The 57671-nt window shown below is 64.2% G+C and carries 46 protein-coding genes (2 of these 46 only partly in view); 27 read left to right on the top strand and 19 right to left on the bottom strand.

The window, feature by feature from the left end:
- The 4 genes from EVC45_RS20725 to EVC45_RS20705 form a co-directional block, all read left to right on the top strand.
- A protein-coding gene (locus EVC45_RS20725) for an aldehyde dehydrogenase (RefSeq protein ID WP_129960109.1) crosses the window boundary here: on the top strand, positions 1-126 show its final stretch. Its footprint begins 1353 nt before the window's first position; the window shows 126 of its 1479 coding nt (coding positions 1354-1479); the start codon falls outside the window, past its left edge; its stop codon occupies positions 124-126.
- Positions 127-357: 231 nt separating this feature from the next.
- Positions 358-1650: an MFS family transporter gene (locus EVC45_RS20720; protein WP_129960108.1), complete on the top strand. Its 1293-nt coding sequence runs from the start codon at positions 358-360 to the stop codon at positions 1648-1650.
- A 219-nt stretch (positions 1651-1869) separates the two neighbouring features.
- The gene (locus EVC45_RS20715; RefSeq protein ID WP_129960107.1) at positions 1870-3321 is read left to right on the top strand and encodes an NAD-dependent succinate-semialdehyde dehydrogenase; all 1452 of its coding nucleotides are present in this window, start codon (positions 1870-1872) and stop codon (positions 3319-3321) included.
- 507 nt (positions 3322-3828) lie between these two features.
- Positions 3829-4305: a carboxypeptidase regulatory-like domain-containing protein gene (locus tag EVC45_RS20705; protein ID WP_129960106.1), complete on the top strand. Its 477-nt coding sequence runs from the start codon at positions 3829-3831 to the stop codon at positions 4303-4305.
- A 104-nt stretch (positions 4306-4409) separates the two neighbouring features.
- Here EVC45_RS20705 and EVC45_RS20700 read toward each other — a convergent pair whose 3' ends face one another.
- Genes EVC45_RS20700 through EVC45_RS20690 form a run of 3 tightly spaced genes read right to left on the bottom strand, consistent with a single transcriptional unit; the run spans position 4410 to position 8523 of the window.
- Positions 4410-6710, bottom strand: coding sequence for a molybdopterin cofactor-binding domain-containing protein (locus tag EVC45_RS20700; protein WP_129960105.1), 2301 nt, complete (start codon positions 6708-6710; stop codon positions 4410-4412).
- A complete protein-coding gene (locus tag EVC45_RS20695; protein ID WP_129960104.1) occupies positions 6707-7189 on the bottom strand; it encodes a (2Fe-2S)-binding protein in 483 nt (160 codons plus the stop codon). The genes EVC45_RS20700 and EVC45_RS20695 overlap by 4 nt, the downstream gene beginning before the upstream one ends.
- A complete protein-coding gene (locus tag EVC45_RS20690) occupies positions 7186-8523 on the bottom strand; it encodes a cytochrome c (protein ID WP_129960103.1) in 1338 nt (445 codons plus the stop codon). Before EVC45_RS20690 ends, EVC45_RS20695 begins: the two co-directional genes overlap by 4 nt.
- A 155-nt stretch (positions 8524-8678) precedes the next feature.
- Between EVC45_RS20690 and EVC45_RS20685 the strand changes: the two genes are divergently transcribed.
- Positions 8679-9356 (top strand): heavy metal response regulator transcription factor, encoded by a 678-nt coding sequence (locus EVC45_RS20685; RefSeq protein WP_129960102.1) that lies wholly within the window; start codon positions 8679-8681, stop codon positions 9354-9356.
- Positions 9356-10771, top strand: a complete 1416-nt coding sequence (locus EVC45_RS20680; RefSeq protein ID WP_129960101.1) for a heavy metal sensor histidine kinase — start codon at positions 9356-9358, stop codon at positions 10769-10771. Before EVC45_RS20685 ends, EVC45_RS20680 begins: the two co-directional genes overlap by 1 nt.
- Here the strand turns inward: EVC45_RS20680 and EVC45_RS20675 are convergent.
- Genes EVC45_RS20675 through EVC45_RS20665 form a run of 3 tightly spaced genes read right to left on the bottom strand, consistent with a single transcriptional unit; the run spans position 10746 to position 16676 of the window.
- Positions 10746-12224 carry an efflux transporter outer membrane subunit gene (locus tag EVC45_RS20675; protein WP_129960100.1) on the bottom strand — a complete coding sequence of 493 codons (1479 nt, stop codon included), beginning with the start codon at positions 12222-12224 and terminating at the stop codon, positions 10746-10748. The genes EVC45_RS20680 and EVC45_RS20675 overlap by 26 nt on opposite strands.
- Before the next feature lie 15 nt (positions 12225-12239).
- Positions 12240-13460 carry an efflux RND transporter periplasmic adaptor subunit gene (locus EVC45_RS20670; protein WP_129960099.1) on the bottom strand — a complete coding sequence of 407 codons (1221 nt, stop codon included), beginning with the start codon at positions 13458-13460 and terminating at the stop codon, positions 12240-12242.
- Positions 13461-13469: 9 nt separating this feature from the next.
- Positions 13470-16676 carry an efflux RND transporter permease subunit gene (locus EVC45_RS20665; protein ID WP_129960098.1) on the bottom strand — a complete coding sequence of 1069 codons (3207 nt, stop codon included), beginning with the start codon at positions 16674-16676 and terminating at the stop codon, positions 13470-13472.
- A gap of 268 nt (positions 16677-16944) precedes the next feature.
- Between EVC45_RS20665 and EVC45_RS20660 the strand changes: the two genes are divergently transcribed.
- Positions 16945-17274: a DUF4148 domain-containing protein gene (locus EVC45_RS20660; protein ID WP_129960097.1), complete on the top strand. Its 330-nt coding sequence runs from the start codon at positions 16945-16947 to the stop codon at positions 17272-17274.
- 91 nt (positions 17275-17365) lie between these two features.
- On the opposite strand, the gene EVC45_RS20655 is transcribed toward EVC45_RS20660, so the two are convergent.
- The 3 genes from EVC45_RS20655 to ptsP all read right to left on the bottom strand — a co-directional run bounded on the left by EVC45_RS20655 (position 17366) and on the right by ptsP (position 23485).
- On the bottom strand, positions 17366-18955 hold the full coding sequence (locus EVC45_RS20655; protein ID WP_129960096.1) for an aspartate:alanine exchanger family transporter: 1590 nt from the start codon (positions 18953-18955) through the stop codon (positions 17366-17368).
- 164 nt (positions 18956-19119) lie between these two features.
- Positions 19120-20916: a PTS glucose transporter subunit IIBC gene (gene ptsG, locus EVC45_RS20650; RefSeq protein ID WP_129960095.1), complete on the bottom strand. Its 1797-nt coding sequence runs from the start codon at positions 20914-20916 to the stop codon at positions 19120-19122.
- Positions 20917-20938: 22 nt separating this feature from the next.
- Entirely contained in the window at positions 20939-23485 is a 2547-nt protein-coding gene (gene ptsP / locus EVC45_RS20645; protein ID WP_129960094.1) for a phosphoenolpyruvate--protein phosphotransferase, read from the bottom strand.
- Positions 23486-23539: 54 nt separating this feature from the next.
- Between ptsP and EVC45_RS20640 the strand changes: the two genes are divergently transcribed.
- Together EVC45_RS20640 and EVC45_RS20635 are read left to right on the top strand one after the other, a co-directional pair.
- Entirely contained in the window at positions 23540-23923 is a 384-nt protein-coding gene (locus EVC45_RS20640; protein ID WP_129960093.1) for a hypothetical protein, read from the top strand.
- 285 nt (positions 23924-24208) lie between these two features.
- A complete protein-coding gene (locus EVC45_RS20635) occupies positions 24209-25447 on the top strand; it encodes an MFS transporter (RefSeq protein WP_129960092.1) in 1239 nt (412 codons plus the stop codon).
- A gap of 71 nt (positions 25448-25518) precedes the next feature.
- On the opposite strand, the gene EVC45_RS20630 is transcribed toward EVC45_RS20635, so the two are convergent.
- The 6 genes from EVC45_RS20630 to EVC45_RS20605 form a co-directional block, all read right to left on the bottom strand.
- Positions 25519-25857, bottom strand: coding sequence for a ribbon-helix-helix domain-containing protein (locus EVC45_RS20630; RefSeq protein WP_129960091.1), 339 nt, complete (start codon positions 25855-25857; stop codon positions 25519-25521).
- A gap of 70 nt (positions 25858-25927) precedes the next feature.
- Entirely contained in the window at positions 25928-27514 is a 1587-nt protein-coding gene (locus EVC45_RS20625; RefSeq protein WP_129960090.1) for a GMC family oxidoreductase, read from the bottom strand.
- A gap of 16 nt (positions 27515-27530) precedes the next feature.
- On the bottom strand, positions 27531-28142 hold the full coding sequence (locus EVC45_RS20620) for a tat (twin-arginine translocation) pathway signal sequence (RefSeq protein ID WP_129960089.1): 612 nt from the start codon (positions 28140-28142) through the stop codon (positions 27531-27533).
- A gap of 63 nt (positions 28143-28205) precedes the next feature.
- Positions 28206-28604 carry a VOC family protein gene (locus EVC45_RS20615; protein WP_129960088.1) on the bottom strand — a complete coding sequence of 133 codons (399 nt, stop codon included), beginning with the start codon at positions 28602-28604 and terminating at the stop codon, positions 28206-28208.
- 11 nt (positions 28605-28615) lie between these two features.
- Positions 28616-29194, bottom strand: a complete 579-nt coding sequence (locus EVC45_RS20610) for a DJ-1/PfpI family protein (RefSeq protein WP_129960087.1) — start codon at positions 29192-29194, stop codon at positions 28616-28618.
- Between the two features lie 284 nt (positions 29195-29478).
- Complete coding sequence (locus EVC45_RS20605) at positions 29479-29964, bottom strand: MarR family winged helix-turn-helix transcriptional regulator (protein ID WP_129960086.1); 486 nt, start codon at positions 29962-29964, stop codon at positions 29479-29481.
- Positions 29965-30186: 222 nt separating this feature from the next.
- Here EVC45_RS20605 and mhpT point away from each other — a divergent pair, with 222 nt between their 5' ends.
- Positions 30187-31416 carry a 3-(3-hydroxy-phenyl)propionate transporter MhpT gene (mhpT, locus tag EVC45_RS20600; protein ID WP_129960085.1) on the top strand — a complete coding sequence of 410 codons (1230 nt, stop codon included), beginning with the start codon at positions 30187-30189 and terminating at the stop codon, positions 31414-31416.
- Positions 31417-31487: 71 nt separating this feature from the next.
- Here mhpT and EVC45_RS20595 read toward each other — a convergent pair whose 3' ends face one another.
- Genes EVC45_RS20595 through EVC45_RS46800 form a run of 3 tightly spaced genes read right to left on the bottom strand, consistent with a single transcriptional unit; the run spans position 31488 to position 32903 of the window.
- On the bottom strand, positions 31488-32372 hold the full coding sequence (locus tag EVC45_RS20595) for an amidohydrolase family protein (RefSeq protein WP_129960084.1): 885 nt from the start codon (positions 32370-32372) through the stop codon (positions 31488-31490).
- Positions 32373-32405: 33 nt separating this feature from the next.
- The gene (locus tag EVC45_RS46805) at positions 32406-32594 is read right to left on the bottom strand and encodes a hypothetical protein (protein WP_248295204.1); all 189 of its coding nucleotides are present in this window, start codon (positions 32592-32594) and stop codon (positions 32406-32408) included.
- A gap of 9 nt (positions 32595-32603) precedes the next feature.
- The gene (locus tag EVC45_RS46800; RefSeq protein ID WP_248295203.1) at positions 32604-32903 is read right to left on the bottom strand and encodes a MarR family winged helix-turn-helix transcriptional regulator; all 300 of its coding nucleotides are present in this window, start codon (positions 32901-32903) and stop codon (positions 32604-32606) included.
- 120 nt (positions 32904-33023) lie between these two features.
- Between EVC45_RS46800 and EVC45_RS20585 the strand changes: the two genes are divergently transcribed.
- From EVC45_RS20585 to EVC45_RS20570, 4 genes are all read left to right on the top strand, one after another.
- Positions 33024-33851: a p-hydroxycinnamoyl CoA hydratase/lyase gene (locus EVC45_RS20585; protein ID WP_090810398.1), complete on the top strand. Its 828-nt coding sequence runs from the start codon at positions 33024-33026 to the stop codon at positions 33849-33851.
- 38 nt (positions 33852-33889) lie between these two features.
- Positions 33890-35341 carry an aldehyde dehydrogenase gene (locus tag EVC45_RS20580; RefSeq protein ID WP_129960083.1) on the top strand — a complete coding sequence of 484 codons (1452 nt, stop codon included), beginning with the start codon at positions 33890-33892 and terminating at the stop codon, positions 35339-35341.
- A gap of 113 nt (positions 35342-35454) precedes the next feature.
- Entirely contained in the window at positions 35455-37356 is a 1902-nt protein-coding gene (locus EVC45_RS20575; RefSeq protein WP_129960082.1) for a feruloyl-CoA synthase, read from the top strand.
- Positions 37353-39137 (top strand): acyl-CoA dehydrogenase family protein, encoded by a 1785-nt coding sequence (locus tag EVC45_RS20570; protein WP_129960081.1) that lies wholly within the window; start codon positions 37353-37355, stop codon positions 39135-39137. The genes EVC45_RS20575 and EVC45_RS20570 overlap by 4 nt, the downstream gene beginning before the upstream one ends.
- A 158-nt stretch (positions 39138-39295) precedes the next feature.
- Here the strand turns inward: EVC45_RS20570 and ppk2 are convergent, their stop codons facing one another.
- Positions 39296-40111, bottom strand: a complete 816-nt coding sequence (gene ppk2 / locus EVC45_RS20565) for a polyphosphate kinase 2 (protein WP_129960080.1) — start codon at positions 40109-40111, stop codon at positions 39296-39298.
- Positions 40112-40346: 235 nt separating this feature from the next.
- On the opposite strand from ppk2, the gene EVC45_RS20560 reads away from it, so the two are divergent.
- From EVC45_RS20560 to EVC45_RS20500, 13 genes are all read left to right on the top strand, one after another.
- Positions 40347-41027 (top strand): hypothetical protein, encoded by a 681-nt coding sequence (locus EVC45_RS20560; protein ID WP_129960079.1) that lies wholly within the window; start codon positions 40347-40349, stop codon positions 41025-41027.
- 322 nt (positions 41028-41349) lie between these two features.
- Positions 41350-41937: a YSC84-related protein gene (locus tag EVC45_RS20555; protein ID WP_373683045.1), complete on the top strand. Its 588-nt coding sequence runs from the start codon at positions 41350-41352 to the stop codon at positions 41935-41937.
- A gap of 1281 nt (positions 41938-43218) precedes the next feature.
- Positions 43219-44319 carry an ATP-binding protein gene (locus EVC45_RS20550; protein ID WP_248295202.1) on the top strand — a complete coding sequence of 367 codons (1101 nt, stop codon included), beginning with the start codon at positions 43219-43221 and terminating at the stop codon, positions 44317-44319.
- Positions 44320-44324: 5 nt separating this feature from the next.
- Positions 44325-44948, top strand: a complete 624-nt coding sequence (locus EVC45_RS20545; protein ID WP_129960077.1) for a response regulator transcription factor — start codon at positions 44325-44327, stop codon at positions 44946-44948.
- Positions 44949-45110: 162 nt separating this feature from the next.
- Positions 45111-45497: a response regulator transcription factor gene (locus EVC45_RS20540; protein ID WP_129960076.1), complete on the top strand. Its 387-nt coding sequence runs from the start codon at positions 45111-45113 to the stop codon at positions 45495-45497.
- A gap of 216 nt (positions 45498-45713) precedes the next feature.
- Positions 45714-46106: a hypothetical protein gene (locus EVC45_RS20535; RefSeq protein WP_129960075.1), complete on the top strand. Its 393-nt coding sequence runs from the start codon at positions 45714-45716 to the stop codon at positions 46104-46106.
- A gap of 16 nt (positions 46107-46122) precedes the next feature.
- Positions 46123-47409, top strand: coding sequence for an efflux RND transporter periplasmic adaptor subunit (locus EVC45_RS20530; protein WP_129960074.1), 1287 nt, complete (start codon positions 46123-46125; stop codon positions 47407-47409).
- Between the two features lie 11 nt (positions 47410-47420).
- Positions 47421-50642, top strand: a complete 3222-nt coding sequence (locus EVC45_RS20525; RefSeq protein WP_129960073.1) for an efflux RND transporter permease subunit — start codon at positions 47421-47423, stop codon at positions 50640-50642.
- A gap of 1 nt (position 50643) precedes the next feature.
- On the top strand, positions 50644-52161 hold the full coding sequence (locus tag EVC45_RS20520) for an efflux transporter outer membrane subunit (RefSeq protein WP_129960072.1): 1518 nt from the start codon (positions 50644-50646) through the stop codon (positions 52159-52161).
- Positions 52158-53438 carry a paraquat-inducible protein A gene (locus tag EVC45_RS20515; RefSeq protein ID WP_129960071.1) on the top strand — a complete coding sequence of 427 codons (1281 nt, stop codon included), beginning with the start codon at positions 52158-52160 and terminating at the stop codon, positions 53436-53438. Before EVC45_RS20520 ends, EVC45_RS20515 begins: the two co-directional genes overlap by 4 nt.
- Complete coding sequence (locus EVC45_RS20510) at positions 53422-55035, top strand: intermembrane transport protein PqiB (RefSeq protein ID WP_129960070.1); 1614 nt, start codon at positions 53422-53424, stop codon at positions 55033-55035. Before EVC45_RS20515 ends, EVC45_RS20510 begins: the two co-directional genes overlap by 17 nt.
- A gap of 59 nt (positions 55036-55094) precedes the next feature.
- Positions 55095-55661 (top strand): membrane integrity-associated transporter subunit PqiC, encoded by a 567-nt coding sequence (locus tag EVC45_RS20505; RefSeq protein WP_373683047.1) that lies wholly within the window; start codon positions 55095-55097, stop codon positions 55659-55661.
- A gap of 179 nt (positions 55662-55840) precedes the next feature.
- Positions 55841-57671: the 5' portion of a DUF3141 domain-containing protein gene (locus EVC45_RS20500; protein ID WP_129960068.1), read on the top strand. It continues 506 nt past the right edge of the window; the window shows 1831 of its 2337 coding nt (coding positions 1-1831); its start codon is at positions 55841-55843; its stop codon lies beyond the right edge, outside the window.

Here is a 57671-nt window from a genome sequence, read left to right as displayed (position 1 = left end):
GGAGGTTACAAGGATTCCGGCCTCGGACGTGAGAATGGTATCGATGCAATCAACGAGTACCTTCAAACCAAGAGCGTGTGGATCAACACGGGCGCGCCGAACGGAAATCCGTTCGTGCTGAAGTAGCGACTCGGGCGGCAACGAATCCGGGCTGCGGCGCTGCCAGTGGCTGGGCGTGTATTCAAGGCGAGGCAATCTCGCCGCATTTGAAGAGACCTCGCGGTGTCAGCCGATGCTGTCGACTGTAGAACACAATGCGCGAACGCAGGAGTAAAGCAGTTCGCATATCTGATCAATGGAACGGTCCATAAAGCGGCGGCAGACCGCGGCAATGGCCTTCTGATCCAGGAGACATTGATGAAAACCCCTTATTTGCCGTTCGACGCGACGGCTACGTCAGCAGATACGCGGCGGCGAATCCGCGCCATTCTCAGCGCGTCCTCCGGCAATCTTGTCGAGTGGTTCGATTTCTTCGTCTACTCGTTCTGTTCGCTGTATTTTGCCCACGCGTTCTTTCCGTCAGGCGATCGCACGACCGAACTCCTCAACACCGCCGGAGTTTTCGCGGCCGGATTTCTGATGCGGCCTATCGGCGGCTGGTTCTTTGGACGTCTCGCGGACCGGGCCGGCCGTAAGAAAGCGATGGTGGTGTCCGTTCTGATGATGTGCGGCGGCTCTCTCGCGATCGCCGTGATGCCTACCTATGCGCAAATCGGCGCGGCGGCACCCGCATTGCTGCTGCTCGCGCGTTGCTTGCAGGGCCTGTCGGTCGGCGGCGAGTATGGCACGAGCGCGACGTACATGAGTGAAGTTGCGCAACCGGGCCGGCGCGGCTTCTTTGCTTCTTTCCAATATGTGACGGTAATCGGTGGACAGGTCGCCGCGCTCTTCGTCGTAGTGTTGCTGCAGAGGTGGCTTACGAACGAGCAGCTGACCACCTGGGGCTGGCGGATACCGTTCGGACTAGGGGCGGTCGGCGCGATTGTGGCTGTCTACCTGCGCCGCTCGCTCGATGAAACGACTACCGCTCATACGCGAGACCGTGAGGATGCCGGCTCACTCAAGGCGCTCGTTGCGCATCGTCGTGCGCTGCTGACCGTCATTGGGTTCACCGCCGGCGGGTCACTCGTCTTCTACACGTTCACGACGTACATGCAGAAATACCTCGTGAACACGGTCGGCATGCCCGCGAAAACCGCAAGCGCGGTAATGACCGGGGCGCTTATCGTCTACATGCTGATGCAGCCCGCATTTGGCGCGTTATCCGACATCATGGGCAGGCGGCGCTCGATGATGCTGTTTGGCCTTCTTGCAGCCTGCGGGACCGTTCCGTTCTTCGCGCTGCTCAGAGGGCTACATGATCCGATTCTGGCCTTCGTATTGATCGTGGGAGCGTTGGCGGTCGTGAGTCTTTACACGTCGATTAGCGGAATCGTGAAGGCGGAACTGTTTCCCGCGGAAGTTCGCGCGCTCGGCGTCGGTCTGCCTTACGCGATCGCAAATGCCATCTTTGGTGGGTCGGCAGAATATGCCGCGCTGTCGATGAAGGCCGCAGGTGTCGAATCAAGCTTCTTCTGGTACGTTTCGGCATTGGGGATCATCGTCTGTTTGGTGTCGCTCAGGATGCCGCGGAGCTATTTGGTTGATTGACAGGAAGCCAGTCAGGCCAGGCGCTCGATTCATTCTCGCGGCAGGGTCTGGCGGAGCGGTCCTCCAGACTCGGGCGGATTTCGATACCATACGTAGCAACGCAGCAGATGGACGGGGGGCGATGAATCGAAGTCGCTGATCCGTCGGAACATTCCGGCAAGTCGCCCGTCGAATTGCCGGGACACCATCAAGGTGCAACAAGCAGCGTGGGGATCACACATGAAACTCCAGTGCTCAAGTCTCTTCCAGCAATCGGCCTACGTCGCCGGCTCATGGGTCGATGACACGGATCTTCCCAGGATTGCAGTCACGAATCCGGCAACGGGGGAAACGCTAGGCTCGGTACCGCAAGTCACTGCGGAACACGTGGAAGATGCTATTACATCCAGTGCGGCCGCATTTCAGGAGTGGCGAGACTGGAGCAGCCGTGAACGCGCTTCCGTCCTGAAGGAGTGGGCGGCACTGGTCCTCACTCATCGTGAGGACCTGGCAATGATCCTGTGCCTGGAGCAAGGCAAGCCTCTGCACGAAGCCCGCTCGGAAATATCGCAAGCCGCAAACTACCTCGAGTGGTTTGGCGAAGAAGCGCGCCGGATCTACGGCGACAACATTCCCGCGCCCCGTCGCAATCAGCGTATCCGGGTGCTGCATCAGCCCATCGGAGTGTGCGGCGCCCTCACGTCCTGGACGTTCCCGTCGTCGATGGTCGCGAGGCGACTGGGAGCGGCACTCGCCGCAGGCTGCAGCGTAATACATCATCCCGACCCAAAGACCCCATTCTCGGCGCTTGCGCTATGCCTGCTCGGCGAAAGCGCAGGTGTGCCCAGAGGCGTGCTATCGGTACTCACAGGCGCAAGCGATTCAATCGGCCTCGCGCTCGCGTCGAGCCCGAAAGTCAGAAAAATCTCTTTTACGGGGGCCGTTGAAGATGGCAAGCGTTTGATGGCCATGTGCTCTTCAACGGTCAAAAAAGTGTCGCTTGAACTGGGAGCGAACTGTGCGTTCATTGTGTTCAATGACGCGGACGTCGATCTGGCTGTCAAAGGAGCGCTCGATGCGCGTTTCAGGCACTCTGGCCAGGCAGCCATGTGCGCGAATCGATTCTTCGTGCACGAAGATGTTTACGAAAGCTTCGTTTCCAAACTCGTATCCAGAGTAGCCGCATTGAAAGTGAGTGACGGCCTCTCCGAAGGTGCTCAGATCGGACCGCTCATCAATGATGACGCAGTGACACGCATCGAAAATCTGGTTGGCGACGCGGTGCGCTCGGGCGCGTCGATCGCGACTGGCGGGTCGCGTTTGTCTCCCGGATCAAACTTCTTCCGACCCACTGTGCTGACGAATGTCGAGCCGGAGATGGGCGTTTGCGGCGACGAAGTTCTAGCGCCGATTGCGAATGTGCTTCGCTTTACCGACGAGGCGCAAGTGATCGATCAAGCGAACGATACGCGGACGGGCCTTGCCGCCTATTTCTATACCTCGGAAATTAGCCGCGCCTTCCGTGTGATGGAGGCTCTCGAGACCGGCGTCGTCGGCGTCAACGATAGCCTCGTGTTCAACGAGGTAGCACCGTTTGGTGGGATCAAGGAATCGGGTATGGGGCGTGAGGGAGCGCATTCCGGAATCGAAGCATATCTCGAAGCTAAATACGTTTGCTTCGGAAATCTTTGACCCACTCGTCGTGGACGCTGGAGCGAGTGACTGGAGCCGCAATCGCTGCGTCCACGATTTGCCCGTCGCGCGAGTATAGACATGGCGACGTCCTCCTGACCTCAGCAGCGGGTCCGCACAATTGCGTCTCTTTGAACATAGACGATTGAACGGGTGTCACAAGATCGAGGCGACGTCTCGCAGAGAGGTTCTCATGAATGTCTTATCAGTTCTGGCCCGGGAATCGACCGTTCCGTTGCTGATTCGGCCACGACCACAGGCTCGCTGATCCCGTGGAACAATTGCGGGGCGTACATGGCAGTGACACCTGGTGCGCCTACACTCAACTTCGCGCCCAATGTTCTATTATGCGAAGTAAGTCCGCCAATGACGGTGGCGATCGCCTACGCGGGTATTCGCATGCCACGCGTGCGCGCTGCGCAAACCGGTATTGCAAGCGTTCTTCCGTCCGACGGGCCGGGCACGGACTCTAACCGGCAGTCGGCAATACTGTAAGGAGCAGTCACGATGAAAATGCAACGAAACGCTCCCCGGATCGCGTCGACCCTGCTCGTCGCGGCGTTCACACTCGTTCAGGCAGGCGTCGCAGTGGCGCAGACGGCAACTCCGCAGGCCGCCAGCGAGATCCATTCAACCGGCATGCCAGCCACGCAGCAGCAGGGCGGCATATCGTTCGTGTCCGGCGGAGTCGGTCGCGACGAGTCGACCGCGCTGCGACAGGCGCGCAGGCAGTGGCCGTTGTCTCTGCAGTTCACCGGACCCGGTGCGAGCTATGTGGCCGACGTCCAGGTGCGGATCGCCAAAGCTGGCGGCGCGACCGTGCTCGATACCACGTCGAAGGGGCCGTACATGCTCGTGCGGTTGCCACAAGGGCGCTATACGGTCAGCGCCACTTACAGCGGCGTGACCAGAAGCGAGTCCGTGAACGTCCATGGCAATGGCAGCGCGCGCGCGACGTTCGCGTTTCCGTCCACCCACAACTGAGCGCGGTCGCGACGCCCGCGCCGAAGATTGCGCGCGTCGCGATCGTTTGTGAACATGCGTGGCTTGCGTGAATACCGGACATGACGGGACGCGGAACGAAAGCCTCATGCCTTAAGCTCGCTCCTTCCCTTCGGTCCTAGCAACGGCAAGTCGCGGATCCGTACACCAGTCGCGTCGTCGATCGCGTTCGCCAGCGCCGCGGCGGCCGGACCTTGCGCCGCTTCTCCAACCCCGAGAAATGGCAGGCCCGGCCGGTCGATCAACAGCACGTCCACGCGTTTGGGTACGGACGAGAAGCGCATGATCGGATAAGTGCTCCAGTCGAAGCTCGTAATGCGTTGCCGGTCGAAATGCGTTTCTTCATAGAGCGTCCAGCTCGTGGTTTGCAAAATGCCGCCCTCGATCTGATTGCGCACGCCGTCCGGATTCACGATCTGTCCGCAATCGACGGCTGCTACGACGCGCTCGATGCTGAGCTCGCCGGTATCGCGCATGACCGTCACGTCCATCGCGACGGCAAGGTAGGCCATCAGGTTCTTGTATTGGGCAAACGCAAAGCCGGTGCCGTGCGAGCGCGGGCTCGAGCCGCCCGTTCGCGCGGTGCGGGCTCGCCAGCCGAATTGATCGACCACGGCGCGAATCACGTCATGTGCGCGCGGATCGTCGAGATGATTGATGCGAAACGCAACGGGGTCGGCGTGTGCCGCTTTCGCGAGTTCGTCGATGAAGCTCTCGATCGCGAACACGTTCATGTGCGCGCCCAGCGAGCGCATCGCGGAGACGCGAATCGGCATCGTGGGCACGAAATGATGCATCACGTGCAGGCTGGGCACGCGGTAAAGCGGAATGCTGTTGCGGTCGCCTCCGCCTTCCGGCATCGGAATCGGCTTCGGCGGCGCGGGAGTGAACGGTTGCGCAAGGAGCTGCGCGGGCAACAGGCGGCCCGCATTCTCGATGCGGTTGTTATGCGTGTTGCTCCATAGCTCGTAACGCCAGTCGGCAAGCGTGCCTGCCGCATCGAGCGTCGCGTTCGCCTCGACTGTCATCGCCGGGCCGAACGGCTCCCACATGTGTTCCTGTTCGCGCATCAATTGCACGCGCACCGGGCGGCCAGGCAGCTCGCGTGCGATGAGGGCGGCGTCGGCCGCGACATCGTCCGCGCCGTTGTGTCCGTAGCACCCCGAACCTTCTACATGCACGCAGCGCACCTGGTCGGCCGGCATGGCGAGCATTTCGGCAATGCCCGCACGCAGCGGATAGACGCCTTGCGTGTGCGTCCACACGGTCATCACACCGTTGTCGAGCTGCGCGACAGCACACGATGGCCCAATCGAGCCATGCGTCAGATACGGCCTCGAATAGCGCGCCCGAAGTGTCGCTCCGGGCGCGGCCGGGCCGGTCGCAGCGTCCTGATCGGCCACTGCGATTTCCTGGACGGGCAGAGTCATCAGCAACTCGTGAACGTTCGCCGGATCGGGCAGGGGCGGCCCGGGCTGCCAACGAGCGGCGAGCGCAAGCTCACGCATCGCGAGGATCGCGCGCCATTCGTCGTCGGCGACCACCGCGAGGTAGTTGCCGTTGCGCACGACCTTGATGACGCCCGGCAGCGTCTCGACGCCCCCGCTATCGACTCCAACGAGGCTCGCGCCATAAGACGGCGGCCGCACGACCCGCGCATGCAGCATGCCGTGCGGCCGCAGATCCTGGACATAGCTCGCGCCGCCCGTCACCTTGCCCGGAATATCCACGCGCGGCAGCATCTGGCCAATCAGCGTGTAGGCGGATGGCGGCTTTATCGGCGCGCCGGGTTGTGCGTTCTGATGGAGGTCCGCGTGTTGCACGGCTTCGCCGTAGGTCACGCGTCTGCCGTCGGCGGCAATGATGGCGCCGTCGCGTGTCGTGAGGGACGCAGCGTCGACGCCCAGTTGCGAGGCCGCGCTCGCGACGAGCAGCGTGCGCACCTGAGCCGCGGCGTTAAGGATCGCGGTGCCGCTGTCGGCCATCGTGTGACTGCCCGCGGTGTAGCCTTCGTTCGGCGTGGTGGCGGTGTCGGCTGTGATCAGCTCGATCGCATGAGGCGCGAGATCCAGCTGTTGCGCGGCGACCTGCAGGAGCGCGGTGCGAATGCCCGTGCCGAGCTCCACTTTGCCCGTGAATACGCTGACGTGGCCGTCAGGGGCGACCTTGATCCACGCATCGAGCAATGGCGTGCTCTTGAGGCTGCCGGGCAGTTTCGGCGCGCTCGCGTTGAAGGTGCCCGCTTCGGTGGTGGTTTGCGCGAGCGCGGCGATGCCAGGCACGATCGCGAAGCTCACCATCAGCGAGCCGCCGACGACGAAGCGGCGCCGCGCGGGGTCGGCGGGGCCGACGTCGTCAGTGACGGGGGATCGGCGGCCGTCGCTCATGACTGTGCTCCGTCGTCCGCGCGCGGCGACCCCGTCGCGACCTGCCGGATCGCCGCGAGTATGCGCATGTGCGTGCCGCAGCGGCACAGGTTCGGTTGCATGTGGCGGCGGATCTGTTCATCGCTCGGGTGCGGGGTTCGCTCCAGCAGCGTGTGCGCGCGCATGATCATGCCGGCGATGCAGTAGCCGCATTGCGCGGCCTGCTCGTCGATGAAGGCTTGCTGAAGTGGTCCGGGATGTTGCGCGGTGCCGAGTCCTTCGACGGTTCGCACCGGCCGCTCGCCAACGGCCACGACCGGCATCAGGCACGAGAACACCGCTTCGCCGCCGACGCTGACCGTGCATGCGCCACATTGACCGAGACCGCAGCCGAACTTCGCGCCATCGAGCTGCAACTGGTTGCGCAGCACGTAGAGCAGCGGCGTGGACGGGTCGACATCGACCGTATGACTGACACCGTTGACGTTGAGCGTGATCATCGTGGCTGGCCGTCCTTGCGAAATTGCGCAACTGCGCCGGCGTCGAGCGAGGGCCACGCGCCGCGGCTAGTGAAGCGTTCGCGCGTGAAGTTGGCGAGCTCCGCTATCTGCGCATCCGTGAATGTGTTGGCGAATGATGGCATGAAGAGCGCGTTATCGCTTTCGTGCCAGTCGATTCCCTCGAGGATGATACGGACCATGTTGCGTGGGCTGTCGGCGTTGACGGCGGTGGAAAGGGACAGCGACGGTCGAGCGCCGTCGATCGACATCGGCGCGCCTTCGGCATGGCACGATGCGCAGGCCGCGGCGAAAAGATTCGCGCCGTTGCCGGGCGCGGTGGAAACGGGAACACGCGCGGCGGACGCGGAAGCCGGAGCGAAAGCGGGAGGCGAGGCGACGGCATGTTCCGGCACGCTCGGCCCCCCGGATGGCAATGCCAGCAAATACGCGGCAATCGCCTCGACGTCTGGGGCGGATGCATCGGCGAGCATGCGCGTGACGGCGCGCATCGGACCCGCTGCCGCCCCGTGGGCGCTCGCGAGGCCCGTGCGCAGATAGCCGACGAGCTGGGCCTGGGTCCACGGCGTGGGGCCTGACGCGAGACCCGTGAGCGCGGGAGCATCCCAGCCGTCGATCGTGCCGCCCTGCAGCGCGAGGTCGCGCCGCTCGGCACCGAGGCGGTTGAGCGGCGTGTGGCACGCGCCGCAGTGACCGAGACTTTCCACCAGGTAACGTCCGCGTGCGACGTCTGGCGCTTCTGACGACGGGGACGGCGCCGCTTCGGCACCGCTATGCAGGTAGAGAAGATTCCACACGGCCATGATCGGCCTGAAGCCGAGCGGGAAGATCAGCTCGTTGTGCGGCGCGCGAGCGTTGACGGGAGCGCGGCTCATCAGCCACGCATACAGCGAGCCGATATCGGCATCGCTGATGTGCATGAAGTGGGGATAAGGGAACGCCGGATAGAGCAGATGGCCGTCGCCGGACTCGCCGCGCCGCATTGCGCGCGCGAATGCGTCGAGCGACCAACCCCCGATACCGGTTTCGTCGTCCGGGGTGATGTTGGTCGAGTAAATGACGCCAAAGGGTGTTTGCAGTGGCAGACCGCCCGCGAGGGGCTGGCCGCCCGTCGCGGTGTGGCACGTGACGCAATTGCCAATGGCTGCGAGCTTCGCGCCGCGCGCGGCGGCCGCGGTATCGCTGCCGGTTGTGAAGGGCGTTGTCACGGCATCTGGCGCGGGCTCCCGCGCATACGCGTCGGGTCCGCCGTATGCGGCCACGAGGGCAACCAGAACAACTGCCACGCCAGCACTTGCCACCCGTCTGCCTTTCATCTAGCCTCCATCGCCAGGCTGCCCGCGCATCATGGTCCAAACTACGTGTCGCGGGCATTGGTTGGTGCAAGCGGCGTTCCCGCTCTCGCAAGCGGACGCCCACCGCTGAACGGACCGCATACAATCGTACCGAACACACTGAAAGTTGAACGACCATGCGCATTCTTGTGATCGAAGACGAGCCGAAAACGGGCGCCTACCTGAAGAAGGGCTTCGAGGAATCGGGCTACGCGGTGGACGTCGCGGCGGACGGCGCGGAAGGCCTGATCCTCGCGAAGGAAGCGGCGTACGACGTGATCGTGCTCGACGTGATGCTGCCTTCCATCGACGGCTGGACGGTGCTCAAGACACTACGCGCCACGCAAACCACGCCCGTGCTGTTTCTCACCGCGCGCGACGACATCAGCGACCGCGTCAAGGGCCTGGAGCTGGGCGGCGATGACTACCTCGTCAAGCCGTTCGCGTTCGTCGAACTGCTCGCGCGCGTGCGTACGCTCGCCAGACGCGGTCCGCTGCGCGAGAGCGACGTGCTGGCGCTTGGCGATCTCGAAGTCGACGTCACGCGCCGGCGCGTGAAGCGCGGCGCCACGCGCATCGATCTCACGCCGAAGGAATTCTCGCTGCTGCAACTGCTCGTGCGCCGCCAGGGCGAAGTGCTCACGCGCACGCAGATTGCCTCGTACGTGTGGGACATGAACTTCGACAGCGACACGAACGTGGTGGAAGTCGCCATTCGCCGCCTGCGGGCCAAAGTGGACGACGAATTTCCCGTCAAGCTGATCCACACCGTGCGCGGCGTGGGCTACGTGGCCGAAATCAAAGAGCCCGCCTGATGGCCGCGCGTTCGCTGACCGCCACCCTTGCGCTGAGTTTCGCCGGCACGACGCTGGCGGTGTTCGCGCTGGTAGGCAGCACGCTCTATTTCACGCTCGGCCGCGAGGTCAAGCGGCAGGACGACCTGGATATCGTGTTGATCTCGCGGCATACGCGCCGCCTTGCGGAGGAACTGCACAGCGAGCAGGACGTGCGGGAGCACGCCGAGCGGCTGACGAGTCAGGTGCTCGGCCACGCCGCGCTAGCCATGAAAATACTCGACGCGGGCGGCACGCAGCTGATCGAGCACAACACGCAAGGCATTGCCGATGCGGGGTTTGCGCAAGCCGCGCTCGCGCGGCGTCTCGGCTCGGCGCAACGCATTACCGAAGACGACGTGGTCGAATGGCACAACGCGCGCGGCGTGCCGGTGCGCGGACTCGCCACGCAAGCGGCGCTCACCGACGGGACGCCGGTGACCATCGTCATCGCGCGCGACATGACCGACCGCTGGCTGCTGCTCGACCGCTATCGCGAGCGGCTCTACGGGTTCGGTTTCGCGGGCATGCTGCTCGCGTTCCTGATGAGCTGGCTGCTGGTGCGCGAGTCGCTGCGTCCGCTGCGCGAGATGGCGGCGCGGGCCGCCACGGTCACGGTCGACCGGCTCGATACGCCCATCGAAATCGAGCGCGCGCCGAGCGAGCTGCAAGCACTGACGAAATCGCTGAACGCGATGCTCGACCGTCTGCACGGCGGCTTCGAGCGCATGTCGCAATACACGGCCGATCTCGCGCACGACATGCGCACGCCGCTCGGCAACCTGCGCGGCGCGACCGAAGTCGCGTTGACGCGCGTGCGCAGCACGGCCGAATACGAGGCGTTGCTCGAATCGAATCTGGAAGAGTGCGAACGGCTTTCGCGCATGATCGAGAGCGTGATATTCCTTGCGCGCGCGGAGCACCCGCAGTTCATCACGACGCTCGGGGAGTTCGATGCCGAGGAGGCGCTCGCGCAGATCGCCGATTATTTCGAAGGTCTCGCGGACGACGCGGGCGTGCGGATTCGCGTCGAGGGGCAAGGGCGCCTGCGCGCGGATAAGGAGCTGTTCAGGCGCGCCGTCGGCAATCTGCTTGCCAATGCGTTGCGCTATACGCCACGCGGCGGCGAGATCACGATGAGCGTTCGCCAGACGCAAACGGCGGTCGAGGTCACGGTGACGAATCCGGGTGCCCCGATCGACGCCGAGCTATTGGAGCGCATCTTCGACCGCTTCTATCGCGCCGACGCCTCGCGGCGCAACGAATCGCGCACCGGCGCTTCGGCCGGGCTGGGGCTCGCCATCGTGCGCACGATCATGGCGCTGCACGGCGGCTCGGCGCGCGCCGAAAGCGATGCGGCGGGCACGCGATTCATCCTGACGTTCGCGCGCCTGTAGGCGTCGTACTCGGGGCGGCCAAAGACGCGCGATCCCATCCGCCACCCAACGCTTCGAGCAGACGCACGCTCGCATCGAGCCGTCGACCCGCGATCTGCTGTTCGTTGCGCTCGTTGGCGAGCGCAACGGTCTGGGCCGTCACCACGTCGAGATAATCCACCGCGCCTGCCTGGTAACGATTGGTCGTCAGCTTGAGCGAGAGCTGCGCGGCGGCCGTTGCGCGTTGCTGGCTTTCGGCTTCGTCGGCTAGCGTGTGCAGCGCGCTCAGATTGTCTTCGACCTGCTGGAACGCCGTGAGCACGGTCTGCCGGTAGCCGGCCACCGCCGCGTCGTATTGTGCGTTGGCGCCTTTGAGTGTGGCATGGCGGCGGCCGCCGTCGAAGATCGTGCCCGCGAGTTGCGAGCCGAGCGACCAGAACAGGCTCGGCGCGCTCAGCCACGGCGCGAAGAACGTGCTTTCGAGCCCGGCCGAAGCGGACAGTGTGAGCTCCGGATAGAAGGCGGCATGCGCCTCGCCGATTCTTGCGTTCGCGGCCGCCACGCGCCGCTCGGCCGCGGCGATGTCGGGGCGCCGTTCGAGCAGCGCCGCGGGCATGCCCGCCGGAATCGGCGGCACGACGACCGGCTCGACCTGGGCAGGCAGCGCGAACGACGACGCGGGCACGCCGATCAGCGTCGCGATCGCGTGCTGGCGTTGCGCGCGTTGCACGTCGATGTCGCTGTCGGCCGTGCGCGCGCTTTCGAGCTGCGTTTGCGCCTGGGCGACGGCGGAGGCGTCGATGGCGCCGTCGGCGAGTTGCTGTTGCACGATGCGCAGCGCGGCGGCGTAGGCCGTCACGGTGTCATCGAGCAGCCTCTTCTGGCGATCCAGCGTGCGCAGATCGAAGTAGTCCGTAGCAAGCTGGGTCGCGACCGAGAGGCGCACCGACTCGAGATCGGCCGCGCTGGCCTGCGCGTTGGCGTGCGCCTCGACGGTGGCGTCCTTCACGCGTCCGAAGAGGTCCGGCTCCCAGCTGGCCGTCACGCCCGTCGAATAGTCGGGAACCGTCTGGCCCGCGAGCGAATGGTCGATCAGATTCTGCGAGGTGCGATAACGCTGCGCGGCCACGCCGGCTGTGACGGTGGGCGCGTAGCCCGCGCGCTGGTAAGCGACCATCGCGCGCGCGGCTTCGAGGTTGGCGACGGCCTGGCGCACGGTCTGGTTCGACACGTCGACGCGCGCTTCGAGCGTATCGAGTTCGCTATCGCCGAACAGCGTCCACCAGGGGCCGCGCGGGCTCGCATCGGCGGGCGAAGCCACCGCCCAGCCGGAAGCGGCGGATTGCGTCGCAAAGTGCGTGGGCATCTCGACCGAGGGCACGCTGTAATGCGGCAACGTCGTGCACGCGGCGAGCGAGGCGACCGCGCATGCGGCGACGATTCTGCGCAGTGACGTGACAGGGCTGTCGAACATGCTGGACCTCATCGCCTAAGCCTTGCTGCCCGGGGCGGCCGTTGTCGCGACGCGCACGCTTTGGCCGTCGGCGATCGCGTCGCCGGGGTTGTCGATCACGCGGTCGCTCGCCGCGAGTCCCGTTGCGACCTCGACGTAGGTGCCGAAGTCGCGGCCTATGGTCACCTTGCGAAGCTGCACCTTGTCGTGAGCGTCAACCACCGCGACCGTCACGCCGTCCGGGCGAAACAGCAGCGCGCTCACGGGCAATTCGAGGGCGGGCATCGCCGTGGTGAGCGCGAGATGCACCTGCGCATAGGCGCCGGGCATCAATGCGCCGTCGTGATTGTCCACATCGACTTCCACGCGCAACGTGCGGCTCACCGGGTCGATCACGTTCGAACTGCGCGCGATGCTCGCCTCGAAGCGGCGCCCCGGATACTGTTGCGTCGTGACCGACACCGCCGTGCCGGGTACGACGAGGCTCGCGTCGTCCTGCGGAACGTCGACGTAGACGCGCAGCCGGTCGGTCTGGGCGATGTGGAACAACTCGCCCGGCATCGTGGCGAGCCCGGGTGTGCCGCCCGCCGTGACGAGCGCGCCCACCTGCACGTTGCGCGCTGTGATGACGCCGTCGAAGGGTGCCGTCACGTTCTGATACGAAACCAGTTCCTGCAGGCGCGCCACATTCGCTTGCGCGGCCTGCAGCGTGGCGAGCTTCGCCGCGGCGTCGCTCGTTTTCGCCTGCGCGTCCTGTTGCGACACAGATTGCGTCTGCAGCATCGTTTGCCAGCGCTGTGCCGTGCTGCTCGCGAAGCGATAGTTCGCCTCGGCCGTCGCTTCGTCGGCGCGCGCCTGTTGGAGCTGCGCATCGAGTTCGGGCGTGTCGATCCGCGCGAGCGTCTGGCCGGCCTTCACGTGCGCGCCGATATCCGCGTACCAGTGCTGGACATAGCCACTCGTGCGCGCGTAGATCGACGCGTCGGCCCAGGACGTGACCGAGCCGGGGAGCAGCAGGTCCTGCGTCGCCGGCGCGCGTGTAGCGGTGACGGTCGAGACGATCAGCTCTCGTTGCGCCGCGACCTGATGTGCCTGCGTCGTACGGGCTTCGAGGCGCGGCACGATGCCGGTGGCGAGCAACACCACGGCGAGGCAGGCGAGGCCGACGGCGAGCCTGGTACGACGTGCCGCGGATCCGGCGCGCGCATGTTGCTGTGCCGTGGCGTCGCGAGCCTCGGGCGGAATAGGTGGGTTCATCTGAAATCCTTATTCGACGTAAGTGGTGGCGTCGACGCGTGCTTCATCCCGGGCGTCGCGCGCGGCGCGGCGCTTCGCGAGCCAGCCGTGCACCATGCCGAAGATCACCGGCACGAACACGAGCGTCGACAGCGTGCCGACCGCGAGACCGCCGATCACGGCGCGCCCGAGCGGCGCGTTCTGCTCGCCGCCGTCACCGAGGCCGAGCGCCATCGGCAGCATGCCGATCAGCATGGCGAGCGCCGTCATCAGCACAGGCCGAAAGCGACTGAAGCCAGCGTCCAGCGCCGCGGCGAGCGGCGCCATGCCGGCGGCGAGCGACTCGCGCGCGGTGTTGATGACGAGAATGCTGTTGGCCGTCGCGATGCCCACGCAGAGGATCGTGCCCGTCAGCGCCGGCACGCTAAGCGTGGTTTGCGTGACGAACAGCATCCATGCGATGCCGGCCAGCGACCCCGGCAGGCCGCTCACGATGATCAGCGGATCGAGCCACGACTGGAAGTTCACGACCATCAGCAGGTAGACGAGCACGATCGCGAACACGAGGCCTGCGGCGAGGCCGCTGAACGACGCGTTCATCGATTGCACCTGGCCGCGCATCACGATCGACGAGCCCGGCGGCAACTGCGCCCGCGCGGCATCGACGAGGCGGTTCACGTCCGACGCGACGCCGCCCAGGTCGCGCCCTTGCGTCGACGCGAAAATGTCGAGCACGGGCTGCACGTTGTAGTGCGACACGACCGCCTGCTGCGAACTGCGCGACACGGTTCCAAGCGTGCCCAGCTGGTTCTGCGGATTGACCGACACGGTTTGCGTGGTCACCGGAATATTGGCGAGCGTTTGCAGCGAATGAACGTCGTATTGCGGCACCTCGGCCATCAGCGGATAGCTGACGCCATTCTTCGGATCGAGCCAGAAGTTCGGCGAGGTTTGCGAGCTGCCGGACAGCGCGATCAGCAGGTTCTGGGCAACGTCGCGCTGCGTGAGGCCGGCTTGCATGGCCTTGGTGCGGTCGACGTTCACGTTGATCGTGGGTTCGTCGCCGGGTTGCTGGATGCGCGCGTCGACGAGCCCGCGCACGCCGCGCATTTCATCGAGCAGGCGGTTCGCGACTTGCCGGTTCTGCGCGAGCTGGTTGCCGACGATCTGCACGTCGATCGGCGCGGGCAGGCCGAAGTTCAGGATCTGGCTGACGATGTCGGCGGGCAGGAACGCGAAGGTCACGCCGGGAAACGCCGCGTCGAGCGCATTGCGCAGCTTCGCGACGTATTGTGCGGTGGGCTCGTGCTTCGGCGCGAGCGTGATGAGGATGTCCGCGTCTTCGGGGCCGATCGGATCCGAGGAATCGTAAGTGAGGTTGATACCGCTCACCGGCACCCCGATGTTATCGAGGACCGATGCCTGTTCGGCGGCCGGAATGACGCTGCGGATTTTTGCTTCGACCTGATCGGTGATGCGGGCCGTTTCCTCGATGCGCGTGCCCGTGGGCGCACGCAAGTGCAGCCGGATCTCGCCGGTATCGACTGCCGGGAAGAAGTCGCGCCCGGTGAGCGGCAACAACACGAGCGAGCCAAGACAGAGCGCGAGCCACAGCACGACGAAGCGACGGCGCTGCGCGATGGCGGCCTGCAAAATCGCGCGGTAGCGATTGCGCAGGGCCTCGAAGCGCTTTTCGAAGCCGGCCTGGAAGCGCGTCAGCGCACCGCTCAGACCGCGGGCGGGTACGGCGTTCCGTGAGCGCGCGCGCAGCAGATACATCGCGAGCGTGGGAATCAGTGTGCGCGAGAAGAAGTACGACGCGCACATGGCGAACACCACGGCCTCGGCCATCGGCACGAACAGATAACGCGCGACGCCGGAAAGCAGAAACATCGGCACGAACACGATGCAGATCGACAGGGTCGAGACGAAGGTCGGCACCGCGATCTCGCCGGAGCCGTTGAGGATCGCGTCGTGCAGCGGGGCGCCGCGTTCGAGATGATGCGTGATGTTCTCGATCGCGACGGTGGCGTCGTCGACGAGGATGCCGACGGCCAGCGCGAGCCCGCCGAGCGTCATGATGTTGATGGTTTCGCCGAGCGCCGCCAGCGCGATGAGCGAGGTGAGCACGGACAGCGGAATCGTCACGGCAATGATGAGCGTGGCGCGCCAGCTGCCGAGAAAGAGCAGGATCATCGCGGCGGTGAGGCACGCGGCAATCAGCGCCTCGCGCACCACGCCCGTAATTGCCGACTTCACGAACACCGACTGATCGCCGAGCGGCGTGATCTTCAGCGCGTGGGGCAGGCCCGCGGCGATCTTCGGCAGCATCGCCTTGACCTGGTCGATGATTGTCAGAGTCGAGGCGCTGCCGGTTTTCTCCACGGTGAGGAGTGCGGCGCGCTTGCCGTCGGCGCGCACGATATTGGTTTGCGGCGCGTAAGCGTCGATCACGTGTGCGACATCGCGCACATACACCACACCGCCGTTCACGGTCTTGATGGGCAGATCGTTGAGCGCAGCCACCGTTTGCGTGCTGCCGTTCATCTCGACGTCGTACTCGCGCGAGCCGATTTTCGCGGTCCCGCCGGGCAGGATCAGATTCTGCGCGTTGACGGCATTCACGACGTCTACCGGCGCGAGCCCCTTCGCCTGCAGCGCCTTCGGGTCCAGCTGGACCATGATCTGCCGGATCTTGCCGCCGTAGGGCAGCGGCACCGCCGCGCCTTGCACCGTGGCGAGCTGCGTGCGGATAAAGCTATTGCCGAGATCGTAAAGCGACTGCTCGGGCAAAGTCGTGCTCGACAGGCCCAGTTGCAGCACGGGCACCGTCGACGCGTTGTACGTGATGATGTTCGGCGGCAGCGTGCCCGGCGGCAGGACGCGCAGAATCGACGCGGAATTCGAGGCCGCCTCGGCGATCGCGCGGTTGATGTCCGCACCCGGATGAAAGAACACCTTCACGACCGACACGCCGTTGAGTGACTGCGATTCGATGTGCTCGATGTCGTCCACGTCCGAGGTGAGGGCACGCTCGTAGTTCGACGTGATCCGATGCGCCATGTCCTCGGCGGAGAAGCCGTTGTAGCTCCAGACGATGCTGACCACGGGAATGTTGATGTTCGGAAATATGTCGGTGGGCGTGCGCATGACCGCGAGCGGGCCGAGGATGAAGAGCAGCACGGCGAGCACGATAAACGTGTACGGCCGCCTGAGAGCCAGTTTGACGATCCACATGACTTGTCCGGGTTGAGGCAGGGAGAGCCGCGCTCGAGGCGGCAAGGTTGGCGCCAGTATCGGGATGGCGCGCTTACCCGGTGCTGACCTCGACATTACGGATTTGACATCTACGGACGTGCCGCCCAGATAACGAACTCGTAATCAACAGGTCAGCTTTGGGTCAGCGGCGAGAGACCAGAATGCAGTCAACCTTCGCGACATCGCCGAGGGCGGCTGAGGCGGCATCACTTCCGATGCGGCGGCCATTCATTCAGAGGTGAACATCATGAAAGCACTCGTTTCCGCAATGCTCGTTGCCTGCGCGCTGGCCGCACCGGTTGCCGCATTCGCACAGAGCGCCGACGCGCCGGTGACGCACGCCCAGGTCGTGGCCGATGCCGTTCGTCTGGAGCAGGCGGGCTATCGGCCTTCGGCTTCGGAATACAACTATCCCGCCGACATTCAACATGCCGAGGGCATCGTCGCGCAACAGCAGGCTCAACAGGCGGTGCCAGGAAGCTCCGGGGTTGGCGGCGTGTCGATGAAGGGCAGCTCGGATTCGGGTGCGCCGACCGTAGCCTCCGCTGGCGGACGTTCGATCTATGCGGGTCATTGAGCGCGAGCGCGGCAGGTCTCGCGACGAGGCCTGTTGCCGGTTTCTCGCGTTTGGCGGTGGCGGTGCGCTCTCATGCGCGCCGCCGGCGGGGCTACCCCGCTGCGATCGCGACGGCGATCTGCACGAAGAGCACCTTGACGATGGTCATCGACGGAAAAATCATCGCGTACATCACGTCGGGCTGATCCGTCGGCGCGATGCGGTTGGCGAAGGCGAGAATCGCGGGATTGCCGGTCGCGCCACAGATCACGCCAACCGATGTGTCGAACGACAGTTTGAATACCCACAGGCAGCACACAGCCGTGACGCCGACGAGCACCAGCAGCGTGATCACGCCATAAAGCAGCAGCAGCGGTCCGGCGGTGCCGACGGTCGCGACGAACTTCGGTCCGCAAGAGAGGCCCACCTGCGCGAGAAAGATCGTGAGCCCGAGATTGCGCAGCACGAGATTTGCCGAAAGCGGCATCACCCAGACGAACGGTCCGTTGCGGCGCGCCTTGCCGAGACACAGCGCGACCAGCAGCAACGCCGCGAGACCCAGGCTGAACGCGCCGAGGCCGGGCATGCGCAGCGGGATCGCGCCGACCAGCAGCCCCGCTGCCGCGCCGATGCCCAGACAGATGAAACTGAGGTCGGCCGTGCCCTTGATCGAATCGCCGAAGAACGCGCGGACCTTCGCTATATGCGCGCTATTGACGAGCAGACCGACGCGGTCGCCTGCTTCGAGAATGAGATCTGGCGTCGACAATAGATCGGCGTCGCCGCGCCGCACGTGCGCGACCGCGCAGATCACGCCATCCGGAAAGCGCAGATTGCCGAGCGCCGTGCCGACGACCGACGGACTCGACGCGAACACGCGCAGATAGTCCAGGTCTTCCCGATGACTCGTCATACGCCCAGGCTGTAGCTCGCCGCATAGCGCCGTTGCTTCGTCGAGCAGGCGGCGCTCGGTGGCGGTGGCAAGCAGGACGTCGTCGGCGCGCAGCGTGAAGTCGTCGGTGGGCAGTTGATTGTGATGCGCGCGCCGCACGGCCGCTATCGCTACGCCGGCAGGTAAGCGGGTCGAGAGTTCCGACAGCCTGAGACCGAACAGACCGGCATTGCGCAGCGCGATTTCCGCAGTCTCCAGTATTTTCGCGGGCGGCTTGGGTATCCTGGCTTTGAGCGTCGCGTTCAGCAGATAGAGGAATAGAATCGGCCCGGCCACGCCGAACGGATAGGTCACGCTATAAGCCACGGCGGCATTGCTGCTCTTCATCGACGCGATGGCGACCTGCAGGCTCGCCGTGCTCGTGCCGCTGCCTGCGAACATCCCGAGCGCATCGGCTAGCGTGATGCCGAAATGGATCAGCGCGCACGCGACGAGACCCGAAGCGATGACACCCAGAAATGCGGCCGTATTGGCCTTCGCGCCTTCCCGGCTCGTGAGTCCGCGAAAGAACTGCGCGCCGTACTGAATGCCGATGCCGTAAAGAAACAGCAGCAAACCGAGCGTGCCCAGCAACGCCGGCGGCGCGGATTTCGGCGCGAACGCGCCGAGCGCCAGTCCGACGAACAGCACGGCCCCGGAGCCCAGCGCGACACCCTTGATATTGATTTCGCCGATCAGGTAGCCGAGCGCAATGGTCAGAAACAGCGCGATCAGCGGCTGATTTTCGAGGAAGGTTCTGACTGCTTCCATGCCGCCCCCTAAGGTGGACCAAGCAACGTGACTACGCGCATCCACAAGGCAGGTATCGCGTTCGATGCGCTATTCATCAACGGAACAAGGCCCCGCGAACCTGAACGCGGCCCGGCGCGCGACCGGGATCGCGGCATGCACGTGCCGACGATACCTGCTTGCTCCTATCGCATTGCGCCCGCGAGATTTCCCGCGCCGAGACCCACGATCAGATCGACCGCACCGTTCTTCAACGCTTGCGTTGCGACCACGCCCGCCGCTTTCAATGCGGCCGCGTCGATGCGCGACGCGTCCGATAGCTCGACACGCAACCGCGTGGCAGCCAGCGCGTCGAGCTTCCTGATGTTGGCCGCGCCACCCAGCGCCGCACGAATCTTTTCCGCCTGCTCCGATTCTTGCGACGGGCTTGGCGCCAGGCTTTGCACCGAGGCGGCCGCAGCCGCCGGAGCCGTCGCCGCCGCGCCTTCCACGCCAGGTGCGCCGGCCGCCGGCAGATCCGCGTCGGCGCCCGCTGTCTTCAGATAGTCCTGCATGTCGGTTTTCATGTTCTCCGACAGCGGCCCGAAGATCGCCTGCACGCCGTTGCCCACGCGCACCACACCCGCGGCACCGAGTGCCTTGAGCTTGTGTTCGTCGACGCGCGCCGGGTCTTTCACGGAGATGCGCAGCCGCGTGATGCAGGCGTCGAGACTCGTGATATTGGAGCGGCCGCCAAAGGCCAGCACGAGTTCGCGCGACCGTCCGCCCGCGCCGCTCACGGCAACCGCCGCCGTGTCCGCGGTGTCGTCTTCGCGGCCGGGTGTCTTGAGGTTGAAGCGCGTGATCACGAAGCGGAACACGCCGTAATAGATCACCGCGTAGATCGGGCCGAGTATGAACACGTACCACGCGTGCGTGGCCTTTCCGCCGATCAGGTTGAACATCAGAAAGTCGATGCCGCCTTGCGAGAACGTGAAGCCCATGCGCATGCCCAGGGTGTTGGCCACGAACTGCGCCGATGCCGCGAGGCATGCGTGAATCAGGTAAAGCACCGGCGCAACGAACAGGAAGGCGAACTCGATCGGCTCGGTGATGCCGGTGAGGAAAGAAGTCAGCGCGGCCGACACCATCATGCCGCCGACGGCCACCTTCTTCTCCGGCTTCGCGCAATGCCAGATCGCGATCGCCGCGGCCGGCAGGCCGAACATCTTGAACAGGAACGCGCCTGCCAGAATGCCTGCGGTTCGGTCGCCCGCGAAAAAGCGGGTGATGTCGCCGTGAACGGTCCTGCCGGTCGTCGGGTCGAGATAGCTGCCCATTTCGAAGAAGAACGGCACGTTCCAGATGTGATGCAGACCGAACGGAATCAGCAGACGTTCGACGAAACCATAGACCGTCGCGGCAGTGCGCGGGTCCGAAACCGCGGCCCAGTGAGAGAAGGCCTTGATCGCGCTGCCGATCGGCGGCCACACGAAGGACAGGATCGCGCCGAGCACGATCGAGCCGATCGCGGTCACGATCGGCACGAAGCGCTTGCCGGCGAAAAAGCCGAGATACGGCGGCAACGTGATCCGGTAGTAGCGGTTGAACATCCAGGCGGCCAGACCACCGGCGAGGATGCCGCCGAACACGCCGGTCTGGATCGACGGTATGCCCATGATCGTATCGGGTTCGATGCCCTGTATCTTGGCGATCACACCCAACGTGGCCGTCATCACCAGATATCCGATCGTCGCGGCGATGCCCGAGACGCCATCGTTCTCGGTGAAGCCGAGCGCGACGCCGATCGCGAAGATCAGCGGCAGGTTACCGAAGATCACGTCGCCCGCGTTCTTCATCAGCGCGAGCACGACGGCTGGCACGTACCCGTGAAAGTCGGTGGCGCCGAGACCGAGCAGCAGGCCGGCCACGGGGAGCACGGCGACGGGCAGCATCAGCGATTTGCCGATTTTCTGCAAGACTCCGAAGGCATGCGAGAACATGGCTGATCTCCTGTTGATCCGCTCAGTCGGCAAAGCGCGACAGGCGCGCACGGACTTCCGCGGCGGTGCCCAGACGCAGCACCTCGGCGGCGAGCTGCCTGGCTTCGTCGGTCGTCACGCGTGCAAGCTGGGCCTTGATCGAACCGACCGCGGGAATGCTCACGGAAAGCTCGTCGACGCCAAGGCCGACGAGCACCGGCACCGCCATCGCATCCGATGCGATGCCGCCGCAAATGCCGACCCATTTGCCGTGCTGGTGCGCACCGTCGACCGTCATGCCGATCAGACGCAGCACCGCCGGGTGCAGCGCGTCGGCTTGCTTGGCGAGCTGCGGATGGCCACGGTCCATCGCGAGCGTGTATTGCGTGAGGTCGTTCGTGCCGATCGAGAAGAAGTCGACTTCGCGTGCGAGCGGCTCGGCGATCAGAGCGGCAGCGGGGACTTCGATCATCACGCCCACCTTCACGCTGGCCGCGCGATCGCCGGCCTCTTCGAGCAGGATCTTGCGCGCTGCCCGCACTTCCTCGACCGTGGCGATCATCGGGAACATCACGTGCAGATTGCCGAGCGGCGCCGCGCGCAGGATCGCGCGCAGTTGCGTGCGGAAGATGTCGGGACGCTCCAGGCTCACGCGCACACCGCGCAGACCGAGAAACGGATTGTCTTCCTTCGGCAGCGGCAGATACGCGAGCGGTTTGTCGCCGCCGACGTCGAGCGTGCGGACCACGAGCGTCCGCTCGCGGCCGAGCGCTTCGGCGACGGCGCAATATTCGGTGGCCTGTTCGTCTTCGGTTGGTGCGGTGTCGCGCGCATCGAACAGGAACTCGGAGCGCAACAGACCCACGCCTTCGGCGCCGGCAGCAACCGCGTCGCGCGCTTCCTGCGCATTGCGGATGTTCGCGACGACTTCGACGCGGCGGCCGTCGGCCGTCATCGCGAGCTTGCTTGCCGCGAGCTTTTCGTCTTCCCGTTTGGCGGCCTGGCGCCTGATGCGTTCGCGCGCCTTGTCGAGTTCGTCGGCGCTCGGGTTGCGCCGCAAGCTGCCGCGCGAACCGTCGAGCACGACGGGCGTGCCGTCCGCGAGTTGCAGCGCGCGCGGGTCGATACCGCAGATCGCCGGAATGCCTAGCGAGCGCGCGAGGATCGCGACGTGGCTGGTCGCGCCGCCGGTCGTCGTGCAAAAGCCGAGCACCTTGCTGCGGTCGAGCGACGTGGTGTCGGACGGCGACAGTTCCTCGGCAATCAGAATCGACTCTTCCGGCACGTCGATCTGCGCCTGCTTCACGCCGGCGAGCAGCGCGAGCACCCGGCGGCCGACGTCGCGGATATCGCCGGCGCGTTCGCGCAGCAGCGGATTGTCGAGCCTTTCGAGCATGCTTGCCTGGTTCTGGAATGCGTCGCGCCACGCGAAACCCGCACCCTTTCCCGCGCTGATGCTGGCGATCGCCGCGTCGTTCAGGTCAGGATCGTCCAGCAGTTCGAGATGCGCGTCGAGAATCTGCGCTTTCGACGGATCGGTGAGCGTCGCCTTCAGTGCCTCGATCTGCTGACGCGCCTGATGCTGGGCCGCTTCGAGTTGTGCCCGTTCGCGTTGCGGCGACTCGCCCGTTTCGTTCACCTCGATGACCTGCTGGCGGAACTGCACGATCTTGCCGACGGAAAGCCCGGGCGAAGCGGATACGCCGATGAATTCGTCGGTGTCGGCCGGCGCCGCCTCGTTCGGTGCCGGCACCGGCGCGGCCGGTGCGATTGGCGCGGCCGCCGCGGGAGCGGGCGCATCGCCGGGCTTTTCGCCCGAGCCCTCGGCGAGCAGACGCGCGACCGCGCTGGCCGCCTCTGCCGCGTCGGGACCGCGGGCCTCGACGCGCAGCTTGTCGCCGAACTTGGTTGCGAGCCCCATCAGCGCGACGATGGACTTGGCATTGGCGCTGGCGTCGCCGCGCAGCAGCCGGATCTCGGACTTGTATTTCTTCGCTTCGACCGCGACGACCGCGGCGGGCCGTGCGTGCAGGCCCGCCGGATTCGGCAGCGTGATCTCGCCGGAGAGGATCGCACCGGCGGCGCTGGCCGTGTCCTTGTCCTCGATGCCGCCGACCAGCTCGACGTACAGCGCAACGTCGGTGCCGGCGACGACGAGCCCTTTCGCGGGAACGTAGCGCGTGACGACATCGCCGTTGGCGATCACCATTTGCGTGAGCAGGCTGGCCGCTTTTGCGCCGACCACGATCGGATCGAAGCGGATCAGCGGCGTGCCTACCGCGACGGTGTCGCCTTCCTTGACCAACGGCATGAAGCCCTCGCCGCGCAGCAGCACGGTGTCGAGTCCGATGTGCAGCAGCACTTGCAGACCGTTGTCGCCGGTGATCGTCGCGGCGTGAGCCGAGCTATGAAGTTGCGTGACCTTGCCGGCAAGCGGCGAGAGCAGCTCGTCCGAAGTCGGATCGATCGACACGCCATCGCCGACCATCTTCTGGGCGAAGACCGGATCGGGCACGGTGTCGAGAGGAACCAGTACACCCGAGAGTGGCGCCATCAACTCGATGCGCAGAGGACGCTGAGGAGCTTTCATCGCCACGACTCCTTGTACATTGACGCTCGCCCGAGATGGTTCGATGCGAGCCGCATGAGCGCGACATTCAAACCCGCGGTCGGCACCATTGCCGCTTACGTCGCTCACCCCTATGCGAGCGGCGCATGTCACAAAAGCGTCGGTGACAGAAACTCAGGGAAGCAAAACAAGGTCGCGCTCGTCACCCATATGCGCACTGATTTTTTGTCCGCGGGTAACATCCCGGCTGCCGAGATGGTTGCCGCCCCCACAGCTTCGACCCGGGGTGAAAGAAGAGACATCGGGCGCGCTGCGACGGCGCGGTTTGGGTCTGCGGGTCGCCTCACGCTCGTAGACGACCTTTGCACCGTGGCCGCGAAAAAGGGATCTGAAGCGCGCTCTGAAAAAGAGCATATGTTACTGAGCGCAGATTGCAAGACGAGACGATTTCGCGCATGAACTCCTGAAATTTCCGATTTCTCGGCAGCAGATGGGCGCCGGCGTTAACTAATTGGCCTGTGACGCCTTCTTTTAATCTGTGTTTTATCCGCTTAGCGAAGGCGAGGTCTGCCTTCCGTTGGAATGAATGCGGCACGGGGAGCCCTTGACGCTACAGCAGCTGCACCGTATTGACCCGCCCGCGCATTGTTCAGCCACGCCTTCTAGTCTTTTCAACGGACGACTCTTTTTCCAACGTGAGACCCCACTTAAAGTGTCAGACTTCATCCTGGCATCAAGGCCATCATGCAAATCGACACACCTACGACCGCAGCATCCCTGCAAGGAGATTCAACGTCCGCGGCCCAATGGCTATCCGTCATCGCTGTGGCGGTGAGCGCGTTCGCATTCGTGACAGCCGAGTTTTTACCTGTTGGGCTGTTGCCGCAAATCGCGCACGACCTTGGCGTGTCGACCGGTGTCGCCGGTCTGATGGTCACCACGCCGGGTGTGATGGCCGCGATATTGGCGCCGACGCTGATAGTCAGCGCGGGGCGCATGGACCGACGCTACGTCTTTCTGCTTCTCACCGCGGTACTGCTGATCGCGAACGTCGTGTGCGCCATCGCACCGAACTTCGCGATCATGCTGGTGGGACGGGCTCTGCTCGGCGGCGCGCTGGGCGGTTTCTGGACTCTCGCGACGGCGGCGGCGCCTCGACTCGTGCAGGCGAAGGACGCGGCCAAAGCGACCGCGACCATTCTGACCGGCGTCACCTGCGCGACCGTGATCGGCGTGCCGCTCGGCACGTTCATCGCGTCGTTTGCATCGTGGCGCATGGCGTTCGCTGCCACTGCGGGCCTCGTGTCGCTCGCCTTGCTGGCGCAGGTCTTCCTCGTGCCTTCGTTACCGTCGGCATCGGCGTTGCGTGTCGCCGATTTCAAAACACTGCTTCGCCGGCCTCATACGAGGCTGAGCATGGTAATGGTCGCGCTCGTATTCGGCGCGCATTTCTCGACCTACACGTACATTGCTCCGCTGCTCGAACATGACTTCTCGTTGAGCGCCATCACGCTGCTGCTGTTCGGATTCGGTCTGATCGGCTTCTTCTCCAACGCGTTGACGTCGATGGTGATTTCGGAGCATCTAAAGAAATCGGTTGCCGCAATGGTGCTGCTGCTATTGGGCGCGATGTCGTCGATGTTGCTGCTCGAACATTCGCCGATTGGCGAGACGGCGGGAATGCTGCTTTGGGGAATCGCGTTCGGCGCGCTTCCGCTTTGCTTTAGCGTCTGGATTCAGCGCGGCACGACAGACCTGCCCGAAGCGGGATCGGCGATGTTCGTCAGCATCATCCAGGTGGCGATCGCCGTGGGCTCGGCAGTGGGGGGCACGATTGTCGACCGTGCGGGGGTTCACGCCGACTTCACGCTGGGACTCGGGCTCGCGCTGCTGGGCCTCGTGGCGCTGCAACGGCTCGCCGTGCTGGAACGACCGGTCACGGTGTCTTCTCTCGATTGCGCCTGCGACGCATCGGCTGACTGACACGTCGAGACAGTACGGTGCGTGACTGAATCGCACCGCACCACATTAACCAGTCATGGCGACAGAATCCCTCACACGGTCGCCTTCACGACTCTGGGCTGAAACGGAGCAGTGCGCGGCAGGTCGCCAGCGGCCTCGTCGCGTGCGGCGCTGGTCGACAGATAACGCAGACAGCACACGCGCAAAAACGACGCGAAATTCAACGGTTCTTCGCCGCGCAACGCGAACAGTTCGTCATGGAGCTTGACCGCGAACTGGGTCGTCGTCATGTTCTCGCGGTTGGCGATTTCCTGGAGTACATCCCAGAAGAGATTTTCGAGCCTGACCGTGGTCACGGCGCCATGAATGCGCAGGGCGCGCGTACGCGACTCGTAGAGGATTGGATCAGCGTTGACATAGACGTTGCACATTCGATCAGCCTCCCTCGCAAGTAATGACATAGCGGGCGGGGTGCGTCCCGCACCCCGCTACGCGAACCAACTAGATGACGCGCCTGTTCATCTGCCCGGCGATATAGTCGGCCTGGCGGATCGCCAGCGTCACGATGGTCAGCGTGGGATTCTCGCCCGCGCCCGTCGTGAACTGGCTGCCATCCGATACGAACAGGTTCGCAATGTCGTGTGTCTGCCCGAAGCGATTGCACACACCGTCCTGTGGCCGGGCACTCATGCGCGCAGTGCCGAGATTGTGCGTGGACGGATAAGGCGGCACGCGATACACCGTCTTCGCGCCCGCCGCGTCGTACACGGCCGTGCCCTGTTTGAAGCCGTGTTCACGCATGGCCTGATCGTTCGGATGGTCGTCGAAATGGACATTGGCGACCGGCAAGCCGTATTGATCCTTGACGTCGTGATTCAGAGTAACACGGTTGGTCGCGCGCGGCATGTCCTCGCCGACGATCCACATGCCGGCCGTGTAAGCGTACGCATCCATCGCCTGCGTGAAATCGGGACCCCACGCGCCGGGGTTCAGGAACGCCGCGTAGAACGGCAAGCCGAGCGAGACCGTTTCCATGTGATAGCCGCCCGCGAAGCCGCGCTTCGGATCGAAGCGCCCTTCGTCCTCGATGATGCCGGCCATCGTCGTGCCCTTGAACATCTCGACCTTGTTCTCGAACACGGCATAGACGGAGCCCGTCGTGTGGCGCATGTAATTGCGTCCCACCTGGTCCGACGAATTGGCGAGCCCGTTCGGAAAGCGGCTCGACGCCGATGCGAGCAACAAGCGCGGCGTTTCGATCGAGTTGCCCGCCACCGCCACGATGCGTGCCTTCTGGCGTTGCAGCTTGCCGCTTTCGTCGTAGTAAAGCACGGCGTTCACCTTGCCTTTCACATCGTGCTCGATGCGAGCGACGTGGGAGTGCGGGCGCAGTTCCATATGTCCCGTCGCCTGTGCCTTCGGGATTTCGGTGTACAGCGTGGACCACTTCGCGCCGAAGCGGCAGCCCTGAAAGCAGAAGCCGCGTTGATAACAGTGGCTGCGATCGTCGCGAATCACGCTGTTGATCGCCATGTGCCCCGTGTTGCATTCGCGATAGCCCACCTTGGTCGCGCCCGCGAACATCACCTTGAAGTTGTTGTTGCCCGGCAGGCCCGGCCAGCCGTTCGTGCGCGTCACGCCCATCTTCTTTTCGGCGCGGTCGTAATAAGGATCGAGATCCTCGCGCGTCACGGGCCAGTCGAGCAGCGTCGCACCGTCGATCGCGCCATAGGTCGTGCGCGCCTTGAATTCGTACGGCTTGAAGCGCAGGCTCGCGCCCGCCCAGTGCGTGGTCGTGCCACCGACCGTCTTGCAGATCCACGCGGGCAGATTGGGGAAATCGTGCGCGACGCGCCAGGTCCCTGAGGTCGTGCGCGGGTCGAGCCAGGAGAGCAGTTTGAAAGCGTCCCACTCTTCCGTTTTGAAATCGGACTGCGTGTGGAGCCCGCCCGCCTCGAGCACGACCACGTCGATGCCCTTCTGCGCGAGTTCGTTCGCGAGCGTGCCGCCGCCCGCTCCCGATCCGATGATCACGACGACGTTGCTGTCGTTGAGCGAAAAGCTCTTGCTGCCTTGTGAGGTTGCCATGTTGGGTCTCCCAATGTCACGCCGTCGGAACCGGGCCGCTGTCCTGCTCGGGCGGGTTGGGCAGCCAGGCGAGATTGTTGAAGCCCTTGAACAGATAACCGCCGTCGCCCTCGCTCGCGCCATAGCCGAAGTGCTGGTACGCGAGCGTGTTGCTGTAGAGCGAGACCACCGCCGTGCCGCGCACCGTCTGGAAGAACGGCGTGTCTGCGATAGCGGCGACGTCGCGCGCCTGCGCGTCGGCCGGCTGCCTGGTCCAGTCGCCGCCGGGCGCTTTCTGGTCGAGCGCCGCCACGCCGTCGGCCAGTTGCTTGCCCACGGCCGCGTTGCTCTGCGCCTTGGCGTCGAGGTCTTTCACCACGAGCGCATAGACTGCGTCGTCGAGTGTCTTGTGCGGATAGAGCTGCTTCGTCATGGCGAGCAGCACGGCGCCCTGATGGGTGTCGAGATGTTGGAGTTCGAGCGCCCAGACGCGGCTAGGCGCGAATAGCGCGAGCGAGGAAGATACCGCGAGCGTGCCGATCAGAATGCCCGTGCCCTTCAGCCATTCCCGGCGCGTTAGCGCGATGCGCGCGCGCGGCTCACTTGCCGCTCGCCTGTCGAGGGCAATATCAATGGTCTTGCCAGTCATCGTCGTCTCCTACCATGTTGGCGCGCGGACTGTGGGCGTCCTTGCGCGCGGGCGAGTGCCGGACTAACGATAGTGTCCGTGCTTCTCCAGCACCTCGATCTTGTAGCTGTCCGGGTCCTCGATAAAGAAGTACCGCGCGAGCAGTTCGCCCGTGTCGTTCTTGAACTCGCGCAGATCCTTCGGCGCGAAGCCGAGACCGAGCAGGCGTTCGCGCTCGGCGCGCGCATCATCGACCGCAACCGCGACGTGGCCATAGCCGTCGCCATGCGTGTATGGCGTCTCGTGGCCCTTGTTCCATGTCAGTTCGATTTCGGCATCGGCTTCGGCATTGCGCAGATAGACGAGCGAGAAGTCGTCGAAATCGAGCCGATGGCTCGGCGTCATGCCGAGCACGGTCTCATAGAAGGCGAGCGAGCGATCGAGATCGCGCACGCGAATCATCGTGTGAATGAGCTTGGCCACGTCGTACTCCTTCAATGCGTGATGCGCGTGCCGAGCAGTGTGAGGAACTGCGCGAGCCAGTTCGCGTGCGAGGTCCACGCGGGCGCGGTGACGAAATTCTCGTCGGTGATGGCGTCGGGCCAGTCGAGCGCCACGTACTCCGCGCCCGCGAGTTTGACTTCGGGCGCGCAGGCCGGATAAGCCGAGATGCGCCGGCCTTCGATCACGCCCGCCGCGACCAGCAATTGCGCGCCGTGGCAGACGGCGGCAATCGGCTTCTTCGCTTCGGCGAACTGGCGCACCCAGCCGACTACCTTGTCGTTGAGCCGCAAGTATTCAGGAGCGCGGCCGCCGGGAACGAGCAGCGCGTCGTATTGAGCGGGATTCACCGATGCGAAATCCGCATTCAGCGTGAAGTTGTGGCCGCGCTTTTCCGTGTAGGTCTGATCTCCCTCGAAGTCGTGGATCGCGGTGCGAATCGCGTCGCCCGCGCGCTTGTCGGGCGCGACGACGTCCACCTTATGCCCGACCGCGGCAAGCGCCTGGAACGGCACCATCAGCTCGTAGTCTTCAACGAAATCGCCGGCGATGATAAGAATGCGTTTCGACATGTTTGTATCCTCTCGATTCGGGTGGGGATGGCGGGTGGACGTGGAATTGCGGCGCGCGCAAGGTGGCGGCCGTTCTGAAGCAATATAGCGAGCGACGCACTGGGGGAGGTAATACGCGGCTAAATGCCGACCAGGGATTTCACCGAGTCGGAGCGCGAATGTGGCGATGCCTTCGAACGGGTTCGCTTTCGGCGAATGCCGCCGTTGCGGCGGCGCGTAGGCAGGTGAAAGCAAAAGAGTCGCGCTCTATTCGGGCGCGACTCTTTTTTATTGGGGAGATCGACTCAACCGCGCAGATTCGACACACATCGCTGCAGCACCTTGCGCAGCGTATCGACCGGGATCTCCGTCACGCCCTCCAGCATGGACGCTTCGAGCGTGTCGATCGCCGAATCGCATTCCTGCAGCACCCGACGCCCCTCGTCGGTCAGAGACAGATGAATCAGTCGACCGTGAGTGGGATGCCCAGCGCGTCCGACCCAGCCGTTGGCCTCCATCGTCTTGACGACCTCGTTGGCCGACTGTGGCGTGATGAACGAGCGTTCGGCGAGTTTCGCGTTGGTCATCGCGCCGCTGGCGCTGATCACGGAGAGCGCGGTGAATTGCGGCAAGGTCAGTCCGAATTCACCCAGCACATCGATAAAACTGCGTTTCAGCAAGCGGTCCAACTGGCCGACCACATAGGAAACGCGGGCGGGTGGCGCTCCGGTTCTCGTTGAACCGGCCTGTTTGGCAACGGGCGTTCGCCCTTTCTCCATTGTCTTGATCATTATCAGGTTGCCTTAGGTGTTTCTACCAGGCATATCATATTCTACTTTCAATATCAGGCGTCCTGAGACTAGACTCCTCATCAATTCCGGGGGCGGCGTGGGAAGGATGCTGATAAGTGGCGTAAGACCATTGCCAGAATTCCTTTCCTTCCCATGGCCGCTTCGTCGAAGAACGAAGCGTAGCGCGCCACCGGCAATTCAATCAAAGGTGAAGGAGACGTCATGTCGAGTATTGCTAACCGGTCGAGTGCCGCGAGTTCCAGTACTGCATTAACGTTGGCGCTGTGCTTTCTCGTCGCGGTACTGGAGGGTATCGATCTGCAGTCCACCGGTGTTGCGGCGCCTCGAATGGCGCACGAATTCGGCTTGTCGGTCAGCCAGTTGGGGATCGCTTTCAGCGCCGGCATGTTCGGTCTTTTACCGGGCGCGATGATCGGCGGCAGACTCGCCGACAGGATCGGGCGCAAGCGCGTTCTGATGATCTCGATGGCGGTTTTCGGCATCTTCTCGATTGCAACCGCGCAAGTGTGGAGTTTCGAAACTCTGCTGATTGCTCGCGTGCTGACGGGCATCGGGCTTGGCGGCGCGATGCCGAACCTGATCGCGTTGTCTTCCGAGGCGGTCGATCCGCGTCACCGCAACACGGCGGTCAGCGTCATGTATTGCGGTATGCCGCTCGGCGGCGCGCTTGCTGCGTTGATCGCCGTGCTGAGTGCGGGTGCTACCGCGTGGCGTCATATCTTCTACGTGGGCGGAGCAGGGCCGCTGATCATCATTCCGCTGCTGATGGTGTTGCTGCCTGAGTCGCGCGAATTCGCCACCGAATCGCAGGAATTCACTGCGGCGGACAAGCCGCTTCTGTCGACACGCGAAGTCCTGTTCGGCGACGGGCGCGCAGCGGCGACGATCGGTATCTGGATCAGCTTCTTCTGTACGCTGATCGTTCTGTACTTCCTGCTGAACTGGTTGCCTTCGTTGACCGTGGGGCGTGGCATGAGCCGTTCGCAGGCTGGCATCGCGCAGATCTTCTTCAACGTCGGCAGTGTGATCGGCGTGCTGGGCATCGGTCTGCTGATGGACCGCTTCAGGCAGGGCCTTTCCGTCGCGGCGATCTACGCGTGCATCGTCGGTGCATTGGTTGCGCTTTCGCAGGTTGCCAGCATCGAGACGCTCTCCGTTGCGGTGCTGTTTGCCGGGATGGGTGTCGTCGGCGCGCAGTCGATGCTGTACTCGCTGTCCGCCGCCAGCTATCCGACCAGCGTGCGTGGTACCGGTGTCGGCGCCGCGGTGGCGGTGGGACGCGTCGGCTCGATCGTCGGCCCCGTTGCCGCCGGGCAATTGCTTTCGATGGGAAAAAGCTCGGCCCTCGTGATCGGCGCGAGCGTGCCGGTGACGATCATCGCCGCGATTACGGCATTGCTGGTCATCCGCTCGAACGCCGCGAAACGCTAACTCTTCGTTGATGACCCAGCTGGCCCGGCGTTCTCGCGCCGGGCCGTTTTTCATGCGTCATTCGTGATTCGTCATGCCTCGGCCCGCAGGCCAAGCAGCCTGACGGCGTTCTCTTTCAGAACGAGCGGCTTCACTTCGGGCTTGATGTCGAGCGTGTCGAAGTCTTCGAGCCATCGGTCCGGGCGGATCAGCGGGAAGTCGGACGCGAACAGCACCTTGTTGCGCAACAGCGTGTTCGCATACTTGACCAGCTCCGGCGAAAAGTACTTCGGCGACCAGCCCGACAGATCGATATACACGTTCGGCTTATGCAGTGCGATCGACAACGCCTGCTCCTGCCACGGCCACGACGGATGCGCGATCACGATCTTCATGTCGGGAAAGTCGGCGGCGACATCGTCGAGGTAGATCGGCTCCGAATACTTGAGGCGCAAGCCGCCGCCGCCGCGCATGCCCGAGCCCATGCCCGAGTGTCCACTGTGAAAAACCGCCGGCAGCCCGTACTCGGCGATCACTTCGTAGAGCGGGTATGCCATGCGATCGTTGGCGAAAAAGCCCTGCATCGTGGGGTGAAACTTGAAACCGCGCACGCCGTGCTCGTCGATCAGCCGCCGTGCTTCGCGTGCGCCGAACTTGCCTTTGTGCGGATCGATGCTGGCGAACGCGATCATGATGTCGGCGTTGTTCTGCGCGAACTCCGCGACCTCTTCGTTCGAAATGCGCCGGCGCCCGATATTCGCTTCGCAGTCGACGGTAAACATCACGAAGCCGATATTGCGTTCCCGATAGTGTTCGATCGTTTCGGGAATGGTGGGGCGGCGCCCTTGTTTGAGTACGGTGCCGAAGTATTTGTCGGCGGCTTCGTCGAATTCTTTTGCGAACAGGTCCGGAGGTTGGCAGCATGACACTTCGGCGTGCACGTGGGTGTCGATGGCTTTGAGTTGATCGATGTTCAATGAAGTCTCCTATGTGTAATTGAAGCTGATGCGTCAGGCTGCGCGCAGATTGCGCACGCAGGTCAGCAGCAGGTGTTGCAGCATCTGTGAAGCGTGTGCATCGATTTCGCCGAGCATCGATTGCTCGACGCTGTCAGCGGCTTCATCGCACTGAACCAGCAACGTTTCGCCGGCCTTCGTCAGCGACAGCAGCCCGACGCGACGATTCAGCGGACCGGCCACGCGCGTCACTCATCCATTTGCTTCCATCGATTTGACGACCGCGCTGGCCGCTTGCGGCGTGATCAACGAGCGCTGCGCGAGCTGCGCGTTCGACGAGCGTGCGCGCGCCCGCAGCACCGACAGCGCGGTGTATTGCGGCAGCGTCAGACCATGCGGCGCAAGCGCTTCGGAGAGCTGTCGCGTGAGGATCTTGTCGAGCTGCCCGGCGAGATAACTGAGACGCACCGGGGCGGCAGCTTGCCCTCTATCGCGCACGTTGCGCCGCGCCGTGGCGCCCGGTGTCGTGTCAGACGCTGACGGCTTTCTCATGATCGTCGGCATAGGGGTTAGGGGTTTGTACCAAGACGTCTATATTGTACTTTACGTATCAGGACGCCTGATATTAAATTGAGCTCAAGCCGCGAGGGCGGCATCGATACGGAGAAGCAGATGAGTTACGAAGGACGCTGGAAAACGGTCAAGGTCGCGGTGGAAGGCGGAATCGCGTGGGTCACGTTCAATCGTCCGGACAAGCGCAACGCGATGAGCCCGACGCTGAACAAGGAAATGATCGACGTTCTCGAGACGCTCGAACTGGACGCCGAAGCCCAGGTACTCGTGCTGACTGGCGAAGGCAGCGCGTGGACGGCGGGCATGGACCTGAAGGAATATTTCCGCGAAGTGGACGCGGGTCCGGACGTGCTGCAGGAGCGGATTCGCCGCGATGCGAGCCGCTGGCAATGGCAATTGCTGCGCATGTACTCGAAGCCGACCATCGCAATGGTCAACGGCTGGTGCTTCGGCGGCGGCTTCTCGCCGCTCGTCGCCTGCGATCTCGCGATCGCCGCGGACGAAGCCGTGTTCGGCCTGTCCGAAATCAACTGGGGTATCCCGCCGGGCAACCTCGTCAGCAAGGCGATGGCCGATACGGTCGGGCATCGCGAAGCGCTGTACTACATCATGACGGGGGACACCTTCACGGGGCCGCAAGCCGCGAAGATGGGTCTCGTGAACAAGAGCGTGCCGCTCGCGCAACTGCGCGACGAAACGATCGCGCTCGCGGCAAAACTGCTGAACAAGAATCCGGTCGTGCTGCGCAATGCGAAGCATGGCTTCAAGCGTTCGCGCGAACTCACGTGGGAGCAGAACGAAGACTATCTGTACGCGAAGCTGGATCAGGCGAACTACCGCGATCCGGAGGGCGGCCGCGAACAGGGCCTCAAGCAGTTCCTCGACGACAAGAGCATCAAGCCGGGCTTGCAGACCTACAAGCGCTAAGCGGCGCAATCCAGCAGGACGACCGAGGAGACGAATACATGCATCAAACGAACCTGTTGATTGGCGGCGCGAAACGTGCCGCGTCGAACGGCAAGACCTTCGAGCGCATCAATCCCGCGACGGGCGCGGTTGCCACTCGCGCCGCGGCGGCCACCGTCGAGGATGCCGATGCGGCGGTCGCCGCCGCGGCGCGCGCGTTCCCCGCATGGGCGGCGCTCACGCCTACCGAACGACGCAAGCGTCTGCTCGCCGCCGCCGACCGCATGGACGCGCGCACCGCCGAATTCATCGCGATCGGCGCGGCCGAAACGGGCGCGATGGCGAACTGGTACGGCTTTAACGTGATGCTTGCGGCCAACATGCTGCGCGAAGCCGCGGCGATGACGACGCAGATCGACGGCGCGGTGATTCCTTCCGATGTACCGGGCAGCCTCGCGATGGCCGTACGCCAGCCGTGCGGCGTCGTGCTCGGCATGGCGCCGTGGAACGCGCCCGTGATTCTCGCGACGCGTGCGCTCGCGATGCCGCTCGCGTGCGGCAACACGGTCGTGTTGAAGGCATCGGAGGGCTGCCCCGGCGTGCATGCGCTGATCGGCGAAGTGCTGAACGAAGCGGGTCTTGGCGAGGGTGTCGTCAACGTGCTCACGCATGCGCCGGAAGACGCGCCGGCGATCGTCGAGCGTCTGGTCGCGAATCCTGCGGTGAAGCGTGTGAATTTCACCGGGTCGACGCGAGTCGGCCGCATCGTCGCCGAACTGTCGGCGCGCCATCTGAAACCCGCGCTGCTCGAACTGGGCGGCAAGGCGCCGGTGCTCGTGCTCGACGATGCGGACCTCGACGCCGCCGTCGAAGGCATCGCGTTCGGCGCGTTCTTCAATCAAGGGCAGATCTGCATGTCGACGGAACGCGTGATCGTCGATCGCAAGGTTGCCGATGCGTTCGTCGACAAGCTCGTCACGAAAGCGCTCACGCTGAAGGCCGGCGATCCGACCCAGCCGGGCTCGATCCTCGGCACGCTGGAGAGCGAAGCCGCCGCGCGGCGCATTCGCGCGCTCGTCGAAGACGCCCGCGAAAAGGGTGCGAAGCTGCCGCTCGGTTGCGAGGTGAACGGCGCGATCATGCAGCCGGTGATCGTCGAGAACGTGACCCGCGAGATGAAGCTCTATGCCGACGAATCGTTCGGCCCGGTGGTGACGGTGCAGCGCGTGGACGGCGACGAAGAGGCGCTGGCGATCGCCAACGATAGCGAGTACGGCTTGTCGGCCGCCGTGTTCAGCCGCGATATCGCGCGCGCGATGAGCGTCGCGAAACGCATCGAGTCGGGCATCTGCCACATTAACGGCCCGACCGTGCACGACGAGGCGCAGATGCCGTTCGGCGGCGTGAAAGCAAGCGGGTATGGACGCTTCGGCAGCAAGGCGTCGATTCCCGAGTTCACCGAGTTGCGGTGGATCACGGTGCAGACGAGCCCGCGTCATTACCCGATCTAGGCGTCGGCTCGCGGCCGCAGCGAATGCGGCCACCCCATTCTTGCGTCACATAGCGACGCCGTTTCTCCGCGCCCCACGGGCGCGCGAGAAATGGACCACATAGGAGACAGGTTTTGGAATCGGAGCACAGCCACGCAAGCGCCCTGCCGACCGGGTACCGGAGCGTCGCCATCGGAACGCCTTCATCGCGAATCGAGAAACGCGGCGACTGCTGGTACCTCGAGACACTGGAGCCTCTGGGCCCGTTTCCGGAGCGCTTCACCGACCGCTTGCTGAGCGGCGCACGCGCGCATCCCGACCGGCTGCTCGTCGCACGACGCGATGCGAACGGCGAGTGGCAGGGCATCACGTATGCGCAGATGCTCGAGCGCGTGCGTGCGATCGGCCAGGCGCTGCTCGATCGCAACCTGAGCGCGGACCGTCCGTTGGTGATCCTGTCGGGCAACAGCGTCGAACACATGCAGCTCGCGCTCGGTGCGATGTGGGCGGGTATCGCTTATGCGCCCGTGTCACCGGCCTATTCGTTGATGTCGGGCGATTACGGGAAGCTGCGCCATGTCCTCGAACTGCTCAAGCCTGGCCTCGTCTACGCGGACGATATCGGCGCCTACACGGCGGCGCTCGATGCCGCGCTCGGCAGCGACATCGAACGCGTCAGCGCGGTGCCCACGCCATACACTTCCAACGTAACGCGTTTCGACGCATTGCTGGACACGGTTCCGCGCGACGTCGATGCGGCCAACGCCCGCGTGAATGGCGACACGATCGCGAAGTTCCTGTTCACGTCCGGTTCGACGAACCTGCCGAAAGCCGTGCCGACCACGCATCGCATGCTGGGCGCAAACCAGCAGATGCTGCTCGAAACCTTTCCGCAGTTCGGCATCGAGCCGCCGGTCCTGGTCGACTGGCTGCCGTGGAATCACACGTTCGGCGGCAGCCACAACGTCGGTATCGTGCTGTACAACGGCGGCACGCTCTATATCGACGACGGCAAACCGGTGGCCGGCAGATTCGACGAAACGCTGCGCAATCTGCGCGAGGTCGCGCCGACCATCTACTTCAACGTGCCGAAGGGTTGGGAAGAACTGACCATCGCGCTGGAAAAGGATGCGGCGCTGCGCGAGCGGTTTTTCTCGCGCGTGAAGATGTATTTCTTCGCGGGAGCCGGTCTTTCGCAGGCGGCGTGGGAGCGTCTCGAGCGCGTGACGCTCGCGCATTGCGGAGAGCGCATCCGTATCATGGCCGGGCTCGGCATGACCGAGACCGCGCCGTCGTGTCTGTTCACGACCGGGCCGGTATCGTGCGCCGGCTATATCGGCTTGCCGCCGCCGGGGTGTCAGGCCAAGGTCGCGCCCGTCGACGGCAAGTTCGAGGCGCGCTTTCGCGGCCCTCACGTGATGGGCGGGTACTGGCGCGCATCGCCGGCGCTTCAGAGCAGCGTGTTCGACGACGAAGGCTACTACCGCACCGGCGACGCCGTGCGTTTCGTCGACCCGCGACGTCCGGAACTCGGCCTGATGTTCGATGGCCGCATCGCGGAAGACTTCAAGCTGGCCTCGGGAACCTTCGTCAGCGTCGGGCCGATGCGCGCGCGCATCATCAGCGAAGGCGCGCCCTACGTTCAGGATGCCGTCATTACGGGGATGAATCGTGACGAAATCGGCGCGATGATTTTTCCGCGCCTCGACGCGTGTCGCACTTTGGCGGGTTCGCCCGCGGATGCGAGCGCCGAGGACGTGCTCAATACGGCGGCCGTACGCGATTTTTTCGGCGGACTGGTGGCGCGGCTGAACCGGAGCGCGACAGGCAGCGCGTCGTTCATTGCCCGCCTGCACCTGCTGAGTGCGCCGCCGTCGCTCGATCTCGGCGAAATTACCGACAAAGGCTCGATCAATCAGCGCGCGGTGCTCCAGCACCGGGCCGCGCTGGTAGAAGCCCTGCACGAAGCCGACGCCGCCGACGCGACGGTGATCCATGCGCGCAAAGGCAGCGAGTCCGGGGACGCAAAGAAATGACGTTGACTTATAAGGCGCCGCTGCGCGACATGCGCTTCGTGATGGACGAGTGGCTCGACGCCGCTTCGTGGTGGCGCGACGTACCCGACTGGCAGGACCTCGATTCGCAGACGGCGCAGCAGGTGCTGGAAGAAGCGGCGCGTTTCGTCGAGGAGCGCATCGCGCCGCTCAACGCGAGCGCCGATCTCGAAGGATGTCGTTTCGATGCAGGCAAGGTGACGACGCCCGCTGGCTTTCGCGAGTCGTACGCGGAATTCGTCGAAGCGGGGTGGCCGACGCTGTCGCTCGACACGGAGCACGGCGGACAGGGCCTGCCGCAGCTTCTCGACATTGCGCTGCAAGAAATGCTCGCGGGCGCCAACCATGCGTGGCTGATGTCGCCAGGACTTACGCACGGCGCGACTGCATGCTTGCAGACGTATGGCAGCGAACGCGTGAAAAGAGCATTGCTGCCGAAAGTCGCGAGCGGTGAGTGGCTATCGACGATGTGTCTGACCGAGCCCCAGGCGGGCAGCGACGTCGGCCTGATCCGTTCGCGCGCGACAGAAGCGGTCGACACCGACGGGTATTTCATCGACGGCAGCAAGATCTTTATCAGCGGCGGCGCGCACGATCTGACAGAGAACATCGTTCATCTGGTGCTCGCCCGTTTGCCCGATGCGCCGCCGGGTACCAAAGGCCTGTCGCTGTTCGTCGTGCCGGACTGGCTCGACGACGACGACGGCGGTCGCTCGCGCAATGGTGTCCATTGCGAAGGCATCGAAAAGAAAATGGGCCTGAAGGGCAGCCCGACTTGCACGATGCGCTTCGAACGCGCATTCGGCTGGCTCGTCGGTGAGCCGCATCGCGGCCTTGCCTGCCTGTTCGTGATGATGAATGCGGCGCGCCTGCAAGTCGCGATGCAAGGCCTCGGGCATGCGCACACCGCGTGGCAACGCGCGCATGCTTACGCGCAGGAGCGCGCGCAGATGCGCGCGCTCAGCGTGCCGCCCGGCGCGACGGTCGCGCCGGGGCAGGCCGCGCCGATAGCGTTTCATCCGGCGATGCGACGGATCTTGATGGAACTGCGGGCGATCGTCGAAGGCGAGCGCGCGATCGGTTACTGGACCGCGCACTGGCTAGACATCGCCGCACATCATGCCGATGCCGCCACGCGGGAACAGGCGGCTCAACTGGCATCGCTGCTCACGCCGGTTGCGAAGGCGTTTTTTACGGCCAACGGTTTCGACGCCGCCTCCAATGCGCTGCAGGTGTTCGGCGGCTACGGATACATCCACGAATACGGCATCGAACAGACGTTGCGCGATAGCCGGGTGTCGATGTTGTACGAAGGCACCAACGAAATTCAGGCGATCGATCTGCTGGTCCGGAAGGTGCTGCCGGACGGCGCGGGAGCCCTCGATGTGCTGCTTCGCCACTTGCGCGCGGAAGCGCAGTTGTGCCGGAAGTCCGATCCGCTGGTTGGTTCCGCCGGCGCGAGGCTCGAAGAGCTCGCGGAGAAAGTGGAGGGCACGACACGGTCGATCAGGGCACGCCAGGCGCAAGACCAGGAGACGGCATACCGGGTCGCCGACAACTATCTCGCGATGCTCGGCTGGATGCTGCTGGCGTTCGCGTGGGCGCGCACGCTGCGAATTGTGACGCCGCAATGCGAAGCGGAAGCGTTCTATGTGGAGAAGCGGGAGACGGGCCGCTTCTTCTTCGACTATCCACTCGCGGCGTTCGCTTATCGCCGCAGCCTCGTTGAAGCCGGTTGCGAGGCAACGCTGCCGCACATTTGAAATTATCAGTGTGCCGTCACGTCGCGCGGCCTGAAGGCCGCGTATCTGTCTTCACCCATTCCTGATTCCACCTATTGAGTCGCACCGCGGAGGTCTGGGCTTCTGTGCCCGTTGACATCTAGTGATTACCCGAAATTGTGAAATTAGGTAGCTCTTGATCAATACCTCTCGGCCACGTATTTAAACGGATAGTCTGGTTCCTTATAACCGTCCGCCTTTTGCCGTTTCGGTAACGAGACCTTCTTGCGCGCAGGCTGCTTGTACGGAATCCTCTGAAGCATGTCGCTGATGATGTTCAGCCGCGCGCGCCGCTTGTCGTTCGAATTCGCTATGTACCACGAAGCATAGTCGGTGTCCGATGCCGCCAGCATCTCATCGCGGGCACGCGAGTAGTCGTACCACCGGCTATAGGATTTCAGGTCCATGTCGGTCAGTTTCCAGAGCTTGCGACCGTCGTGGATGCGTGACTCCAGCCGGCGGGTCTGCTCCTCGGGGCTGACCTCCAGCCAGTATTTGAGCAGGATGACGCCGGATTCGACGATGGCCCGCTCGACCAGCGGCACGGCCCTGAAGAAGGTCTGCACGTCCTGCTCGGAGCAGAATCCCATCACACGCTCGACGCCCGCGCGGTTGTACCAGCTGCGGTCGAAAATGACGATTTCGCCCGCGGCCGGCAAATGCGGCACGTAGCGCTGCATATACATCTGGCTTTTTTCGCGTTCGCTCGGTGCGGGCAGCGCGACCACGCGGAACACACGCGGACTGACGCGCTCGGTCATCGCCTTGATCGTGCCGCCTTTGCCGGCGCCGTCACGTCCCTCGAAGACGATGCAGATCTTGCTTCCCGTTTGCACGACCCATTCCTGCAGCTTGACGAGCTCGACGTGCAGATCGAAAAGCGCCTTGCGGTACTCCTTGTACGACAGCGACTTGTCTTGCTCGGGCTGTGCGTTTTCCGACTTCGTTCTGGCCATACTCTTCTCCCTAGCGCGGACTGTTCCAGGGGACTACACAATGATCCATTCCCAAGGTAGAGCGTGACGGGAAGCAGGACCATACGACCTTGGTCCAATATCGTCGGCACAGGACGCGCTGTACGCTGTGGGCGTCTACTCGCGCGTGCCCGATCCGGATGTCCGTCGCCGCACCCGCATCGACATGCCAGCAAAGCGCGCGGGTTCGATCGACGCCATCGCCACGGGAGGCCTCATGGATGCCACCGGTCACACGGAGCGGGACAGCGGCGGCGACAGGCAGCCGGTTCTCGATGTCGTCGATCGGGTGTGCGAGTTATGTTTCGGCCTCTTCATGGCGCTGACGTTCGTCGGCACCGTCTCGGCGGTGGGCGCGGGTGCGGACGCGGGGCACAAGATGTTCTTCACCGCGCTTGGCTGCAATCTTGCGTGGGGCCTCGCGGACGCGGTGATGTACCTCGTGCGTACGCTGGTGTCTCGTGGCAGGCGTGTGACGGTTGCGCATTCCGTGCGCAGCGAGCCGGATGCGGCCGCGGGCGTTCGGGCGCTTCGCGATGAGATGGCGGGATGGCTCAAGCCGTTGATCGGCGATCCGGAGCTCGAGTCCATCCGCAGACGTGTTGCCGCGCTGCCGGATCTGCCGCAGCGAGCAGTATTCGTGCGCGACGATTTCACCGGCGCCGCGGCTATCTTCGTGCTGGTGGTTTGCGCGACGTTCCCGGTCGCGTTGCCCTTCATATTGATCGCGAACGTCCCGGCGGCGCTGATCGTCTCCCGTGTATTGACCATTGCAATGTTGTTCGGCAGCGGCATGGCGCTGGGCCACTACGCGGGATTTCGCGGCTGGCAAGCCGGCCTTGCGATGGCGGCGGTCGGCGTGCTGCTGACCATGGCGATCATTGCGCTAGGCGGGTGATCGACGCCGGCCCGGTCCTTGCCGACAGCTTCGCTGGCTTCGCGTTTCGCGCATCGTCGACATCCCGCTACCTGTAAGACCAAGGTCCGATTCCGCATCGATTCCAGCGTGACATCATGTATCTGCGCGCGTTGCAGTCGTCGCTCCGGTTGCCGAGGAGTCGGCGCTTCCAATGCTCGCGGCGTGCGGCCGGAAGATCGACGCGCGGTGATGGCATTGACGGTTCCTTGGGCGGCTATGCCGCTTCACGGCAGAGAAAAAAGATCGAGGCTTCCAGGCATCAGGACTGGCGACTCGGATCGTAACCAGAACGGAGTCGATAGTGAACAGACGGAACTTTGTGCATACGCTCGCGCTTACGACCATGGCTGCGAGTCTGGCTTTGGCGGGTTGCACGACGACCGGAAGCAGTGGCGAGAGTCCCGCTACCGACGCCGCCAAACGGCAACAGATCGACGCGGGCGTCGACGGTGCAATCGCGAAATTGTACGATACGGTCAAAGGCTCGCGCGAACTCGTAGGGAAGGCCCAGGGCGTGCTGGTGTTCCCTGCGGTGAAGAAGGCTGCGTTCATCGTCGGTGGCTCGTACGGTGAAGGCGCGTTGCGTGTCGGTGGAGCGTCGGTCGGCTATTACAGCACCGCAGCGGCTTCGTTCGGATTGCAGGCCGGCGCGGATTCGAGTGCCGTGTTCTTCCTGTTCATGACGCAGGATGCGCTCACGAAATTCCGCAATTCATCGGGCTGGTCGGCGGGTGCCGATGCGTCGGTTTCGCTCCTGAAAGTCGGAGCTAACGGCACGATCGATACAGGGTCGATCAACTCCGAGGTCGTCGCGGTGGTGTTGACCAATGCGGGCTTGATGGCCGACGTGTCGGTGGCCGGCACCAAGGTTACGCGCATGAATCTGTAGCAGCGCGCGGCAGGCGGCGGCATTGGATCGTCATTGCGCTGTCACACGGCGGCGCATCGCCGCGCGTTATGGTGTGCTTCGGTATTCGTATTGAGGCGCACTTCTTCTATCGCGTGATGTCGCGGCTTCGTTACAACGATGCCGCGGGTCGCGCTTCACATGCTTTGGCGCCGCGACGCCTGGCGCATCGTTTTTGGCGGATTCACCCCCGCCCGGCTTCCCTATCATCCTTCCCATTGTCCCTACGAAACGCTGCGCGCCAGAGTCGTGTGTATTCAACACCGGTATAAAAGGCGCAGCGAAACACGCGCTTTCGCCGCTGCACTGCGGTTACTCATCTGCCTGGCATAAATCTATTTTTCCCGTAGTCCTTGAACGCTAATGATTCGCACTGAAAATAACGTGCGATAAAAGCGTTGGCCGTGCAAAGATAAACCGATTCACTGGGGAATTAATGCAATCAGGCAATATGAATCGGTATACCTTATGTGTTTGCGCTTTCACGCGATGCGAGAGAGCGCCAGCAACATGACATTCGTTTGAAGGCGGCGTCGGCCGGACGTCGCGGCCATAGTGCAAATCCGCCACGGACAGGAGAACATTGCGGCTCGATACTGTGACGTCGTACGTTTGCTAACGTTCTCGTGTGTGAATGGGCGGCAGAGACATTGCCTGCGATGCAATAATTAATTGCCTAACAAAGTCTGTCGTTATTGGCCGATTGATGGCGGACAATGCAGAAAGCTATTGAGTAGTTTCCCCGGGTAAGCGGCACAAATTACGGTCATCGGTCGGTAATTGATTCTGGATAGCCTATACTGAGTTCCAGCCACCAGACGTGCGAAGTACGGATTGTGAAGTCAATTACGCGGTTCGAAGCCCAAAGATAAAGACGTCGCAGTTGTACGGAATCCGTTCGCACTGGACCCGGAGGTGCCAATGATTAATCTGTTCGAGCATGGGAGACACCTGGCGATCGGGGTAGCGGGAATTCTTACGGCGCTGTACGCGCAACCGCGCCAAGGCAGCCCATCACAGATCGACCCTGCGCGTAACGACCGCCCTCCACTATCCGGGCACGACCCTTCCAGACAGTCTTCACCCAGGCATCACCGGTTTCAGCGCGCTCGCGGTATCCCCGGCGTATCGAGCCGACCGGGTACCCGCGATCCTTACGAACCGCCGCACACGTTGCCGGCATGGCGGCGTTGTGTCGATGCGTGCGCATCGTGGCTGCGAGGCGAGGGCGATCGCGGTACGCGGCACCTGCTCGACGCGAGAATGCCGCTGCGCGAGGTGCTCGAAATGATGCCGGTCCCGATCGTCACCGTCGATCAGCGCGACCGGATCATCTTCGCGAACGCGGGCGCGGCGCAACTGTTCGGCTACACGAGGGAAGAGCTGATCGGCGCGCCGACCGCCAAACTGTTTCCGATCGACGGCATCAACGCCGAGCGCTCTGGCCCAGGCAATCGGAGCGCGAAGTTACAGATTCCCGGCGTCACGACCACGCAGATTCTGATGGCGCGACGGCGCGACGGCGGCGGCTTTCACGCGGAGGCGGAAACCACCCGATGCCGCGTGCACAATCACGAATTGCGGATCACCGCGATATCGGATTGCAGTGCCTGCGGCGAAGTCGATGGAAATACGAGGGATCTCGCGCATATCGCGCGGGTTTCTTCATTGGGCGAACTGGCCGGGTCGCTCGCGCACGAGTTGAAGCAGCCGCTTACCGCGATCCTGTTCAACGCGCAAGCCGCACGCAAATTCATGGATTCGGGAACGGCCAACGTCGTGGAGTTGCGCGAGGCGCTCGAAGACATCGTGGCCGACAATTGCCGCGCGAACGACGTGCTGCAGAAGATTCGCGCGCTGGTACGCAAAGGCGACGTCGAGTTGCAGTTGCTGGACGTCGGCAACGTCGTGCGCGACATCGCGATGCTCGTGCACAGCGACGCGTTGACGCGCGGCGTGCGCACGAGCTTCGACATCCCGGAGAATCTGCCGGTGATCTGCGGCGACAAGGTTCAGCTTCAGCAGGTGATCCTGAATCTGCTGCTCAATGCGTTCGACGCAGTCAAGGATTGCCCGGCCGCGGACCGTCTCGTCGACACGACGGTGCGTGAGGAAGCGGGCGGACTGATACGGATAACGGTAAAAGACCGCGGCCAGGGCCTCGACGTCGACAGTATGGAGAGGATTTTCCGGCCATTTTTCACCACCAAACCGCAGGGGCTCGGACTGGGTCTTTCGATCAGCCGCACGATCGTCACGGCGCACCGCGGCCGCCTGTGGGCGGAAAACAACGAGGGCAAAGGGGCATCGTTTCACGTCACGCTTCCCGTCGCGACCGATATCCGACACAGACGCGTGCCCTGATCACCATGAACCAGACCAACACTCGCGTCTTCGTCGTCGACGACGACGACAGCGTGCGCAGCGCGCTTGCCCGCCTGCTGCGCGCCTCCGGCTACCAGGTCGAATGCTTCGACAGTCCTCGCGCCTTTCTCGAACGGGCCGATTTGACCAGCATGCCGGCCTGCCTCGTGCTCGATCTGCAGATGCCGGGCATGACCGGACTCGAAGTGCAGCGCCAGCTCGATCAGCTGCTGCCGATCGTGTTTCTGACCGGGCACGGTGACATCGGCTCCAGCGTCGACGCGATGAAGGGCGGCGCGGTCGACTTTCTGCCCAAGCCGGTGCGCGACTCGCTGTTGCTCGCGGCGGTGGATCGCGCACTCGCGCGCGCGTGTGTGGAAAGCAGGCGGCGCCACGAGCGCGAGGAAATCGAAGAGCGGATGCGGCATCTGACGCGCCGCGAACGCGAAGTCATGGAGCTCGTCGTGACCGGCCGCCTGAACAAGCAGGTTGCGAGCGATCTGGGCGCGGCCGAAAAAACCATCAAGATTCATCGGGCCCGCGTGATGGAGAAGATGAAGGCCCGATCGATCGTCGAACTCGTTCATCTGGTGCGAAAGGGCGGCGTTTGCACCGCCGACGAAGAATAGTCGCCCGAATCAGCCACCGGCTCCCGCATTGCGCCGCCACTCTGCGCGGTGCCGTCCGACACCGCTAGTGGACCAAAGTCTTATATCTCATCGGGCTTCCAACCACTACGCTAAGGCATCAGTGGTCCCCTTTCCGGAGCGACCGCGCGTTCGCGCTGTCATATGGTCAACCCTAACCAATTCGTTGCGGTGGTCGACGATGACGAGTCGGTGTGCCGAGCCATCAAGCGTTTGCTGCATTCCGAAGGTATCAGGGCGGAGACGTTTTGCAGCGGCGACGAGTTCTTGAATGCGCTTGTGGCGATTCCGTCGTATCGGCCCGCTTGCGTGATTCTGGATGTCCAGATGCCGGGAAGCAACGGCCTGGAAGTCCAGCGCCAGCTTGCGCAAATGGGCGTGCCGGTCATCGTGATCACCGCCTACGACGATCTCTCCGTTCGTCAGGCCGCGCTTGCGGCGGGCGCGGCCGCGTATCTGCGCAAGCCGTTCACGAGCGCGATCCTGTTCAAGGCGGTGGAGATGGCCATCAACGGTCCGCCGACACCGTGAGGACGCGTCTTCGCACCGGACGATATGAGACCAAGGTCCGATTGCCGCCGTTTCACCGGGCCACCAAACTGAACTCAGCCAACGCGTAGAACCGGACGCTGGCTGCTCTGCAGTGCACGCGAGACCAGACGGCTCGCGGCGCGTGCATGGGTTTGCGCGCGCGTCGTGCTGCGTGGAGTGCGAAAGCGTTCAAGGAAAAAAGCGGGAGCGCACGTGATGAAATCAAGCTCGGTTTGTCTCGCGATTCTTCTCGGCACCGTTGCGACCCAGGTCGGCGCGGCGGACTTCGACGGCAGCAAGCGGCTGGTCTGCGCGACGATCGACGCGCACGCCTGCGATCCCGGCATCGCCTGCACGCGCGCTCTGCCCGCCGATCTCGGTCTGCCGAAATTCCTGACGCTCGACTTCGACAAACGCGTAGTGGTGGGTCCCGCGCGCACGACGCCGATGCTGTCGGTCAACAAGGACGCGGATCAGGTCGTCATCCTGGGCAACGAGTTGGGCTTTGGCTGGACGCTGGTCGTCGATTCGGCGGACGGCGACATGACGCTGACGATCGCGAACAGAAACGACGCCTTCGTGCTGTTCGGCAATTGCATGCCTTTGTGATCAGGCGGAACTCGCGATGAAAACCGTCCCCATGTCCAATGCCTCGCCGCGGCCGGAAGCTCGCGGCCCTCTCACGTTGCCCGTCGTCGTCGCGATGCTGGCGCTGCTCGCATCGTTAGCGGGCTGCAAGAAGGCATCGGGGCCGCCGAAGCTCGGCGCGCCGGAAGTCACGGTGATGACGGTCGTGGCTCAAGACACACCGGTCTCACTCGAGTTCACCGCACAGACGCAAAGTTCGCGTGAAGTGGAGATTCGTGCGCGTGTGGACGGCTTTCTCGACCGGCGGTTGTACGCCGAAGGCGACAAGATCAAGGCCGGCCAGACGATGTTCCTGATGGATCCGAAGCCGTTTCAGGCCGCGCTGCAGACGGCGCGGGGCCAGCTTGCGGCGCAGCAGGCGCGGCTCACGGTCGCGCAGCAGAACCTTGCGCGCGTCAAGCCGCTTGCCGCGCAGCAGGCATTGAGCCAGAAGGATCTCGACGACGCTATCGGCAACGAGAAGCAGGCCCAGGCCGCGGTGATTTCCGCGCAAGGGCAGGTGGAGACGGCGGAGCTCAATCTCGGCTACACCACGATCAAGTCGCCACTGAGCGGCGTCGCGAGCTATGCAAGACAGCAGGACGGCAGCTATCTGATCGCCAACGCATCCGGGCTCCTTACCTATGTCTACCAGATCGACCCGATCTGGGTGAATTTCAGCATCTCCGAAAACGAAATGCTCCACTTTCAGGACGACATCAGGGCAGGCAAGCTGGTCTTCCCGCCAAACAGCGAGTTCGTCGTGGCAGTGATACTCGCCGACGGCACGGAATTTCCGCAGCGCGGCACCATCAGCTTTGCGAATCCGGCGTTCAGCACCGACACGGGCACGTTCCTCGTGCGGGCCGTGCTCGCGAATCCGAAGGGCACGTTGCGCCCCGGGCAGTTCGTGCGCGCGCGCGTGTCGGGGGCCTCGCGGCCGAATGCGATCCTCGTGCCGCAACGGGCAGTGCTGCAGGGCGCGAAGAGCCACTTCGTGTGGGTCCTCGACAGTGAGTCGAAGGCGAAGCAGCGCGTGGTCGAAGTCGGCGACTGGAGCGGCGACAACTGGTTCATCAACGATGGCCTGAAGGCCGGCGAGCGCATCGTGGTGGATGGCGCGATCCGCGTCATACCCGACGTGGCGCTCAAGATTACCAGCACGCTCCCCTCCACGCAGACCGGCGGCACGCCGATCGTTGAAAAGGGCGGCGCGTCGGCGCCGCAGGTAAGCGAGGGCGGCCGGCCGATGGCGCCGGCCGCGGCTAGCGGCGCATCGCAGTAAGGGGCGACTCGATGAACATCTCGCGTTTCTGCATCGACCGGCCCATCTTCGCGTCCGTCATCTCGATCGTGATCACGCTCGGCGGCGCGTTGACACTGTTCTCGCTGCCCATCGCGCAGTATCCGGACGTCACACCGCCGCAGATCACGGTCTCCGCGACCTACCCGGGCGCGAGCGCCGACGTCGTGTCGAACAACGTGGCAGCGCCGATCGAGCAGCAGGTCAACGGCGCGGACAACATGATCTACATGTATTCGTCCGGCTCGTCGACCGGCAACTACACGCTCAATGCGTTCTTCCAGATCGGCACCAATCCGGAGCTGGCCCAGGTCGACGTGCAGAACCGCGTGAACCTCGCGCTGCCGCAATTGCCGCAGCAGGTTCAGTCGCAGGGCGTGCAGGTCCAGAAGAAGTCGAACGCATTCATGATGGTGATCGCGATCTACTCGCCGGACCAGCGTTTCGATCCGACCTATATCGCGAACTATGCGAACGTCTACGTGCTCGACACGATCAAGCGGATTTCGGGCGCGAACCAGTCGTCGATCTTCGGTACGCCGGATTACGCGATGCGGATCTGGTTGAAGCCCGATCGCATGGCGCAGCTGAGCATCACCGCCGGCGACGTGCAGAACGCCGTGCGCGCGCAGAACGAGCAATTCGCGGTCGGCACCGTCGGCCAGTCGCCCACCGGCAACCCGGTCGAGCAGTCGTTCGCGGTGACGACCACCGGGCGGCTCGCGACGCCCGCCGATTTCGACAACATCATCATCCGCGCAGCAAGCAACGGCGCGGCGATCGTCCGCCTGAAAGACGTCGGCCGGGCCGAACTGGGTCAGAAGAGCTATTCGAACCGCACCACCTATCAGGGCAAACCCGCGACGATCATCGCGGTCTACCAGCAGCCGGGCGCGAATGCGCTCGACGTCTCGAAGCAGGTACACCAGACGCTCGCGGAGCTCAAGAAGTCGTTTCCTGAAGGGCTCGACTATTCGATTGCGCTGGACACGACGGATTTCACGCGTGCGTCGATCGCCGACGTGATCCATACGTTCTTCGAGGCGCTCGTGCTGGTGGTGATCGTCGTGTTCGTGTTCCTGCAGAGCCTGCGCGCGACGATCATTCCGGTGCTGGCGGTACCGGTGTCGATCGTCGGCACGGCGATGGGGATGGCGGCGCTCGGCTTTTCGATCAACATGCTGACCTTGTTCGGGATGGTACTCGCGATCGGCATCGTCGTGGACGACGCGATCGTCGTGATCGAGAACGTCGAGCGCAATATGACCGTCTTCAAACTCAGTCCTAAAGACGCGGCCAAGCGAGCGATGGACGAGGTGTCGGGCCCGGTCGTCGCGATCGTGCTCGTGATGTGCGCCGTGTTCGTGCCGGTTGCGTTCCTGAGCGGGATCACCGGGCAGTTGTACAAGCAGTTCGCGATCACGATTGCGATCTCCGTGGTGTTCTCGGGCATCGTGGCGCTCACGCTGTCTCCGGCGCTTGCCGCGATTCTGCTCAAGCCCACGCACCATGAGAAAAAGGGTTTCTTCAAGTGGTTCGACCGTCAGTTCGAGCGCATGACGGCCGGCTACGGGCGCGCCGTCCAGTTCATCATCAGGCGTTACGTGTTGGGGCTCATCGTTTTCGGTGTCGTGATCGCGCTCGCGGTCATGATGGGCAAATCGATCCCCGGCGCCTTTCTGCCGCCCGAGGACCAGGGCTATCTGCTTGGCGCGATCATCATGCCCGACGCGGCGAGTCTCGACCGTACCGCTGACGTGGGCGACAAGGTCACCGACTATTTCATGAAACAGGAAGCGGTCAGCAGCATCACGATCGTGAACGGCTACAGCCTGCTCGACAGTCAGAACAAGAATAACGCGGGCACATTCTTCGTCGGCCTGAAAGGTTTCGACGAACGGTACAAGTTCTCGAACATCCGGGAGCAAAACGCGCGCGCGGTGCTGATCAAGGCGTACGAGACGCTCTCGAAGATTCAGGAGGGCCTCGTCGTACCGGTGAATCCGCCGGCCATTCCGGGCCTGGGTACGACGGGCGGCACCGAGATGTGGATCGAAAGCCACGGCGACGGTTCGATCCAGCAGCTCGCGGGAGTCGTGCAGGACTTCATGACCAAGGCGAAGGCGCGCCCCGAACTCACCGGTGTGACCACGACGTTCAACGCGAGCTCGCAGCAGTTGCTCGTGAACGTCGACCGCGACCAGGCGGAGACGCTCGGCGTGCCGGTCGAAGAGGTGTACAGCGCGATGCAGACGATGTTCGGCTCGCTTTACGTGTCGCAGTTCAACAAGGACGCACGGCTCTGGCAGGTGATCGTTCAGGCCGATCCGCGCTACCGGCTCACGCCCACCGACCTCGACGAGATCTACGTGCGCAGCCGCTCGAACGCCATGGTGCCGATCAAGGCGGTGATGACTTACAAGTACGTCACGGGGGCCGACCTGATCACGCGCTTCAACAACTTCCCGGCGGTGAAGATTACGGCGAACGCGGCGCCGGGCTATAGCTCGGGCCAGGTGATCGCGACCTTGCAGGAACTCGCCGCGCAGATGCCGCCGGGCTATGGCGTCGGGTGGAGCGGCGAGGCATTCGAAGAGATCAAGTCGGGCTCGACCGGCGGCCTCGTGTTCGGGTTCGGGATCGTCATGGTGTTCCTGATTCTCGCCGCGCAATACGAGAAGTGGTCGCTGCCGTTCGGCGTGCTGATGGCGGTGCCATTCGCGCTGTTCGGCGCGCTGCTCGCGATCCTGCTGCGCGGCCTGAACAACGACGTGTACTTCCAGATCGGGCTGACCATGCTGATCGCGCTCGCCGCGAAGAACGCGATTCTGATCTTCGAGTTCGCGGTGCTGAACCGGGAACAAGGCAAGTCGCCGTACGACGCGGCGCTGGTCGCCGCGGAAGAGCGCCTGCGGCCGATCGTGATGACGTCGCTCGCGTTCATCCTCGGCTGCGTGCCGCTCGCGATCGCGCTGGGCGCCTCGCAGAACAGCCGCCATTCGATCGGCACGGGTGTGATCGGCGGGATGCTGGGTGCGACCGCGATCGCCGTGTTCTTCATTCCGATGTTCTACTGGCGGATCGAGTCGCTTGGCTCGCGCAAGGGTGGCGGCAAGCAAACGCCCGCGTCGGGCAGCGGCACGCCTCCGCCGCCCGCATCCGGCGGCCCTGGTTCGCCGACCACCACGCCGTCCGCACGGCATGAGGACGACTGACATGCGAGCCGCCGCCATCGCGCGCGTGGCCGCGCCAGTCCTGCTCACCGGCTTGCTGAACGGCTGTCTGCTCGGCCCCAACTACGAGCGGCCCAAAGTCGACGTGCCAGCAACCTACCGGTTCGCGTACCCGGATGTGGCCGACGTCGCCAACACCACGTGGTGGGAGCAGTTCGACGACCCGGTGCTGAACGACCTGGTGAAGACCGCGCTCGAGAACAACCTCAACGTGAAGCAGGCGGCCGCGCGTGTCGACGAGTTCATGGGCCAGTTCGTGAGCACGCGTTCGGCACTGTTCCCGCAGGCGAGCGCCGGTTTCAGCGCGGCGCGTGAGCGCGCATCGCAGAACGGCCCGACGCCGATACCGGCCGGCGTCTCGCCGGTCTTCAACGAGTTCCAGCCGAATATCTCGGCGTTCTGGACCATCGACCTGTTCGGCCAGGTGCGGCGCGAAACCGAGGCGGCACGCGCAAACACGAATGCGGCCGAACAGAGCCGCCGCGCGACGATCCTGACGCTCGTCGCATCGGTCGCATCGTCCTATATCACGCTGCGCAGTCTCGACGCGCAGCTCGAAATCGCCAAGAGCACGACGGAGAGCCGCGCCGATTCCGTGCATGTGTTCACGCTGCGCCAGCAGTTCGGACAGACCTCCGATATGGAACTCGCCCAGAGCCAGTCGGACTACGCGGCGACGAAGGCGACCATCCCGCAATTCGAGCAGCAGATCGCGCAGCAGGAAGACGCGATTGCGGTGCTGCTCGGCAGCAATCCGGAGCCGATCCTGCGCGGCCGCGCACTGGTGGATCTGTCGGCGCCGGCCGTGCCTGCGGGCGTGCCGTCGGACCTGCTCGAACGCCGGCCCGACCTGCTGCAGGCCGAGCAGAATCTGGTCGCGCAAAATGCGTTGATCGGCGCGGCGCGTGCGCTGTATTTCCCGCAAATCTCGCTGACGGGGATGTTCGGCTCGGTGAGTACGCAGTTCTCCAGTCTCTTCACCGGACCTGCACGGGTATGGGCGTTCGCCGGCACGGCAACGATGCCGCTCTTTACGGGCGGCAACATCTACGGTCAGAACAAGCAGGCCGACGCGCGTCAGCAGGAGGCGCTGTTCGCCTACGAAAATGCGATAAGAGTTGCGTTCCAGCAGGTCGACGACGCGCTGATCTCGGTGCAAAAGTCACGCGAGCAACTGGATATCCAGAACGATCAGGTCGCCTACCTGCGCAAGTATCTGCGGCTCGCGCGGCTGCGCTACGAGGGCGGCTATACGAGCTACCTGGAAGTGCTGGATGCCGAGCGCAACCTGTTCAACGCGGAACTGCAGCAAACCCAGACCCGGGCCGCGACGCTGACGAACCTCGTCAACCTCTACATGGCGATGGGCGGCGGTTGGGTGGCCGAGGCGGAAAAAATGACGGTGCCTGCACCGGCATCGCAGCCGGCGGCGGCGATGGCGCCGGTCTCGCAGAACGCGCCCGCGCCGGGCGCGCCTGCGACCGCGGTGGAGGCGAGATGACGCACGACGAGCTCATCGCGTGCGAAGAGTGCGACCTGCTTCAGCTGGGCGCGCCACCCGCCGCCGGCAATGCGTTGCGCTGCCGGCGTTGCCACGCGGAGCTCAGGCGCGGCCGCTCGAACGGGCCCGAGTTCGCACTCGCCTTCACGTGCGCGTCCGTGGTACTGATCGTGATCTCGAACCTGTTTCCGATCGTCGGTCTGTCGCTGAACGGCCATGTCGTGAATACGACGCTGGTGGGCGCGGTGCGCATGCTGTACGAATTCGGCACGTGGCCGCTCGCGCTGCTGGTCGGCCTCACGACGATCGTCACGCCGGTGCTGCAGACCCTGGCGATGCTCTGGCTGCTGGTGCCGCTGCACTTCGGGCGCCTGCCGTGGCGCGCGGCCGAGGGCTTTCGCCTGTTTCAGCTCGCGCGGCCGTGGGGCATGACCGAGGTGCTGATCCTCGGTCTGCTGGTCGCGCTCGTCAAGCTCGCGCATATCGCGAAGGTGGTGCCGGGCACCGCGCTGTGGTCGTTCATCGTGCTGATGCTGCTGCTCGCGGCCGCGGCGGCCTCGTTCGATCCGCACGAGGTGTGGTCGCGCATCACGGAAAAAGGCGGCGCGCGCGCATGGCCATTGCCGTCGATCCGGTTTCGCCGCAACGCGATCACGGCGTCCGCCTACGGGCTCGCGCTGTGCGAAGAATGCGGCCTGCTGGTCCAGCAGCCCAGCGACGCCGCCAAGCATGTCTGTCCGCGCTGCAAGGCGCCGTTGCATCAGCGCAAGCCCGCGAGCCTGTCGCGAACCTGGGCGTATCTGGTCGCCGCGATGGTGCTCTACATTCCGGCGAACGTGCTGCCGGTGATGGACACGAGCTCGCTGTTCGGCTCGCAGACGGACACGATCATGAGCGGCGTGGTCTATCTGTGGGTATCGGGCTCATGGCCGCTCGCGCTGCTGGTGTTCATCGCGAGCATCGCCGTGCCGATGCTGAAGATTCTCGGTCTCGGATATCTGGTGTTGTCTACGCAGCTTCATTCGCAATGGCTGCCGGGGCAACGCACGCGGATCTATCGCGTGATCGAGCTGGTCGGGCGCTGGTCGATGCTCGATATCTATGTGATCACGATGCTGGTCGCGCTCGTGCAGTTTCAGGCGCTGGCGACGATCAAGGCCGGGCCGGCGTCGATCGCTTTCGGTGCGGTCGTCGTGCTGACCTTGCTCGCCGCGATGTCGTTCGATCCCCGCCTGATGTGGGACGCTTTGGAGACGGAACGTGTCCACTCCGAGTGAAGATCCCGGTCTGCCCGCCGCCGAGCCGGTGCCGCGCTCGCGCTGGCGAATGCAACTGGTCTGGCTGGTGCCGATCGTCGCGGTCCTGATCGGCGGCTGGCTGGCGGTGAAGGCGGTGATGGAGCGCGGCGAGCAGATCAGCATCAGTTTCATGACGGGCGACGGTCTCGAAGCGGGCAAGACCAAGCTCAAGTTCAAGAACGTCGATATCGGCGTGGTCGAAGCGGTGTCGCTGACGCAAGACCACAAGCGCGTAGTGGCCAAGGCCGAAGTGACACGCGACGTGTCGGACCTGCTCGTCGACAACACGCGCTTCTGGGTCGTGCGTCCGCGCATTTCGGGCGGCACGGTGTCGGGGCTCGGCACGCTGCTGTCGGGCTCGTATATCGACGTCGACGTCGGCAATTCGCCGAAAGCGCGCCGCAGTTTCGTCGGCCTGGAAGAGCCGCCGGTGATCGCGAGCGACGTGCCGGGGCACGAGTACACGTTGCACGGCACGGGACTCGGCTCGCTCGACGTGGGTACGCCGGTGTTTTTCCGCAGAATTCAGGTGGGCCAGGTCGCGTCCTTCCAGTTGGACCACGACGGCCGCGGCGTGACGGTGAAGGTCTTCGTCAATGCGCCGTACGACAAGTTCGTCAAAACCGACACACGCTTCTGGCACGCCAGCGGTGTCGACATGTCGTTCGACAGCACCGGCTTGCGCCTCGAAACGCAGTCGATCGTCTCGATCATCATCGGCGGGATTGCGTTCGAATCGCCGCCCGATTCGCAAGTAGAGACGAGCGCCGATAACGGCGCCTCGTTCCAGCTTTACACCACGCGCGCCGAGGCAATGAAGAAGCAGGACCGCATCGTCGTCAAATATGTGGTCAATTTCTCGGATTCGGTGCGCGGTCTGACGGTTGGCGCGCCGGTCGATTTCCGCGGCCTCGAGATCGGTGAAGTGACGGCGATCTACACGCGCTTCGACCGGGACACCCGCCGCTTCAGCATGCCGGTCGAGATCAATCTCTATCCGGAACGCTTCACTTCGCGCTATCAGAAAGATGGCGCCGGCGGGCATCTCACCGACGACCCGCGGGGTCTCGCGAACTACCTCGTTGACCACGGCTTCCGCTTCCAGTTGCGAAGCGGCAATCTGCTGACCGGCCAGCAGTATCTCGCGCTGGACTATTTCCCCGACGCGCCGAAGGCGTCGATCGACTGGAGCAAGACGCCGCCCGAAATGCCCGCGGTCCCGCGCGCGCTGCAATCGCTGCAGGACTCGGTCACGCGTCTGATGGCCAAGATCAACAACATCCCGTTCGACGATATCGGCAAGGACGCGCGCTCGACGCTGCGCACGACCAACGCGATGCTCAACCAGCTCAACACGCAGGTCGTGCCGAAAGCGCACGACACGCTGCAGTCCGCGCAAACCACGCTCGATTCCGCGAATGCCGCGCTGCAGCCGGACTCGTCGCTGCAGCAAACGACGGAGGACACGCTGCGTGAATTGACTCGCACCGCGGCTTCGCTGCGCACGCTGGCCGACTATCTGGAGCAGCATCCGGAATCGCTCGTGCGCGGCAAGTCGGAGGACAAGAAGCCATGACAGATGCGCCGGTCCCGCGCCCGATAGCCCGCCCCACAGCCCGCTTCACGGCCTGCCTGATGCTCGCGCTCGCGGGCGCAATGCTGGGCGGCTGCAAGTCGCCGCCGACGAACTTCTACACGCTGAGCCCCGATCAGTCGCTGAGCGCCACGGGCGCGAGCCGGCCGATCTCGGCGGTAATCGGTCCGGTCACGATCCCCGGGGTGGTGGACCGGCCGCAGATCGTCACGCGGATCGGTGACAACGAGGTCGCCGTCAACGAATTCGACCGCTGGGCGCAGCCGCTCGGTGGCGACATCGGCCGCGTGATCGCGGCCGACCTCGGCGTGCTGCTGAACTCGCCGGAGATTTCGGTGTTCGATGCGGTACGCGATCCGGCCGTGATGTGGCGCGTGCGGATCGACGTGATGCGCTTCGAGTCCGTGCCGGGGCGCGACGTCACCGTCGACGTGCTGTGGGCCGTGCGGCCGCCACCCGGCAAGGGCCGCGTCGTCACCGGCCGCTCGGTCGCGCGCGAGACCGTGTCCGGACCCGGCTTCGAACCGCTGATCGCCGCGCACGATCGCGCGCTCGCCTCGGTCAGTCGCGACATCGCCGCCGCGGTGCAGGCGAACCCGCCTCAGTGACGCGTCGTATTTGCGCCATGTCAACGCGCACAGTGCCCTAACCCGTGCGCTGCGCCGGGTCGCGCGCATAATAAGACCATGGTCCGATTGCCATAGGCCGGAGCCAACTCCACGATTCACTCGATGCACGGCGCGCGCCTCTGCAGCGATCGTGACGCGCACCTTTCAGGAGTCTCCCGATGGACGCTGAAACGCTGTTGTCACAAAGCCAGGACATTGCCTCGAAAATCACCCACGTGCTGCAAAAGCGCACGCAAATCGCCCAGCGGCATCTGAACGAACGGGTCGCCGAAACGTTCCAGCCCGATCACGATGGCGCCCCGACCAGCAGCGCGATGCCCGCGCCTTTCGATCCGCTCAGTGCGTGGCAATACACGGTGGATGCCGCGCAGCGCTCGCTGCTGTTCTGGGACACGCTGTACCGGCGCGGCAACGAGTTCGTCCAACGCAGCGTCAGCGGTCCCACGCCGGTGCTGCATTTCGACTACGACACGGTGCTGGACGGCCGCACGTTCGAGCGGCCGGTCAACTATGCGCTGCTGCAACTTCGTCCGCTCGAAGGGGTGGGCGTCGACGTGCGCAAGCGCCCGTATCTGATCATCGATCCGCGCGCGGGGCATGGCCCCGGCATCGGCGGCTTCAAGGACGATTCGCAGGCGGGCATCGCGCTGCGCGCGGGTTATCCGGTCTACTTCGTGGTGTTCTTTCGCGACCCCGAGCCCGGTCAGACGCTGCTCGACGTGTGCAACGCCGAGCGGATATTCGTGCGCAAGGTGCGCGCGCTGCATCCCGACAGTCCGAAGCCCGCGATCATCGGCAATTGCCAGGGCGGCTGGGCGGCGATGATGCTCGCCAGTTCCGACCCGGACGAAACCGGCCCGATCGTCATCAACGGTGCGCCGATGTCGTACTGGAGCGCGGCCTGGAGCGAAGGCGAGGGCGACAACCCGATGCGCTACGCGGGCGGCATGCTGGGCGGCTCGTGGCTCGCGTCGTACGCGGCGGATCTCGGCAACGGCAAGTTCGACGGCGCGTATCTGGTGCAGAACTTCGAGAACCTGAACCCCGCGAACACGTTCTGGGACAAGTACTACCACCTGTTCTCGAACGTCGACACCGAGCCGCCACGCTTTCTGGAATTCGAGCGCTGGTGGGGCAGCTACTACCTGATGAATCGCGAGGAGATCGAATGGATCACGCACAACCTGTTCGTCGGCAACAAGCTGTGGTCGGGCGGCGTGACGAACAGCAGCGGCCAGGCTTTCGATCTGCGTCAGATCCGCTCGCCGATCATCCTGTTCGCGTCGATGGGCGACAACATCACGCCGCCTCAACAGGCGTTCAACTGGGTGGCGGACCTGTACGGCAGCACCGAGGAGATCAAGTCGCGCGGCCAGGTGATCGTCGGTCTGACGCACGAAAACATCGGACATCTGGGCATTTTCGTGTCCGGGAAAGTCGCCAGGAAGGAGCACAGGCAGATCGTCTCCGTGCTCGAGACCATCGAAACGTTTCCGCCTGGACTCTACGGCATGACCATCAACGAGGCGAGGAACGCGGCCGGAGAGATCGAATACGAAGTGGAGTTTCATGAGCGGCGGCTCGAAGAGATCTCCGCGCACATCAACCGCTTCGGCCGCATCGACGAGAAGCCGTTCGAAGCGGTCGCGGCGTTGTCCAACGTGAATCAGCGCATGTATGAACTGCTCGCGCAGCCGTTCGTGCAGGCGATGTCGAACGAAACGAGCGCCCGCCTGCTGCGGCAATTTCACCCGCTGCGCTGGCAGCGCTGGGCCGTGTCCGCGATGAACCCGTGGCTTGGCTGGCTGCCGGCGGCCGCGCAGTCGGTCCGCGAGAATCGCCAGCGGGCCGGCGCGGATAACCCGTGGAGCAAGCTCGAACACAATGGCTCGCAATTGATCAGCGCGTCGCTCGACTATTACCGCGCGATGCGCGACGCGGCCACCGAGGCGAGCTTCTTCAGCGTGTACGCGAATCTGTATGCGACCT

This window comes from Paraburkholderia sp. UYCP14C, from assembly GCF_004197395.1.
Taxonomy (GTDB): domain Bacteria; phylum Pseudomonadota; class Gammaproteobacteria; order Burkholderiales; family Burkholderiaceae; genus Paraburkholderia.
The sequence above is the reverse complement of the archived record's forward strand: the minus strand, read 5'-3'. Positions and strand labels throughout refer to the sequence as shown.

What these genes read in the sequence shown, in the direction of transcription:
- EVC45_RS20720 (WP_129960108.1), top strand. Translation starts at nt 358, where the DNA reads ATGAAAACCCCTTATTTGCCGTTCGACGCGACGGCTACGTCAGCAGAT.
- EVC45_RS20715 (WP_129960107.1), top strand. Translation starts at nt 1,870, where the DNA reads ATGAAACTCCAGTGCTCAAGTCTCTTCCAGCAATCGGCCTACGTCGCC.
- EVC45_RS20705 (WP_129960106.1), top strand. Translation starts at nt 3,829, where the DNA reads ATGAAAATGCAACGAAACGCTCCCCGGATCGCGTCGACCCTGCTCGTC.
- EVC45_RS20700 (WP_129960105.1), bottom strand. Translation starts at nt 6,710, where the DNA reads ATGAGCGACGGCCGCCGATCCCCCGTCACTGACGACGTCGGCCCCGCC.
- EVC45_RS20695 (WP_129960104.1), bottom strand. Translation starts at nt 7,189, where the DNA reads ATGATCACGCTCAACGTCAACGGTGTCAGTCATACGGTCGATGTCGAC.
- EVC45_RS20690 (WP_129960103.1), bottom strand. Translation starts at nt 8,523, where the DNA reads ATGAAAGGCAGACGGGTGGCAAGTGCTGGCGTGGCAGTTGTTCTGGTT.
- EVC45_RS20685 (WP_129960102.1), top strand. Translation starts at nt 8,679, where the DNA reads ATGCGCATTCTTGTGATCGAAGACGAGCCGAAAACGGGCGCCTACCTG.
- EVC45_RS20680 (WP_129960101.1), top strand. Translation starts at nt 9,356, where the DNA reads ATGGCCGCGCGTTCGCTGACCGCCACCCTTGCGCTGAGTTTCGCCGGC.
- EVC45_RS20675 (WP_129960100.1), bottom strand. Translation starts at nt 12,224, where the DNA reads ATGTTCGACAGCCCTGTCACGTCACTGCGCAGAATCGTCGCCGCATGC.
- EVC45_RS20670 (WP_129960099.1), bottom strand. Translation starts at nt 13,460, where the DNA reads ATGAACCCACCTATTCCGCCCGAGGCTCGCGACGCCACGGCACAGCAA.
- EVC45_RS20665 (WP_129960098.1), bottom strand. Translation starts at nt 16,676, where the DNA reads ATGTGGATCGTCAAACTGGCTCTCAGGCGGCCGTACACGTTTATCGTG.
- EVC45_RS20660 (WP_129960097.1), top strand. Translation starts at nt 16,945, where the DNA reads ATGAAAGCACTCGTTTCCGCAATGCTCGTTGCCTGCGCGCTGGCCGCA.
- EVC45_RS20655 (WP_129960096.1), bottom strand. Translation starts at nt 18,955, where the DNA reads ATGGAAGCAGTCAGAACCTTCCTCGAAAATCAGCCGCTGATCGCGCTG.
- ptsG (WP_129960095.1), bottom strand. Translation starts at nt 20,916, where the DNA reads ATGTTCTCGCATGCCTTCGGAGTCTTGCAGAAAATCGGCAAATCGCTG.
- ptsP (WP_129960094.1), bottom strand. Translation starts at nt 23,485, where the DNA reads ATGAAAGCTCCTCAGCGTCCTCTGCGCATCGAGTTGATGGCGCCACTC.
- EVC45_RS20640 (WP_129960093.1), top strand. Translation starts at nt 23,540, where the DNA reads ATGAGCGCGACATTCAAACCCGCGGTCGGCACCATTGCCGCTTACGTC.
- EVC45_RS20635 (WP_129960092.1), top strand. Translation starts at nt 24,209, where the DNA reads ATGCAAATCGACACACCTACGACCGCAGCATCCCTGCAAGGAGATTCA.
- EVC45_RS20630 (WP_129960091.1), bottom strand. Translation starts at nt 25,857, where the DNA reads ATGTGCAACGTCTATGTCAACGCTGATCCAATCCTCTACGAGTCGCGT.
- EVC45_RS20625 (WP_129960090.1), bottom strand. Translation starts at nt 27,514, where the DNA reads ATGGCAACCTCACAAGGCAGCAAGAGCTTTTCGCTCAACGACAGCAAC.
- EVC45_RS20620 (WP_129960089.1), bottom strand. Translation starts at nt 28,142, where the DNA reads ATGACTGGCAAGACCATTGATATTGCCCTCGACAGGCGAGCGGCAAGT.
- EVC45_RS20610 (WP_129960087.1), bottom strand. Translation starts at nt 29,194, where the DNA reads ATGTCGAAACGCATTCTTATCATCGCCGGCGATTTCGTTGAAGACTAC.
- EVC45_RS20605 (WP_129960086.1), bottom strand. Translation starts at nt 29,964, where the DNA reads ATGATCAAGACAATGGAGAAAGGGCGAACGCCCGTTGCCAAACAGGCC.
- mhpT (WP_129960085.1), top strand. Translation starts at nt 30,187, where the DNA reads ATGTCGAGTATTGCTAACCGGTCGAGTGCCGCGAGTTCCAGTACTGCA.
- EVC45_RS46800 (WP_248295203.1), bottom strand. Translation starts at nt 32,903, where the DNA reads ATGAGAAAGCCGTCAGCGTCTGACACGACACCGGGCGCCACGGCGCGG.
- EVC45_RS20585 (WP_090810398.1), top strand. Translation starts at nt 33,024, where the DNA reads ATGAGTTACGAAGGACGCTGGAAAACGGTCAAGGTCGCGGTGGAAGGC.
- EVC45_RS20580 (WP_129960083.1), top strand. Translation starts at nt 33,890, where the DNA reads ATGCATCAAACGAACCTGTTGATTGGCGGCGCGAAACGTGCCGCGTCG.
- EVC45_RS20570 (WP_129960081.1), top strand. Translation starts at nt 37,353, where the DNA reads ATGACGTTGACTTATAAGGCGCCGCTGCGCGACATGCGCTTCGTGATG.
- ppk2 (WP_129960080.1), bottom strand. Translation starts at nt 40,111, where the DNA reads ATGGCCAGAACGAAGTCGGAAAACGCACAGCCCGAGCAAGACAAGTCG.
- EVC45_RS20560 (WP_129960079.1), top strand. Translation starts at nt 40,347, where the DNA reads ATGGATGCCACCGGTCACACGGAGCGGGACAGCGGCGGCGACAGGCAG.
- EVC45_RS20550 (WP_248295202.1), top strand. Translation starts at nt 43,219, where the DNA reads ATGCCGCTGCGCGAGGTGCTCGAAATGATGCCGGTCCCGATCGTCACC.
- EVC45_RS20545 (WP_129960077.1), top strand. Translation starts at nt 44,325, where the DNA reads ATGAACCAGACCAACACTCGCGTCTTCGTCGTCGACGACGACGACAGC.
- EVC45_RS20540 (WP_129960076.1), top strand. Translation starts at nt 45,111, where the DNA reads ATGGTCAACCCTAACCAATTCGTTGCGGTGGTCGACGATGACGAGTCG.
- EVC45_RS20535 (WP_129960075.1), top strand. Translation starts at nt 45,714, where the DNA reads ATGAAATCAAGCTCGGTTTGTCTCGCGATTCTTCTCGGCACCGTTGCG.
- EVC45_RS20530 (WP_129960074.1), top strand. Translation starts at nt 46,123, where the DNA reads ATGAAAACCGTCCCCATGTCCAATGCCTCGCCGCGGCCGGAAGCTCGC.
- EVC45_RS20525 (WP_129960073.1), top strand. Translation starts at nt 47,421, where the DNA reads ATGAACATCTCGCGTTTCTGCATCGACCGGCCCATCTTCGCGTCCGTC.
- EVC45_RS20520 (WP_129960072.1), top strand. Translation starts at nt 50,644, where the DNA reads ATGCGAGCCGCCGCCATCGCGCGCGTGGCCGCGCCAGTCCTGCTCACC.
- EVC45_RS20515 (WP_129960071.1), top strand. Translation starts at nt 52,158, where the DNA reads ATGACGCACGACGAGCTCATCGCGTGCGAAGAGTGCGACCTGCTTCAG.
- EVC45_RS20505 (WP_373683047.1), top strand. Translation starts at nt 55,095, where the DNA reads ATGCTCGCGCTCGCGGGCGCAATGCTGGGCGGCTGCAAGTCGCCGCCG.